Annotated in this window: 60 protein-coding genes and 1 tRNA gene (2 of these 61 only partly in view); 33 read left to right on the plus strand and 28 right to left on the minus strand. The window is 65.3% G+C overall.

The genetic code is table 11. The annotated features are described in order from the left end of the window. Positions 1-121, minus strand: partial view of a DUF1153 domain-containing protein gene (locus tag M2331_RS00765; protein WP_181561284.1) — the start only. The gene continues 179 nt to the left of window position 1, outside the view; the window shows 121 of its 300 coding nt (coding positions 1-121); the start codon lies at positions 119-121; its stop codon lies off the left edge, out of view. An 80-nt stretch (positions 122-201) separates the two neighbouring features. Further along, positions 202-522, minus strand: coding sequence for a hypothetical protein (locus M2331_RS00770; RefSeq protein WP_181558526.1), 321 nt, complete (start codon positions 520-522; stop codon positions 202-204). 162 nt (positions 523-684) lie between these two features. On the opposite strand from M2331_RS00770, the gene mnmA reads away from it, so the two are divergent. The 3 genes from mnmA (at position 685) to M2331_RS00785 (ending at position 3542) form a co-directional block, all read left to right on the plus strand. Continuing rightward, complete coding sequence (gene mnmA, locus M2331_RS00775; RefSeq protein WP_181558527.1) at positions 685-1791, plus strand: tRNA 2-thiouridine(34) synthase MnmA; 1107 nt, start codon at positions 685-687, stop codon at positions 1789-1791. Between the two features lie 140 nt (positions 1792-1931). Continuing rightward, positions 1932-2666: a hypothetical protein gene (locus M2331_RS00780; protein ID WP_184117286.1), complete on the plus strand. Its 735-nt coding sequence runs from the start codon at positions 1932-1934 to the stop codon at positions 2664-2666. Positions 2667-2810: 144 nt separating this feature from the next. Beyond that, positions 2811-3542 (plus strand): hypothetical protein, encoded by a 732-nt coding sequence (locus M2331_RS00785; RefSeq protein ID WP_181558529.1) that lies wholly within the window; start codon positions 2811-2813, stop codon positions 3540-3542. A 27-nt stretch (positions 3543-3569) separates the two neighbouring features. Here M2331_RS00785 and M2331_RS00790 read toward each other — a convergent pair whose 3' ends face one another. The 3 genes from M2331_RS00790 to M2331_RS00800 all read right to left on the minus strand — a co-directional run bounded on the left by M2331_RS00790 (position 3570) and on the right by M2331_RS00800 (position 6269). Then, positions 3570-4871 (minus strand): MFS transporter, encoded by a 1302-nt coding sequence (locus tag M2331_RS00790; RefSeq protein WP_181558530.1) that lies wholly within the window; start codon positions 4869-4871, stop codon positions 3570-3572. A gap of 112 nt (positions 4872-4983) precedes the next feature. After that, the gene (locus M2331_RS00795; protein WP_181558531.1) at positions 4984-5349 is read right to left on the minus strand and encodes a hypothetical protein; all 366 of its coding nucleotides are present in this window, start codon (positions 5347-5349) and stop codon (positions 4984-4986) included. Between the two features lie 89 nt (positions 5350-5438). Continuing rightward, complete coding sequence (locus M2331_RS00800; protein ID WP_220128599.1) at positions 5439-6269, minus strand: alpha/beta hydrolase; 831 nt, start codon at positions 6267-6269, stop codon at positions 5439-5441. Positions 6270-6637: 368 nt separating this feature from the next. Here M2331_RS00800 and M2331_RS00805 point away from each other — a divergent pair, with 368 nt between their 5' ends. From M2331_RS00805 to M2331_RS00870, 14 genes are all read left to right on the plus strand, one after another. After that, complete coding sequence (locus M2331_RS00805) at positions 6638-7927, plus strand: adenylosuccinate synthase (RefSeq protein ID WP_181558533.1); 1290 nt, start codon at positions 6638-6640, stop codon at positions 7925-7927. A gap of 304 nt (positions 7928-8231) precedes the next feature. Next, positions 8232-8894, plus strand: a complete 663-nt coding sequence (gene hisG / locus M2331_RS00810; RefSeq protein ID WP_181558534.1) for an ATP phosphoribosyltransferase — start codon at positions 8232-8234, stop codon at positions 8892-8894. Continuing rightward, positions 8884-10173 (plus strand): histidinol dehydrogenase, encoded by a 1290-nt coding sequence (gene hisD, locus M2331_RS00815; RefSeq protein WP_181558535.1) that lies wholly within the window; start codon positions 8884-8886, stop codon positions 10171-10173. The genes hisG and hisD overlap by 11 nt, the downstream gene beginning before the upstream one ends. Positions 10174-10242: 69 nt before the next feature. Further along, entirely contained in the window at positions 10243-10704 is a 462-nt protein-coding gene (nusB, locus tag M2331_RS00820; RefSeq protein WP_413716060.1) for a transcription antitermination factor NusB, read from the plus strand. Position 10705: 1 nt separating this feature from the next. Continuing rightward, positions 10706-11626, plus strand: a complete 921-nt coding sequence (thiL, locus tag M2331_RS00825; protein ID WP_181558537.1) for a thiamine-phosphate kinase — start codon at positions 10706-10708, stop codon at positions 11624-11626. Between the two features lie 465 nt (positions 11627-12091). Beyond that, positions 12092-14203 carry a sodium-translocating pyrophosphatase gene (locus M2331_RS00830; protein WP_181558538.1) on the plus strand — a complete coding sequence of 704 codons (2112 nt, stop codon included), beginning with the start codon at positions 12092-12094 and terminating at the stop codon, positions 14201-14203. A gap of 140 nt (positions 14204-14343) precedes the next feature. Then, the gene (locus tag M2331_RS00835; RefSeq protein WP_181558539.1) at positions 14344-15486 is read left to right on the plus strand and encodes an 8-amino-7-oxononanoate synthase; all 1143 of its coding nucleotides are present in this window, start codon (positions 14344-14346) and stop codon (positions 15484-15486) included. Continuing rightward, positions 15483-16130 (plus strand): dethiobiotin synthase, encoded by a 648-nt coding sequence (gene bioD / locus M2331_RS00840; RefSeq protein ID WP_181558540.1) that lies wholly within the window; start codon positions 15483-15485, stop codon positions 16128-16130. The genes M2331_RS00835 and bioD overlap by 4 nt, the downstream gene beginning before the upstream one ends. Continuing rightward, the gene (locus tag M2331_RS00845; RefSeq protein ID WP_181558541.1) at positions 16127-17386 is read left to right on the plus strand and encodes an adenosylmethionine--8-amino-7-oxononanoate transaminase; all 1260 of its coding nucleotides are present in this window, start codon (positions 16127-16129) and stop codon (positions 17384-17386) included. The genes bioD and M2331_RS00845 overlap by 4 nt, the downstream gene beginning before the upstream one ends. Before the next feature lie 91 nt (positions 17387-17477). Then, the gene (infA, locus tag M2331_RS00850) at positions 17478-17729 is read left to right on the plus strand and encodes a translation initiation factor IF-1 (protein WP_181558542.1); all 252 of its coding nucleotides are present in this window, start codon (positions 17478-17480) and stop codon (positions 17727-17729) included. A 50-nt stretch (positions 17730-17779) separates the two neighbouring features. Continuing rightward, positions 17780-18352 carry a Maf family protein gene (locus tag M2331_RS00855; protein ID WP_181558543.1) on the plus strand — a complete coding sequence of 191 codons (573 nt, stop codon included), beginning with the start codon at positions 17780-17782 and terminating at the stop codon, positions 18350-18352. After that, positions 18339-19376 (plus strand): ribonuclease, encoded by a 1038-nt coding sequence (locus M2331_RS00860; protein WP_181561285.1) that lies wholly within the window; start codon positions 18339-18341, stop codon positions 19374-19376. The genes M2331_RS00855 and M2331_RS00860 overlap by 14 nt, the downstream gene beginning before the upstream one ends. Next, complete coding sequence (locus tag M2331_RS00865; protein ID WP_181558544.1) at positions 19366-19566, plus strand: DNA gyrase inhibitor YacG; 201 nt, start codon at positions 19366-19368, stop codon at positions 19564-19566. The genes M2331_RS00860 and M2331_RS00865 overlap by 11 nt, the downstream gene beginning before the upstream one ends. A gap of 158 nt (positions 19567-19724) precedes the next feature. Next, positions 19725-19800: transfer RNA gene (locus tag M2331_RS00870), tRNA-Phe, on the plus strand. A gap of 50 nt (positions 19801-19850) precedes the next feature. Here M2331_RS00870 and M2331_RS00875 read toward each other — a convergent pair. The 4 genes from M2331_RS00875 to M2331_RS00890 form a co-directional block, all read right to left on the minus strand. After that, positions 19851-20849: a hypothetical protein gene (locus M2331_RS00875; RefSeq protein ID WP_220128486.1), complete on the minus strand. Its 999-nt coding sequence runs from the start codon at positions 20847-20849 to the stop codon at positions 19851-19853. Between the two features lie 66 nt (positions 20850-20915). Then, a complete protein-coding gene (locus M2331_RS00880; RefSeq protein ID WP_181558545.1) occupies positions 20916-22106 on the minus strand; it encodes a PepSY-associated TM helix domain-containing protein in 1191 nt (396 codons plus the stop codon). Between the two features lie 8 nt (positions 22107-22114). After that, positions 22115-24247 carry a TonB-dependent siderophore receptor gene (locus tag M2331_RS00885; RefSeq protein ID WP_181558546.1) on the minus strand — a complete coding sequence of 711 codons (2133 nt, stop codon included), beginning with the start codon at positions 24245-24247 and terminating at the stop codon, positions 22115-22117. A 125-nt stretch (positions 24248-24372) separates the two neighbouring features. Then, entirely contained in the window at positions 24373-25749 is a 1377-nt protein-coding gene (locus tag M2331_RS00890) for a spinster family MFS transporter (RefSeq protein WP_181558547.1), read from the minus strand. Between the two features lie 227 nt (positions 25750-25976). Here M2331_RS00890 and M2331_RS00895 point away from each other — a divergent pair, with 227 nt between their 5' ends. Further along, positions 25977-26504, plus strand: a complete 528-nt coding sequence (locus M2331_RS00895) for a MarR family winged helix-turn-helix transcriptional regulator (RefSeq protein ID WP_264592239.1) — start codon at positions 25977-25979, stop codon at positions 26502-26504. On the opposite strand, the gene M2331_RS00900 is transcribed toward M2331_RS00895, so the two are convergent. From M2331_RS00900 to M2331_RS00910, 3 genes are all read right to left on the minus strand, one after another. Continuing rightward, positions 26497-26982 carry a DUF3237 domain-containing protein gene (locus tag M2331_RS00900; RefSeq protein WP_181558549.1) on the minus strand — a complete coding sequence of 162 codons (486 nt, stop codon included), beginning with the start codon at positions 26980-26982 and terminating at the stop codon, positions 26497-26499. The two genes, M2331_RS00895 and M2331_RS00900, sit on opposite strands and share 8 nt — an antisense overlap. A 64-nt stretch (positions 26983-27046) precedes the next feature. Then, positions 27047-28720: an FAD-dependent oxidoreductase gene (locus tag M2331_RS00905; RefSeq protein WP_181558550.1), complete on the minus strand. Its 1674-nt coding sequence runs from the start codon at positions 28718-28720 to the stop codon at positions 27047-27049. Positions 28721-29627: 907 nt separating this feature from the next. Next, positions 29628-30320, minus strand: coding sequence for a tyrosine-type recombinase/integrase (locus tag M2331_RS00910; protein ID WP_264592431.1), 693 nt, complete (start codon positions 30318-30320; stop codon positions 29628-29630). Here M2331_RS00910 and M2331_RS00915 point away from each other — a divergent pair. Both M2331_RS00915 and M2331_RS00920 read left to right on the plus strand, forming a co-directional pair. Then, positions 30207-30635 carry a hypothetical protein gene (locus M2331_RS00915; RefSeq protein WP_181558552.1) on the plus strand — a complete coding sequence of 143 codons (429 nt, stop codon included), beginning with the start codon at positions 30207-30209 and terminating at the stop codon, positions 30633-30635. The two genes, M2331_RS00910 and M2331_RS00915, sit on opposite strands and share 114 nt — an antisense overlap. A gap of 66 nt (positions 30636-30701) precedes the next feature. Next, positions 30702-31262, plus strand: a complete 561-nt coding sequence (locus M2331_RS00920) for a helix-turn-helix domain-containing protein (RefSeq protein WP_181558553.1) — start codon at positions 30702-30704, stop codon at positions 31260-31262. 93 nt (positions 31263-31355) lie between these two features. Here M2331_RS00920 and M2331_RS00925 read toward each other — a convergent pair whose 3' ends face one another. Further along, positions 31356-32030: a tyrosine-type recombinase/integrase gene (locus M2331_RS00925; protein ID WP_181558554.1), complete on the minus strand. Its 675-nt coding sequence runs from the start codon at positions 32028-32030 to the stop codon at positions 31356-31358. A gap of 315 nt (positions 32031-32345) precedes the next feature. After that, positions 32346-32948 carry an ankyrin repeat domain-containing protein gene (locus tag M2331_RS00930; protein WP_264571918.1) on the minus strand — a complete coding sequence of 201 codons (603 nt, stop codon included), beginning with the start codon at positions 32946-32948 and terminating at the stop codon, positions 32346-32348. Positions 32949-33059: 111 nt separating this feature from the next. Here M2331_RS00930 and M2331_RS00935 point away from each other — a divergent pair, with 111 nt between their 5' ends. The 3 genes from M2331_RS00935 to M2331_RS00945 are packed head-to-tail and all read left to right on the plus strand — an operon-like array spanning position 33060 to position 34823. Continuing rightward, entirely contained in the window at positions 33060-33707 is a 648-nt protein-coding gene (locus M2331_RS00935) for an SCO family protein (RefSeq protein WP_413716061.1), read from the plus strand. Continuing rightward, positions 33704-34129 (plus strand): YcgN family cysteine cluster protein, encoded by a 426-nt coding sequence (locus M2331_RS00940; protein WP_181558556.1) that lies wholly within the window; start codon positions 33704-33706, stop codon positions 34127-34129. The genes M2331_RS00935 and M2331_RS00940 overlap by 4 nt, the downstream gene beginning before the upstream one ends. Further along, a complete protein-coding gene (locus tag M2331_RS00945) occupies positions 34110-34823 on the plus strand; it encodes a M48 family metallopeptidase (RefSeq protein WP_181558557.1) in 714 nt (237 codons plus the stop codon). Before M2331_RS00940 ends, M2331_RS00945 begins: the two co-directional genes overlap by 20 nt. Positions 34824-34903: 80 nt before the next feature. Here the strand turns inward: M2331_RS00945 and M2331_RS00950 are convergent, their stop codons facing one another. Beyond that, positions 34904-37780, minus strand: coding sequence for a TonB-dependent receptor (locus M2331_RS00950; RefSeq protein ID WP_181558558.1), 2877 nt, complete (start codon positions 37778-37780; stop codon positions 34904-34906). 138 nt (positions 37781-37918) lie between these two features. After that, the gene (gene pdeM, locus M2331_RS00955) at positions 37919-38644 is read right to left on the minus strand and encodes a ligase-associated DNA damage response endonuclease PdeM (protein WP_413716062.1); all 726 of its coding nucleotides are present in this window, start codon (positions 38642-38644) and stop codon (positions 37919-37921) included. Between the two features lie 118 nt (positions 38645-38762). Here pdeM and M2331_RS00960 point away from each other — a divergent pair, with 118 nt between their 5' ends. Beyond that, a complete protein-coding gene (locus M2331_RS00960; RefSeq protein ID WP_181558559.1) occupies positions 38763-39611 on the plus strand; it encodes a rhodanese-related sulfurtransferase in 849 nt (282 codons plus the stop codon). Here the strand turns inward: M2331_RS00960 and M2331_RS00965 are convergent. The 6 genes from M2331_RS00965 to M2331_RS00990 form a co-directional block, all read right to left on the minus strand. Continuing rightward, positions 39567-40625, minus strand: a complete 1059-nt coding sequence (locus M2331_RS00965) for a retroviral-like aspartic protease family protein (RefSeq protein ID WP_181558560.1) — start codon at positions 40623-40625, stop codon at positions 39567-39569. The genes M2331_RS00960 and M2331_RS00965 overlap by 45 nt on opposite strands. A 78-nt stretch (positions 40626-40703) precedes the next feature. Next, a complete protein-coding gene (locus M2331_RS00970; protein ID WP_181558561.1) occupies positions 40704-43127 on the minus strand; it encodes a ligase-associated DNA damage response DEXH box helicase in 2424 nt (807 codons plus the stop codon). A 49-nt stretch (positions 43128-43176) separates the two neighbouring features. Further along, positions 43177-43380, minus strand: a complete 204-nt coding sequence (locus M2331_RS00975; protein WP_181558562.1) for a hypothetical protein — start codon at positions 43378-43380, stop codon at positions 43177-43179. A 277-nt stretch (positions 43381-43657) separates the two neighbouring features. Then, positions 43658-45040 (minus strand): phosphoglucomutase/phosphomannomutase PgmG, encoded by a 1383-nt coding sequence (gene pgmG / locus M2331_RS00980; RefSeq protein WP_181558563.1) that lies wholly within the window; start codon positions 45038-45040, stop codon positions 43658-43660. Positions 45041-45082: 42 nt separating this feature from the next. Next, positions 45083-45511 (minus strand): molecular chaperone DnaJ, encoded by a 429-nt coding sequence (locus M2331_RS00985; protein WP_181558564.1) that lies wholly within the window; start codon positions 45509-45511, stop codon positions 45083-45085. Between the two features lie 3 nt (positions 45512-45514). Further along, a complete protein-coding gene (locus tag M2331_RS00990) occupies positions 45515-46315 on the minus strand; it encodes a division plane positioning ATPase MipZ (protein ID WP_181558565.1) in 801 nt (266 codons plus the stop codon). Between the two features lie 110 nt (positions 46316-46425). Here M2331_RS00990 and panC point away from each other — a divergent pair, with 110 nt between their 5' ends. Further along, positions 46426-47268, plus strand: coding sequence for a pantoate--beta-alanine ligase (gene panC / locus M2331_RS00995; protein WP_181558566.1), 843 nt, complete (start codon positions 46426-46428; stop codon positions 47266-47268). 111 nt (positions 47269-47379) lie between these two features. Continuing rightward, positions 47380-47676 carry a sel1 repeat family protein gene (locus tag M2331_RS01000; protein WP_181558567.1) on the plus strand — a complete coding sequence of 99 codons (297 nt, stop codon included), beginning with the start codon at positions 47380-47382 and terminating at the stop codon, positions 47674-47676. Positions 47677-47682: 6 nt separating this feature from the next. On the opposite strand, the gene M2331_RS01005 is transcribed toward M2331_RS01000, so the two are convergent. The 4 genes from M2331_RS01005 to M2331_RS01020 all read right to left on the minus strand — a co-directional run bounded on the left by M2331_RS01005 (position 47683) and on the right by M2331_RS01020 (position 50399). After that, positions 47683-48828 carry a GNAT family N-acetyltransferase gene (locus M2331_RS01005; RefSeq protein ID WP_181558568.1) on the minus strand — a complete coding sequence of 382 codons (1146 nt, stop codon included), beginning with the start codon at positions 48826-48828 and terminating at the stop codon, positions 47683-47685. Between the two features lie 156 nt (positions 48829-48984). Then, a complete protein-coding gene (locus M2331_RS01010; RefSeq protein WP_181558569.1) occupies positions 48985-49452 on the minus strand; it encodes a RidA family protein in 468 nt (155 codons plus the stop codon). Positions 49453-49494: 42 nt separating this feature from the next. Continuing rightward, complete coding sequence (locus M2331_RS01015; RefSeq protein ID WP_181558570.1) at positions 49495-50133, minus strand: HAD family hydrolase; 639 nt, start codon at positions 50131-50133, stop codon at positions 49495-49497. Beyond that, a complete protein-coding gene (locus M2331_RS01020) occupies positions 50130-50399 on the minus strand; it encodes a DUF3572 domain-containing protein (protein WP_264592240.1) in 270 nt (89 codons plus the stop codon). Before M2331_RS01020 ends, M2331_RS01015 begins: the two co-directional genes overlap by 4 nt. Positions 50400-50482: 83 nt before the next feature. Between M2331_RS01020 and M2331_RS01025 the strand changes: the two genes are divergently transcribed. Next, positions 50483-50866 (plus strand): response regulator, encoded by a 384-nt coding sequence (locus M2331_RS01025; RefSeq protein WP_181558572.1) that lies wholly within the window; start codon positions 50483-50485, stop codon positions 50864-50866. A gap of 125 nt (positions 50867-50991) precedes the next feature. Here M2331_RS01025 and rpmG read toward each other — a convergent pair whose 3' ends face one another. After that, positions 50992-51159 (minus strand): 50S ribosomal protein L33, encoded by a 168-nt coding sequence (gene rpmG, locus M2331_RS01030; RefSeq protein WP_181558573.1) that lies wholly within the window; start codon positions 51157-51159, stop codon positions 50992-50994. Between the two features lie 278 nt (positions 51160-51437). On the opposite strand from rpmG, the gene M2331_RS01035 reads away from it, so the two are divergent. Both M2331_RS01035 and M2331_RS01040 read left to right on the plus strand, forming a co-directional pair. Then, complete coding sequence (locus M2331_RS01035) at positions 51438-51755, plus strand: hypothetical protein (RefSeq protein WP_181558574.1); 318 nt, start codon at positions 51438-51440, stop codon at positions 51753-51755. 162 nt (positions 51756-51917) lie between these two features. Next, positions 51918-52409, plus strand: a complete 492-nt coding sequence (locus M2331_RS01040) for a Dps family protein (protein WP_181558575.1) — start codon at positions 51918-51920, stop codon at positions 52407-52409. A 104-nt stretch (positions 52410-52513) separates the two neighbouring features. Here the strand turns inward: M2331_RS01040 and M2331_RS16590 are convergent, their stop codons facing one another. Further along, positions 52514-53332: a cold-shock protein gene (locus tag M2331_RS16590; protein ID WP_181558576.1), complete on the minus strand. Its 819-nt coding sequence runs from the start codon at positions 53330-53332 to the stop codon at positions 52514-52516. Positions 53333-53600: 268 nt separating this feature from the next. Here M2331_RS16590 and M2331_RS01055 point away from each other — a divergent pair, with 268 nt between their 5' ends. The 4 genes from M2331_RS01055 to lptB form a co-directional block, all read left to right on the plus strand. After that, positions 53601-54218 carry a ribonuclease D gene (locus M2331_RS01055; RefSeq protein WP_181558577.1) on the plus strand — a complete coding sequence of 206 codons (618 nt, stop codon included), beginning with the start codon at positions 53601-53603 and terminating at the stop codon, positions 54216-54218. Continuing rightward, positions 54211-54900 carry an LPS export ABC transporter periplasmic protein LptC gene (gene lptC / locus M2331_RS01060; RefSeq protein WP_181558578.1) on the plus strand — a complete coding sequence of 230 codons (690 nt, stop codon included), beginning with the start codon at positions 54211-54213 and terminating at the stop codon, positions 54898-54900. Before M2331_RS01055 ends, lptC begins: the two co-directional genes overlap by 8 nt. A gap of 11 nt (positions 54901-54911) precedes the next feature. Next, positions 54912-55454 (plus strand): LptA/OstA family protein, encoded by a 543-nt coding sequence (locus M2331_RS01065; protein ID WP_181558579.1) that lies wholly within the window; start codon positions 54912-54914, stop codon positions 55452-55454. 173 nt (positions 55455-55627) lie between these two features. Beyond that, a protein-coding gene (lptB, locus tag M2331_RS01070; protein WP_181561289.1) for an LPS export ABC transporter ATP-binding protein crosses the window boundary here: on the plus strand, positions 55628-55632 show its 5' end (the start). The gene runs 763 nt beyond the window's last position; 5 of the gene's 768 nt are visible here — the first part of the coding sequence; its start codon is at positions 55628-55630; its stop codon lies beyond the right edge, outside the window.

Below are 55632 nucleotides of genomic sequence, written 5' to 3' on the forward strand. Positions count from 1 at the left end.
CTTCCGCCTTGCGACGCACTACCCAGCGGGTGGTCGACGGGGGCGGCAGCGAGTCAAGCGTCAGCGGCTCACCGAGAGGGCCGACAACTTGAGCAGGGCGAATCTTCTGGTTCTCGATCATTCTTTCCTCATTCACCGACGGGGATCGGTCTGACACGGTCTTCTTGCTCATGATGTTGACCCCAAAGCTTTTCACTCCGGCTAACCGCCAGAGTGAACGGCGCCTTCACCATTGGTCCCCACCGCCATGAATGCCGCCACGGATGCATTGAACGATCCCGCCGCGCGTCGCAGCGTTGCGGGGCTCGGTGTGTTCGATGCAAAGATCAGGCTCAGCCGTGACGGCTCATCCGCAAGCACGACCGGAAGATCGGCTTCACGAATGGCCCGGGCCGTCGGTGTCGTATCCTGGCGCGCGGCGTGAACCGTGAGCAGCAGGCGCAGATCCGGGATCCGGGGGCTGCGTCCGCTTGCCAGGGCGACAGGCAGGGCCTGATCATCGAGGTTGGCACTTATGTCCATGGCCACCCTGCTAGCAGCCAAAAGATAAGCGCTCGTAAAGGCCGTGGTGACAGGTTGTTAGGTGAGATTACCGGTGCATAGACCGCGACGGACGGTCTTTACTCGCTGGTCATGGGGTTGCGGGTGCTGGTCGCTGCGCCCCAATGCGCTTATATGGCGCCGATGGACGGACTTTTTCAGCTTCCAATGCCTCTGCAGGGCAAGCGCATCGTGGTCGCCATGTCCGGCGGCGTGGATTCCAGCGTCGTCGCGGCGCTGGCCGCACGGTCGGGCGCGGAAACGATCGGCGTCACGCTGCAGCTTTACGATCATGGCGCCGCCGTGGGGCGGACGGGAAGCTGCTGCGCCGGGCAGGACATTCGCGACGCGCGGGCGGTCGCGGACAAGCTCGGCATCGCGCATTATGTCTTCGATTATGAAAGCCGCTTCCGCGAAAGCGTGATGGACCGCTTCGCCGATGAGTATCTGGCCGGCCGCACGCCGATTCCGTGTGTCCGCTGCAATATGGGCGTCAAGTTCACCGACCTGTTCGCGCTGGCCCGCGATCTGGGTGCCGATTGCCTGGCCACCGGCCATTATGTCCGGCGCGTGGTAGGCCCGGCCGGGGCCGAGCTGCATCGCGCTGTCGATCCCGCGCGGGACCAGAGCTATTTTCTGTTCGCCACGACGCAGGACCAGCTTGATTATCTGCGCTTTCCGCTCGGCGGCATGGAAAAGCCGGTCGTCCGGCAAATCGCGGCAGAACTGGGGCTGGGCGTCGCGCTCAAGCCGGATAGTCAGGACATCTGCTTCGTGCCGGATGGCGACTATGCCGGCGTGGTGCGAAAAATGCGGCCCGAAGCCGATGATGGGGGGGATATCGTCCATATCGATGGCCGCGTGCTGGGGCCGCACAAGGGCCTGATCCATTATACGGTCGGCCAGCGGCGTGGGCTGGAGATCGGCGGCCTCGCAGAGCCGCTCTATGTCGTGCGCCTGGATGCAGCGCAGCGCCGGGTGATCGTGGGGCCGAAGGCGGCACTGGCCGTGCGCGCCGCGCGCCTCGACGAGATCAACTGGCTCGGCGGGACGTTCCATGGAAGCTTGAGCGCCAAGGTGCGGTCCATGGCCCGTCCCGTTCCCGCCCGGCTGGATGGCGACCGGTTGCTCTTCGAGAGCGAAGAATTTGGCGTGGCGCCGGGTCAGGCGGCGGTGCTCTATGATGGAGACCGAGTGCTCGGTGGCGGCTGGATCGCGGAAACGGAAGGCGCGGAGATGGCCATCGCATAAGGGCCGCGAGCCCTACCGTGAAACAAAACGTCAACTCCCATGGCTTAGAGGTGAGTGGCGGCTTGCGGAGTGCGTCCATGGCAATTTTGAAGAGGATCAAGGGTCGGGCGAGTCGAAGCGCCAGGAACCTGTCAGGTCGGGTGGTGGATGTTTTCCATGATCGGGCCATCGATCCCAAAATCGCCCGCTTTCGGGCCTCCGAGCACTTCCAGTCCATGCCGAGCCTGCGGGTTCTCGTGGTCGGCGTTCAATCGAACCGTTCGCCGCAATCGCTGGGCGAAATCTATGGCCGGATGCAGAGCAACCGCCACCGCATCACCTTCGACAGCAAGGGTGTCGATAATCTCGGCAAGCTGGACAACACCAACGTCCTCCTCGCGCGGCATGATCTCCACGCGTTCGACTGGGTGGTGATGACCGATGACGATATCGAACTGCCCGACCAGTTCATGGATACCTTCCTCGCGCTCGCCGAATATGCCGAACTCAAGATCTGCGGCCCCGCGCAGCGCGGCTATTCTTACTGGAGCCGCGAGATCATGCGCCGTCGCAAGGGGGTACTGGTGCGCGAGACGAACTTTGCGGAGGTTGGCCCGCTGGTCGCCTTCCGCCGCGAAGTGTTCGACATCGTCTTTCCCTTCCCCTCGCTGAAATATGGTTGGGGCGTCAACACCGTCTGGCCGGTGCTTGCGGAGAAGGAAGGCTGGAAGACCGGGGTCGTCGACGGCACGGCGCTCCGACACACCAAGCCCATCGGCGCGACCTATGATTTCCGCGAGGCGGCGCGCGAGGCGGAAGAGTATATGAACCGCTTCGGCATCGTCACCGGCGTGCATGTGCTGCACACCTACCGGACATTTTACGAGGCGGGCTGACGATCCTGTGCGTTTTGCCGTGAATAAAACGTCAACTCCCATGTCGTAGGGCGAGTGACGGTTTGCGGGAGTGCGTTCATGGCAATTTTGAAAAGGATCAAGGGTCGGGCGAGTCGAACCGCGAGGAATCTCTCAGGCCGGGTTGTGGACGTTTTCCACGATCGCGCCATCGATCCCAAAATTGCCCGCTTTCGGGCTTCCCAGCACTTCCAGTCCATGCCGAGCTTGCGGGTTCTCGTGGTTGGCGTTCAATCGAACCGCTCGCCGCAATCGCTGGGCGAAATCTATGCTCGGATGCAGAGCGAGCGACACCGCATCACCTTCGACAGCAAGGGCGTCGATAATCTCGGCAAGCTGGACAATACCAATGTCCTCCTAGCGCGGCATGACCTTAGCGAATTCGACTGGGTGGTGATGACCGACGATGATGTCGAGCTGCCCGACCAGTTCATGGACACCTTCCTTGCGCTCGCCGAATATACAGAGCTGAAGATCTGTGGCCCCGCGCAACGCGCCTACTCTTATTGGGGCTGGGACATCATGCGGCGGCGCAAGGGCGTGCTGGTGCGCGAGACGAACTTTACGGAGGTCGGCCCTTTGGTCGCCTTTCGCCGGGAGGTGTTCGACATCGTCTTTCCCTTCCCCTCCCTGAAGTACGGCTGGGGGTTGGACCCGGTGTGGCCGGTGCTTGCCGAGAAGGAAGGCTGGAAGACCGGGGTCGTCGATGGCACGGCGCTCCGTCACACCAAACCCATCGGCGCGACCTATGATTTCCGCGAGGCGGCGCGCGAGGCGGAGGAGTATATGAACCGCTTCGGCATCGTTACCGGCGTGCATGTGCTGCATACTTACCGGACATTTTACGAGGCGGGCTGACGATCTGGCCGGCACGCCCGTGGGCGGTTAGTTGATCACCGGGATGAGGTCGTCCTCATTGGAGGCGGGCGTGTCAGCCACTTCACCGATGCGCAGCATGGCGAAGATGACGCAGCTCAGCACCGTCATCGCGATCAGGATGGCCATCAGCCAGGCAAGGCCGCTCGCGCCATAGATCCACGCATAAAGGCTGGCGCCCAGCGCGACCGGCAGGTTGGACAGCGAATTATAGATCGTGAACTGGGTGGCGCCGACCCGCTTGTCGGACAGTCGCATCCGCAGCGGGTTGGAGCTGATCGACGTCAGAATGTCCGTCGCCTCGCGCCCGATGGAGAGCAGCACGAAGACGGTGCCGATCATCGCGACCTCGGGCGAGAGCAGGAAGACCAGCGACATGATCGCATAGCCGGCATAGGTGATGACGGTCGCGCGGCGCGGCCCGATCTTCCCGACGAGGAGGGAGCCGACGCCCATGCAGGAGATCGACACCAACAGGCCGACCGTGGCGACCATCCCCGAATAGCTGCTGGTGCTGAAATTCGCCTGTGTGGTCGCGAAGACCGGCCAGAAGGCAGTGAATGCCCCACCCACCGCGCGGCCAAGCACGCTGGCGGCGAGCAGCACCAGACTGTCGCGCTTGATCATCGAGCGGAAGGTGATGGCGAGGATGCGCAGCCAAGGCAGGCCGTGGGCGCTCAGCGCCTCGGCCGAGGCCCGGCCTTTTGTCCATGGCAGCAGCTTCTCGCCCGGCCGCTCGCGCAGCACCAGAGCGAGCAGCAGGAAGCCGGCATTGAAGGGCAGGAAGGCGGCGAAGGCAATTGCGGCACCAAAATGCTGGAGCAGATAGCCCCCCATCGCGCCACCAATGGCCATGCCCAGCGCCTGACCGCCGAACATGAAGGCGCTGGCTGTTCCCTGTTCCTCATCCGGGAGGATATCGACCGCGAGGCCATCGACCGCCACGTCCTGAATGGCGCCGCCGGAGAAGATGAGAACGCCGAGCACGGTGATGAGGCCGAGATCCTGCGGCCCCGGCGCAGCAATCGCGGCGACGGTGAGGCCGATCAGGATGACGGCCTGGGAGCCGATCAGCCAGGCGCGCCGCCGCCCCATCGGCAGATAGGCATAACGATCCATCAGCGCCGCGCCGATGAACTTGAAGCTCCATGGCAGATAGGCGGTCGCCACCAGCGAGGCGATGGCGGCAGGCGGCATCTGGTTGGAGGCAAGCCAGGCTGCCACCGCTGTCAGGAAAAGCCCGAGCGGCAGCCCCTGCGCCACGTAGAAGGTCATCATGCTGCCGATGCGCAGCCGCTTGCTCTCGCTCAATATCAGGCTGATGACGCGTCCCCTGCGGCTTGATTGTCCGGCCGCTCAGGATGCTAGAGACTCATCGGCAAAGTGCAATGGCCTGACTGACGACCCCGCCGGCAGGGCGCGGTCAGCGCGTGGGGCGCGACATGACCTGCGCATTGCCGTCCGGCTGGACCATGATGAGATGAGCATCGCCCTGATCGCACTGGGCGCGCCAGGTGGGCACGCCGCCTTCCGGCTCAAGCCGCTCGACCTTCGTGACGTCGCGGCAGGAAATATCGGCATCGCGAATGGCGCGCAGGAAGACCGCCTGCTGCTGCGTTTCGGAGAGATTTTCGATGGCCGCGACATGGTCGATCGCGTTGGCGGCGTTGTCCATCGCATTGCTGGCCAGCGCGGCATTGTTGGCTGCGCTTGCGCTATTCTCTTGGCTGGCGCCGCCGCCACAGGCAGCGAGCGAGAGCGTGGCCAGGCCGATCAGGAAAACACGCATGGGTCTATCTCCGGGGCGTTCTTGCTGGGGCGGGCATGATAGGCCGGCGCGGCCGCGATTGCGACCTTTATCGCCGGCTTATGCCGCGCTCAGCGCGCGAAGAGCGCCTTGAGCCACTTGTCGAGCACCGGCGTGGCGGGATAATCCGGGTCGCCCAGCCGGCGATTGATTTCCATGTGGCCCTGCAGGCCTTTGCCCTCGAACCGGTCGACCTGCACCGGCGTTCCGGCCTTTCGCAGAGCCTCGGCCAGCGCGCGGGCCTGCGCGGTGCCATCCTCGCGGTCGACATGGAAGATGAGGAAGGCCGGCGCATTGGGCGCAGCGGCGTGCAGCGTCGGAGATAGAGCCCGCTGCCGGGCCGGATCGTTGCCGAAGGCCTCTGTGTAGGTCTTGCCCATGATGCGCGGCCCGGACTTCATTTGGGCCGGCACGTCATATGCGGCGCCATCCAGCGCCACGATGCCGGCGGCGGCATCTGGTGCCAGACCGGCCTCGCGCAGATAGCGCGGGTCCGTGCCCACCAATGCGACGAGATGCGCGCCCGCGCTATGCCCCATCAGCACGATCCGCCGGGGGGCGATGTTCAGCTTGTCCGCGTTGGCGATGACATAGGCGAGGGCGCTGGCCACATCCGCCGCTTGCTGCTCGACCGTCGCCTGCGGCACCAGCCGGTAGTCGATGGAGGCGAGCGCATAGCCCTGCGCCGTCAGATGCGCGACCTTGCGCTGGCCCGTGGCATTGGTTTTGTTGCCATGCTGCCATCCGCCGCCATGCACGAAGATGACGAGTGGCACCGGCGCGGACGTCTGCCCAACAGCGGGCCAGAAGGCGAGGGTCTGCGCCGGATCGCGCCCATAGGCCATCTCGCGCCCGTCCACCGTCTTGTCGGCTGCGATATCCTGCTGCATCCGCCCGGCCATGCGCTCGCGGATGCGGTCGCGCAGGCTTGCATCGGCGGGCAGGCTGGTGACGCCGACCGTGGCCACGATTGCGGCGATGAGCGTGACGCGAGGTAAATGGAAGCGAATCATGAGCCTGACTTTCGAAAACGCCAGGCCTTTTGATCGGGAACTTTGCCTTACAATGCGATGAACGGATGTTCGCTATGGGTGAATTGCCCGATCTCCTGCCATGCCTGCTCGCCGCACCTGCCTTGACGGGAGGTCCGTCGAGCGGCTAACGGGCGCCCCGGACCGGGTGCGATGGCGCGCCCGCTTTGATCCAGTCCGACCACCGAGTCCTGTCGAAGGGTGGTCGCGATCCGCCCGGCAGGCGGAGACGTGTATCCATGGCAAATGTAACCGTGATCGGCGCCCAATGGGGCGATGAAGGCAAAGGCAAGATTGTCGATTGGCTGGCCAGCCGCGCCGATTGCGTCGTGCGCTTCCAGGGCGGTCACAATGCCGGGCACACGCTCGTCGTCGGCGAGCAGGTCTACAAGATCAGCCTCGTGCCTTCGGGCATCGTCACGGGTACGCTCTCCATCATCGGCAATGGCGTGGTGCTCGATCCCTGGGCGCTCAAGGCCGAGATCGAGAAGCTGCAGGGTCAGGGCGTGCATGTGACGCGCGACAATTTCGCCGTCGCCGACAATTGCCCGCTCATCCTGCCGATCCACCGCGATCTTGACGGCCTGCGCGAGACGGCCGCCGGCAAGGGCAAGATCGGCACCACGGGCCGTGGCATTGGTCCGGCTTATGAGGACAAGGTCGGTCGCCGTGCGATCCGGGTCTGCGATCTCGCTCATCTTGATTCGCTGGAGCCGCAGCTCGATCGGCTGTGCGCCCACCATGACGCGTTGCGCGCCGGCTTTGGCGAGCCGCCCATCGACCGGGCCAAGCTGATCGCCGATCTGCGCGAGATCGCGCCGTTCGTGCTGCAGTTCGCCGAGCCGGTGTGGAAGCGGCTGCGCGATGTGCGCAAGGGCGGCAAGCGCATTCTGTTCGAGGGCGCGCAGGGCGTGCTGCTCGACGTGGACCACGGCACCTACCCGTTCGTCACCAGCTCCAACACGGTGAGCGGTACGGTCGCCTCGGGCTCCGGCATGGGGCCGAGCGCGGCGGGCTTCGTGCTCGGCATCGTGAAGGCCTACACCACCCGCGTCGGCTCCGGGCCGTTCCCCACCGAGCTGGTGGACGAGACCGGCGAGCGCCTCGGCCAGCGCGGCCATGAATTTGGCACCGTCACGGCCCGCAAGCGCCGCTGCGGCTGGTTCGACGCGGTGCTGGTCCGCCAGACCTGCGCGCTTTCGGGCGTCACGGGCATTGCCCTCACCAAGATCGACGTGCTCGACGGGTTCGAGACGATCAAGATCTGCACCGGCTACCGGCTGAATGGCGAAATCATCGATTATCTGCCCGCGCACGCGGCCGATCAGGCCGCCGTCGAGCCGGTGTATGAAGAGATGGACGGCTGGGAAGGCACCACCGTCGGCGCCCGCTCCTGGGCGGACCTGCCGGCGCAGGCCATCAAATATATCCGCCGCATCGAAGAGCTGATCGAATGCCCGGTCGCCAGCGTCTCAACCTCGCCACAGCGTGAGGACACGATCCTGGTGCGCGATCCGTTCGAGGATTGAGGACAGGCGGGGCGCGCGTTGGCGCGCCAGCATGCTTTCGCAAGGAAAAAGGCGGATCGACGCCGGACGGAGCTTCCTGTCCGGCATCGGTCCGCCTTCGCGGTCTTCGGGTCAGAAGAGCAAATAGAGCAGGATGATGATGGGAATCGGGATCCCGATCAGCCACAGCAAGATGCCTTTACCCATGTCATCAGTCTCCTTCTTGTCTCCTTGACCAATGCCTCGCGCGCCAATCCGTTGCCTTGATGGGCGAATGCGGCCCGCAATTGCAGTTTCGCGCGTGAGGGCCTAAAGCGCGCCGGCTATGAGCCGCTCCATCACATTCGCCATTCCCAAGGGACGCATTCTCGAAGAGGCCCTGCCGCTGCTGGCGCACGCGGGCATCGAGCCCGAGGCGGAGTTCCATAAGAAGGAAAGCCGGGCGCTGCGGTTCGCGACCAATGTCGAGGGCCTGTCCATCATCCGCGTGCGCGCGTTCGATGTGGCGACCTTCGTCGCGCATGGCGCGGCGCAGGTCGGCATCGTGGGGTCGGACGTGATCGCCGAGTTCGGCTATTCCGAGCTTTATGCGCCGGTCGATCTCGATATTGGCCATTGCCGCCTGTCTATCGCCGAGCCGGCCGATGCGGTGCCCGAGGTGCTCGGGGCGGCCAGCCATGTCCGCGTCGCGACCAAATATCCGCATCTCACCCGCGCGCATTATGAGGCGCTGGGGGTGCAGGCCGAGTGCGTGAAGCTGAATGGCGCGATGGAACTGGCGCCCTCGCTCGGGCTGGCGCGGCGGATCGTCGATCTCGTCTCGTCCGGCGCGACGCTCAAGGCCAATGGCCTCGTTGAGACCGCGAAGATCATGGACATTTCCGCGCGGCTGATCGTCAACCGGGCGGCGATGAAGATGCGCGCTGCCGAGCTGGTGCCAATGGTCGAGCGCTTCCGCGCTGCCGTGGAGGCCAGCCGTGCCGCTTGAGTTGGATTCCCGTGATGCGGGGTTTGCTGCGCAGTTCGAGGCGCTGGTCAACGCCCGGCGCGAGGCGGATGAGGATGTCGCACAGGCTGTGCGCGATATCGTCCGGCGCGTGCGAGGCGAGGGCGACGCAGCGCTGGCCGACCTGACCGCGCGGTTCGACCGCTTCGATCTTGATGCGCAGGGCTGGTCGATCAGCTCCGAACAATGCGCGCAGGCCTATGCGCAGATCGATGCGCCGCTGCGCGATGCGCTCAATCTCGCCGCTGAGCGGATCGCCACCTATCACGCAAAGCAGAAGCCGGAAGATGCCGGCTGGACCGACGAGGCCGGCGTGCGGCTCGGCGCGCGGTGGAACGCCGTGGAAGCGGCGGGCATCTATGTGCCGGGTGGGTTGGCGGCTTATCCCAGCTCGCTGCTGATGAACGCGATTCCGGCCAAGGTGGCAGGGGTTGAGCGCATCGTGATGATGTCGCCGACGCCGGGCGGGCAGCTCAACCCCGCCGTGCTGGCAGCGGCGCATATCGCTGGCGTGAGCGAGATCTGGCGCGTCGGCGGCGCGCAGGCGGTGGCGGCGCTGGCTTATGGCACGGATCGGATCAAGCCGGTGGACGTGATCGTCGGGCCGGGCAATGCCTGGGTCGCGGAAGCCAAGAGGCAGGTTTACGGCGTGGTCGGCATCGACATGGTGGCCGGGCCGAGCGAGATCGTGGTCGTCGCGGACGGCAAGAACGATCCCGAATGGATCGCTGCCGATCTGCTCAGCCAGTCCGAGCATGACGAGACCAGCCAGTCGATCCTGTTCACCGACGATGCGGACTTCGCGAAAGCCGTCGCCGCCTCAGTCGAAGGGTGGCTCAATCGGCTGGAGACCGGCGCACGCGCGCGGATCAGCTGGACGAACAATGGCGCGATCATCCTGGTGCCGTACCTTGAGGCGGCGCTGCCGCTGGTCGACCGGCTGGCGCCCGAGCATCTCGAACTGGCCGTGGACGATCCGCAGCCACTGTTCGACAAGGTGCGCCATGCCGGCTCGGTGTTCATGGGCCGGATGACGCCCGAGGCGATCGGCGATTATGTCGCCGGGCCGAACCATGTGCTGCCGACCGGGCGGCGCGCGCGCTTCTCCTCCGGCCTCTCCGTGCTGGATTTCATGAAGCGCACCAGCTTCCTGCAGCTCGATGCCCGCGCCATCGGCGCCATCGGCCCGGCAGCGCTGGCGCTGGCGCAGGCGGAGGGGCTGCCGGCCCACGCGGCCAGCGTGGCGGTGCGGCTGAAATAGACAGACCCGATGCAGAGGCGCGCGGAACGGGATGGTGAAATCCCGTATCCATCGCGCGCCCGAACCGATATGAAGGACGCAATGAAGCCAACGAAATCAAAGTCCCGCTCTGCGGCGCGGCTGGCGGCCGTGCAGGCGCTCTACCAGCAGGAGATGGAAAGCACGCCGCTGCCGATGCTGCTCCATGAGTTCCATCAGCACCGCCTCGGCGCGACCATCGAGGACGTGACCTATCACCCCGCCGAACAGGCCTTCTTCGATGATGTGGTGAAGGGCGTGGATGCGCGCCGCGACGAGATCGACCAGCATATCATCGATCGGCTGGCCAAGGGCTGGTCGATGGAGCGCCTCGACAAGCCCATGCGGCAGATCCTGCGCGCCGGCACTTACGAGCTGATCGCCCGCGCTGACGTGCCGACGGCGAGCGTCATCAGCGAATATGTCGATGTCGCCCACGCCTTCTACGACAAGCGCGAGGCCGGCTTCGTCAACGGCCTGCTCGACGGCATCGCCAAGAGCGTGCGCAGCTGAGATGAGCGCGGAGGCGGACCTTCTCCGCCGTCTGCGCGCCATGGCGAGCGACCCCGCCGCGCGCGGCCTGATGGACGACGTTGCGGTGATGCCCACCATGGGGCAGCAACTCGTCATCACCAGCGACACGATGGTCGAAGGCGTGCATTTCCGCGCCGACGATCCACCCGAGACGGTCGGCTGGAAGCTGGCGGCGGTCAACCTCTCCGATCTCGCCTCCAAGGGCGCGGTGCCTGTTGCCTGCCTGCTGAACTATGGACTGACGGGTCAGCCCGGCTGGGACGAGGCGTTTCTGGACGGGCTGGGGCGGGCGCTGCGCAGCTTTGGGATGCACCTCATCGGCGGCGATACCGTAAAGCTGCCGGCGGGCGCGCCGCGCGTGCTCAGCCTGACTGCCATGGGCGAGGTGCCCGCGCATGAACAGGTGCCGGCGCGCACCGGCGCACGACCGGGAGACCGCTTGTTCGTTTCCGGCCCGATCGGCGATGCTGGCGCCGGGTTGGGGCTGCTCGATGAGGGGCTGAAGGAGCCGGCGGAGCTGATCCGTGCCTATCGCGTGCCCACGCCGCACATCACGCTCGGGCAGACGCTCTCGTCCCAGGCCCATGCGATGATGGACGTCTCCGACGGGTTGCTGATCGACGCGCAGCGCATGGCGCTGGCCAGCGATTGCGCGGTGGAGATCAATCAGGTGCCGCTGTCGGACGCCTATGTGTCGCTGCGCGGGAACGGCATCGAGGCGCGGCTGGCTGCTGCGACGGCCGGCGATGATTATGTGCTACTCGTTGCCTTGCCCGGCACGCTGGCGCCGCCGCGCGGCCTCCTGGAGGTCGGGCGATTCAAGCATGGCGAGGGGCTGACGCTGCGCCTCGATGGCAAGGCAGTCCCACTGCCGGCGCGGCTGGGTTACGAGCACGGCTAGGGATCGACGGTCGCTCTTGCCTCCGTTCGTGCTGAGTAGGCTCTGAGTAGCGCCGTGGCGCGTATCGAGGCGCCGTATCGAAGCATCGCGCCCTGAGCAGTCCTTCGATACGCCATTTCGACTGGCTCAATGGCTACTCAGGACGAACGGATTAGGAGGTGGACGCGGCCGTGGGCCGATTGCAAGGCTGATGCCCCGTTCGTGTCGAGCCCTTCGACTGCCCGCAGGGCGGGCGCTCAGGATAACCTTCAGCTGTAAGCTGAAGTCGAGACACCCCGCCCAGCAAGCGGCGCTTGCGGCATCTCGACTTCGCTCGATGCGAACGGGGGTAAGGTGAGTGAGGGTCGCCTCCCAATCGCCCCCTCCGTTTAACCGCTTGACGGCACGGGAGAGCGCTTTACCTTCCGCTCCAAAGCCGAACATGGGCGGCCAACGCCCGGGCACCGTCACAGGGGAGAACGCGATATGACCTCGGTCTTGATCGCCATTGGTTGCGGCCTGCTTGCCGTGATCTATGGTCTGGTGACCAGTCGCCAGGTGCTGAGCGCGCCGGCCGGTAGTGCCAGGATGCAGGAAATTGCGGGTGCCATTCAGGAAGGCGCCAAAGCCTATCTCGGGCGACAATATACCACCATCGCTGTCGTCGGCGTCATCGTCGCCATCATTCTCTTCTTCACGCTCGGTCTGCTCTCCACGGTCTCTTTCCTGATCGGTGCGGTGCTCTCGGGCGTCGCCGGCTATGTCGGCATGAATATTTCCGTGCGGGCCAATGTCCGCACCGCGCAGGCCGCGAGCGAATCCCTGCAGGGCGGGCTGACGCTGGCCTTCCGGTCCGGCGCGGTGACCGGCATGCTCGTGGCGGGCCTCGGCCTGCTCTCCATCGCCGGGACGTTCTGGTATCTGACCGGGCCGGGCGGCCTCGCGCCCAATGATCGCTCGATCATCGCCGCGCTGACGGCGCTGGCCTTCGGTGCCTCGCTCATCTCCATCTTCGCGCGGCTGGGCGGCGGCATCTTCACCAAGGCGGCCGATGTGGGCGCCGATCTCGTCGGCAAGGTCGAGGCCGGTATTCCCGAGGACGATCCGCGCAATCCGGCGGTCATTGCGGACAATGTCGGCGACAATGTTGGCGACTGCGCCGGCATGGCGGCCGACCTGTTCGAGACCTATGTGGTGACGCTTGGCCTCACCATGGTTTCCATCGCGCTGCTGGTCGATGCGCCGTCTGCGCAACTCATGGCGCTTATGTCGCTGCCGCTGGTCGTCGGCGGCATCTGCATCATCACTTCGATCATCGGCACCTACTTCGTGCGGTTGGGCAAATCGCAGAATATCATGGGCGCGCTCTACAAGGGCTTCTGGGTGACGGCGGGCCTTTCGGTACTCGGCATCTATTATGTCACCAACCGCGTGCTGGGCGACATGGATTTGGCAATCGGCGCCGGGCTGGATGGCACCGGCGGCTATACCGGCATGGCGCTGTTCTGGTGCATGTTGATCGGCCTGATCGTCACCGGCCTGCTGGTGTGGATCACCGAATATTACACCGGCACCAACTATCGGCCGGTCAAGTCCATCGCCAAGGCGAGCGTCACGGGCCATGGCACCAATGTGATCCAGGGTCTGGCGATCAGCCTGGAATCGACGGCGCTTCCGACGTTGGTCATCACCATCGCGGTGATTGCAACCTTCCAGATCGCCGGGATCATCGGCGTGGCCTTCGCGGCCACATCGTTGCTCGCGCTGGCGGGCATGGTCGTCGCGCTCGATGCTTATGGTCCGGTGACCGACAATGCCGGCGGCATCGCGGAAATGGCGGGCTTGCCCGATGATGTGCGCCACCGCACCGATGCGCTCGATGCCGTGGGCAACACCACCAAGGCGGTGACCAAGGGCTATGCCATCGGTTCGGCGGCGTTGGCGGCGCTGGTGCTGTTCGGGGCGTACACGGCGGATCTGGAAATCTACTTTCCGGACATCGCGGTCGATTTCTCCCTGAGCAATCCCTACGTCATCGTGGGGCTGCTGCTGGGGGCGTTGCTGCCCTATCTGTTCGGCGCATTCGGCATGACTGCCGTGGGCCGGGCGGCGGGCGCGGTGGTCGAGGATGTGCGTGAGCAGTTCCGCAGCGATGCCGGCATCATGGCCGGTACGTCCCGGCCCAATTATGCCCGCACCGTGGACATCGTGACCAAGGCGGCGATCAAGGAAATGATCATTCCCTCGCTGCTCCCGGTGCTGACGCCCATCGCGGTCTATTTCATCATCACCGCCGTGGCGGGGCAGGCGCAGGGCTTCGCGGCGCTGGGCGCGCTGCTGCTCGGTGTCATCGTTTCTGGGCTGTTCGTCGCTATCTCGATGACCAGTGGCGGCGGCGCCTGGGACAATGCCAAGAAATATATCGAGGATGGCCATCATGGCGGCAAGGGCTCCGAGGCCCACAAGGCTGCCGTGACGGGCGACACGGTCGGCGATCCCTACAAGGATACGGCCGGTCCGGCGGTCAACCCGATGATCAAGATCACCAATATCGTGGCGCTGCTTCTGCTCGCCGCACTGGCGCACGGGGCGATGTAAAGATCCCGGCGCACAATCCCGGAAACGGGAGAGGAGGAAAGCCCGTTCGGATCCTGTCCGGGCGGGCTTTTCACGTCTTGGCCGATGGGCCCTCTCCGCGATGCTGGCGAGCCGGAGGCGCCGACGCTATAGCGCCGGCCATGTCTTCTGCGCTTGCCTCCTTCCAGTCCCAGCTTGACGCGCTGGAGCGTCGCGCACGCCGGCGACGGCTCATGTCGCGCGCGGGCCATGATTTCGCGTCCAACGACTATCTCGGCCTCGCCCGCGATCCGGCGATTGCGGCTGCGGTGGCCGATGCGCTGGCGCGGGGTATGCCGGTCGGCTCGGGCGGGTCGCGGCTGCTGCGCGGCAATGCGCCTGAGCATGAGGCACTGGAGGCGCGGGCCGCACAGATATTCGGCAGCGAGGCGGCCTTGTTTCTGGCCAATGGCTTTGCCGCGAACATCGCCATTCTTGCCGGCCTGCCGGGTCCGGGCGATCTTGTCGTCGCGGATGCACTCATTCATGCCAGTGCCCATGACGGGATGAAGCTCGGCAAGGCGCGCTCCGTGCTGGCGCAGCATAACGATGCCGACGCCTTTGCCGACTCCATTGCCGGCTGGCGGCGCGAGGGTGGCACTGGGCGGGTGTGGATTGTCGCCGAAACGCTCTATTCCATGGACGGTGACAGGGCGCCGGTGGATGACCTTGCCGCTGTCGCCGCGCGACATGATGCGATGCTGGTGCTGGACGAGGCACACGCCACCGCCGTCTACGGGCCGGGCGGGCGGGGCCTGGGCGCGCATCTTGAGTCGGCGGAAAATGTCATTGCGCTCCACACCTGCGGCAAGGGGCTGGGCGCGGAGGGGGCGCTGGTGACGGCCGCGCGGCCGATTATCGATCTGCTGGTCAATCGCGGGCGCAGCTTCGTCTTCTCGACGGCGCCATCGCCGCTGATGGCGGTTGCGGTGCAGGCCGCGCTGGCGCGCAGTCTGGAGGGCGACGATCTGCGCGCGCGCCTGAGCGATCTGATCGACCATGCTGCGCAGCATTTATGCGCGCCGCTGGGGCTTCCCGCGCCTGCCAGCCAGGTCCTGCCGATCGTGCTGGGGGACGATGCGCGGACGATGCAGGTTGCGGCCTTGCTGCAGCAGGCCGGGTTCGATGTGCGCGGTATTCGCCCGCCCACGGTGCCGCGCGGCACCGCGCGCCTGCGCGTGTCGCTCACGCTGAATGTCGATGAGCAGATCATCGCAGAACTGGGGGAAGCGTTGCAGCAAGCGCTCGGACAGGTGCCGGCATGAGCGGCGCCCTCATCGTCTCGGGCACAGATACCGGCATCGGCAAAACGGTGGTTGCGGCCGGTCTCGCTGCGGCTCTGGGCGCTTCCTACTGGAAGCCGATCCAGGCCGGCACGGCCGATGGCACGGACAGTTCGGATGCGGTGACGCTCGGCGTTGCGCCGGGCCAGTGCCTCCCGGAGGCGTATCGGCTCGCGCTCCCGGCCTCGCCGCATCTGGCCGCCGAGCGGGAGGGGCTTGTGCTGGACCCGTCCCGTCTAACCCTCCCACCTGCGCGTCCCCTGATCGTCGAGGGCGCCGGGGGCCTGATGGTGCCCGTCCGCCGCGATCCGTCGATGCTGATGATCGACCTGTTCGCGGGCTGGGGCGCGCCGGTGTTGCTCGTCGCGAGGACGGGGCTCGGCACGATCAACCACAGCCTGCTGAGCATCGAGGCGCTGAAAGCGCGGTCCATCGCCATTGCCGGGCTGATCTTCGTCGGGGAGGTACATCCTGATAATGAGGCGATCGTGCCGGCGCTGACGGGCGTGCGCAGCTTCGGCCGTCTGCCGATGCTGGACCCGCTCGATGCGGCGCATCTGCGGCAGGCCATGCACGCGCATATCGATCTGGCTGCCGTGCGGATGGCCCTGGGTGGGCCGTCATGACCTCCCCGGTCTGGCATCCCTTTACCCAGCATGGGCTTGGCGAGCCGATCCCGCAGATCGTCTCGGCCTGCGGCGCGTGGCTGACCTGCGATGACGGCCATCGGCTGCTCGACGGCATCTCAAGCTGGTGGGTCATCACCCACGGCCATTGCGAACCGCGCATCGCGGCGGCCATCGCGGCGCAGGCGGGCACGCTCGATCAGATGATCTTCGCGGGCTACACCCATCCGCAGGCGGAGGCGCTGGCCCGGTCGTTGGTGGCGCTGACCCCGCCCGGCCTGGATCATGTATTCTTCTCGGACAGTGGGTCGACGGCTGTCGAGGTGGCGCTCAAAATGGCGCTCGGCCATTGGCACAATCGCGGCGAGGCGCGGCACCGCCTGTTGGTGCTCGAGCATAGCTATCATGGCGATACCATTGGCACGATGTCGGTGGGCGAGCGCGGCGTGTTCAATCGCGCTTATGCACCGCTGCTGTTCGACGTGGAGACGGTGCCCTTTCCCGCGCAAGGGCAGGTACAGGCCAGCCTCGATGCATTGGAGCGGCTGTGCCGGACGGGCGGGAAGCCTGCGGCGTTCATTGTCGAGCCGCTGGTGCTCGGGGCCGGCGGGATGCTGTTCTACCCGCCCGAAACACTCCGCGCCTTTGCCGAAATTTGTGCGCAGCATGACGTGCTCTTCATCGTCGACGAAGTGATGACCGGCTGGGGCCGCACCGGCACGCTCTTTGCCTGTGAACAGGCCGGCGTGTCGCCGGATATCCTCTGCCTGGCGAAGGGGCTCACCGGGGGCGCAGTCCCCTTGGCGGCGACGCTGGCCAGCGCAGCAATTTTCGAGTCGCACCGCAGCACGGACCGCGCGGCGATGTTCTTTCACTCATCGAGCTTCACGGCCAACCCGGTTTGCTGCGCGGCGGCCAATGCCAATCTGGCGATCTGGCGGGATGAAGATGTGCCGGGGCGCATCGTGGCGCTGGGTTCGGCGCTCGATGAAGGGCTGGCCACGCTTGCCGGCCATAGCTGCTTGCACAACCCCCGGCGGATCGGTGCCATCGCGGCCATCGACATGGTGGTCCCCGATGGCGGCTATCTGTCCGACGTCGCCCCCCGGTTGCGGGCGCATGCGCTGGCGCAGGGGCTCTTGCTACGGCCGCTTGGCAACACCATCTATCTCATGCCGCCTTATTGCACGACGCCCACCGAGATTGCGCAGGCTTTCTCCGTCATTGCGGACGCGGTGGACGCCAACACGCGCTGACACAGGCGCTGAAATTCACCGGACGGCTCAATCGCTTCCCAATCCGCGCTTTTGCGGCTATGGGGCGCCATTCGCGAAAAACTGGAAGATTATGGCCAAAGAAGAACTCCTCGAGATGCGCGGGCAGGTGGTTGAGCTGCTGCCCAACGCCATGTTCCGCGTCCGTCTGGAAAATGATCACGAAATCCTTGGGCACACCGCAGGCAAGATGCGCAAGAACCGCATCCGCGTGCTCGTCGGTGACGAAGTGCTGGTCGAGCTGACGCCCTATGACCTGACCAAGGGCCGGATCACCTATCGCTACATGCCCGGCCGCGGCGGCCCTGGCCCCGGCCAGCCCTGATCGGCAGCGCGGTGGCGTCTCCGCCCCGCGATAGCCGGACAGGCGACTCCATGCGCCTCATTCTCGCATCCGCCTCGCCGCGCCGACTGGACCTTCTCGCCCAGATCGGCGTGACGCCCGATGGCGTGGACCCTGCCGACATCGACGAAACGCCGGGCAAGACCGAACTGCCGGCGCCCTATGCCGCGCGCATGGCCGCGCAGAAGGGTGCGGCGGTGGCGGCACGTCATCCCGGCGCGCTGGTGCTGAGCGGCGATACGGTGGTAGCCTGCGGGCGGCGCATTCTGCCCAAGGCGGAGGATGAAGCCACGGCCCGCGCCTGCCTGACGCTCCTTTCCGGCCGGCGGCATCGCGTGCTGAGTGCGGTCACGCTGATCGATGCTGAGGGCAAGGCGCGCCACAAGCTCTCGACCAGCACCGTCACCTTCAAGCGCCTGCATCCGCAGGAGATCGACGCCTATCTCGCCAGCGGCGAGTGGGATGGCAAGGCGGGTGGCTACGCCATTCAGGGACGCGCGGCGGGACTGATTCGCGCCCTCTCCGGCAGTCCGTCCGGCGTGATCGGCCTGCCACTTTACGAAACGCGCACGCTCCTCCTTTCAGCAGGCTATTCTTGTGACTGATACACCCACGACGCTCCACTGGCTCTATGAAGAGGGCATTGGCGAGGCCCGCGCCGCGCTGGTGAGGGGCGGGCGGATCGTCGAGGCGCAGATCGAGCGGGAAGACAAGCGCGCCCGCGCCGGCGGCATTCATTCCGGGCGGCTGGTTCGCACGCTCATTGCCCGCAAGCGCGGCATCGCGCGGCTGGATAGCGGCGAGATGGTCCTGATCGAGCCGATCCCGCCCAAGGTGGCGGAAGGCGCGCCCGTGCGCGTCGAGATCCTGCGCGAGGCTATCGCCGAGCCGGGGCTGGACGAGGCGCGCGAAAAGCTGGCCAAGGGGCGCATCGCGCAGCTCGGCGTGCAGGCCGGTCCCGGGCCGAGCCTGCTCCAGCGGCTGCAGGCGAGCGGCGTGCCTATCGTGCCATGCCCGGCGCATGAGGCCGACCGGATGGAAGCGGCCGGCTGGAGCGAATTGCTGGCCGAGGCGATGAGCGGTGAGGTGGGCGCCGAGGATGCCGCATTACGCATCTTCCCGACGCCGGCGATGACACTCATCGATGTCGACGGTGCCGCGCCGCCCGCCCAGCTCGGCCCCAAGGGCGCCAAGCTTGCCGCGCAGGCGATTGCGCGCATGGGCATAGCCGGGTCGATCGGCATCGATCTGCCAACGATGAACAACAAGGACGAGCGCCTGATCGCGGCGGCGCAGATCGACAAATATCTGCCCCAGCCCTTCGAGCGCACGGCGGTCAACGGTTTTGGCTTCGTGCAGATCATCCGCAAGCGCGAGCGGCCCTCGCTCATGGAACTGCTGCGCGCGGATTCGGTGCGTGCGGGAAGCATGGCGGCACTGCGCGCGGCCGAGCGGCAGGAGACTGCCGGCGGTGGCGGCGGGCCGGTCGTGCTGACGGTGCCTGCGGCTGTCGCGAAGGATATCCGCACTCATCCGGACTGGATCAAGCTGCTGGAGCGCCGGCGCGGCGGGTCGCTGGACCTGCGCATCGACGACGCCCTGGCGCTGGGGGCGCATCATGCCCATTAAGAATGTCTGCCCCTTGTGCCGCCAGCCGAGCGTGCAGGAATTTCGCCCCTTCTGCTCGCGCGGCTGCCGCGACCGCGATCTGATCGGCTGGATGGATGAGGGCTATCGCGTCCCGGTCCGTGCCGATGATGACGAGGATGGCGAAGGCGGCAGCGTCGGACCCGCCAGTGAGGACGCTTCGCGGGGCTGACCGGCGCGCAAGGCCCGCCAAATGCGGGCGGAATGCGCATCTTCGGCTCCCGTCACTTTCTTGAACGGAAAAGGTCGAAACGGGGCTGGACATGCCCCCGCGACCATGCTTATAGCGCACGCTCTTTCGCCGGGTCTTGCACCAGAGGCGATCCCCGTGCCCGGGTAGCTCAGTTGGTAGAGCATGCGACTGAAAATCGCAGTGTCGGCGGTTCGACTCCGTCCCCGGGCACCACTTTCCTCAGCATTTGAAAGTCTGGTGACCGTCGCAAGCGGGCGCCGGCGCTATTGCAGGTTCTTCTGCCGCACGACCCAGCGCGGGTTGCGGCACAGACCGCAATCGGCGCCGACGAACATCGCGCGCGCTTGTGGATCCCCCTTGAGGCGCCAGTCCAGCCAGGCGACGGCGACCTTGCCGAATTCGCCGCCATTTTTCTCCCAATAGGTGCCCTCATGCGGGGTCTGCTTGCGATAGGCGCGCAGGGCAGGAATGTTCGGCAGATGGGCGAAGTCGTCATTGGCGTTGGGGAAGGCGACATCCATCTCATCGCCGCTGATATAGGCGACCGCACCGTGCAGCTTCGCCAGGTCGGCCTTGACCAGCGCCTTGCCGCCGGCGGTGGCATTGAGGCCGGACTCGTCAGGGAACAGGCCCATATTCCACACGACGGTGGTGGTCACGCGCCTGTCGGCGCCCGCCTCGATCGCCTGCACGCCGCCGCAGGACATGCCCATCACTGCGATGTTCGCCGTGTCGATGCGGCCCTGATAGGGGCTGCCGGCGCGGCTGTTCTCGGCGATGGCCCAGTCGATGGCGGCAATCAGCTGCCGGGCCGATGTCGGGGCGGGCGGTGCCGTCGCCGGATCGGGCGGCCCCTGGTTGGGGGCAGGCTCGGGCCGCCAGCTTTGATCCTCCAGCGCGCCGATCTTGCCGTTCGAGACCACAAGATAGCCGTGAGAGGCGATCTCGCTGAGGAACCAACGGAACCACGTGCCCTTGTCCAGACAGCCGCCAACGCCCCACACCACAATAGGGAGCTTCTGGTTCGGCAGCGTGCGTCCACGCAGGGGATCATAGATCGTGTGATCGGGCAGGCGCGCATCGGTGGACGGGATCACCGGAAATGGGCCGGAGCCCAGCGGCGTCTCGTTCGACACTGCCTTTGGCAGGCCACTGGTCGCGCAGGCGCTGAGGCCAGCGACGCCCGCCAAAGCCATCATGCCCGAGAGGATGATTTTCCGAACAGCCTTCACCCGCAACGCCCTTGTTCTCACGATCGTCATAGGGCGCACAGTGCCGCGCGGGGCGGGCATTGGCTACATAAAATTGTTAGGCAATGCAGGTCGTCTTCAGCTTGCGCCGCCGATTGCTCCGGGCGTCAGCACTAGCGCCAGCAGGATGAGCGCGGTGGCTATATAGGCCCAGACGCCCATGCCGGCCCAGGCCGCGCGCAGGGCCCCGCCCTCCATGCCGTCGGCCTTCTGCAGCCGGCGGGCGTAGATCATTGTCCCGGTGACCGAGAGGCCGGTCATCAGCACGCCGAACAGGAACCAGACGATCTTGGTCGGCAGGCCGCCGAGGTCGCCGAAGTGGAGCGGGTCAGCCATTTCCGAGATACGCTGATGGGCGTTGAGGTCGCGCCCATCCAGCAGGGCGGTCACGCGGCCGGTGGAGGGATCGACGGCGACGCCATTGGCGCGGTTCCGCACCAGCCAGGCCTGATCCTGCCCGAGCAAGATGACGCCATTGTCCGGGGTGAAGCGGATTTCCCTGATCGAGAGAGTCGGCTTTGCCGCATGGGCGACCGCGACCAGCCGATCCAGCGCGGCGCCGGTCGGCGGCGGCGCAGTGGCGGCGGCGATCTCGGGCAGCTCCGGCACCGGCGCCCGACCGCCGAGCGTTTCGACCAGATACCAGAGCCCGGTCAACGTGATGAGCGCGACGAACCACAGGCACCACAGGCCGGCAAGGCGGTGCAGGTCGCCATGGAAGCGTCGTGAGTCCCCGCGTCTTGGCGCGCGGAAGAAGCCGCGCCACCATTTCTTGTACGTCACGATACCCGTGACGAGCGATGCCAGTAGCAGCAGCGAGAGCGCGCTGACGATGGGAATGCCGATCTTGGTCGGCAGCATGAGGTGGCGATGCACCTGCCGTAGGAAGCGGTGGACATTGGCCCAGCCATGGGTGCCGGTCACCTGCGCTTCCCAGGGATCGACATAGACGCGGCGGGGCGAACCCTTGCCCATGTCCACCCACGCCTCCGCGGCGAACCAGGGATCGAGTGGGGCGTGGACCATCTGCAGCCGCCCCTGCGGGTCCGCGCGGGCGGCCGCCTGCGCAATCGCGCCCCAGCTTGCTATGGGCCCATCCTGCTGGGTGACGCGCATGGCTGGAGTCACCAGCCAGTCGATCTCATGCGCGACCACCGCCAGCGTGCCGGTCGCGAGAATGAAGGTCAGGAAAATCGATAGCTTCAACCCCGCCCAGCTATGGACACGCCACCAGATCGAGCGGGGTTTGGGTTGCCGGGCGGGTTTCATCGAGGGACTTAGAACTTGAACCGCAACTCGGCGAGGAAGGTGCGCGGCTCACCGGGGAAGTGCCCGCTCTGCGCGCTGAAGCCCGAGGCGGCGTAGACCGTGTCGAAGATGTTATCCACCCGGAGCAGCACCTCGGCAAAGCCCAGCCCCTTGGTGATCGAGGCGTCGAAGATCGTGTAGGGCTTCACCGTCTGCCCGGATAGGCTGATGCGGCGCGAGACATGCTCGCCGCCGAAGGCGAAAGCGGTGTCGATGACGGGCAGCTGATAGCGCGTCCAGAAACCGACCTTGTGGCGCGGGGCATTGGCGAACCGGTCACCGACGGCATTGGTAATGGCTTGGCCGGGGGCCGTGTCGGTGATGCGGGCGTCGTTATAGCCATAGTTGACGAGCAACACCCAGTTGGGCGTGATGTCTGTGGCGAGGTCGATCTCGAACCCCTTGCTGGTCACTTCGCCGATGGGCGCCAACTGATCGACACCGTTGACTGGCGCGCGGGTGGTATCGACCTGCAGGATGTTCCGCCGCACGATCCGATACACAGCGGCATTCGCCTGAATGCGCCCGTCGAGCAGCTCGGTCTTGATACCGCCTTCGATTTGATTGCCAGTCACCGGCGCGAAGGGGCCGCCCGCATTGGCGTCCTGACTGGCGGCGCTCTGCGGCTCGAAGCTCTGCGACCAGCTTACATAGGTCGAAACGTCCGGTCGGGGTTTGAAAATCAGACCGGTGCGGAAGCTGACATCATTATCGGTGTAGGATGATCGACTGCTGACGGTGCCGCCGGTGCTGGTCGTCACCTTGTCCTGGAACCAGTCGTAGCGCATCCCGCCGACCAGCAGCAGCGCATCGGTGAGGCTGATCTGGTCCTGCAGATAGGCGCCGCGCCGTTTCGAGCGCGTGTCGCTTGTGTCGAAATCAAGCAGTGCGGCGCGGGCGGCGTCCCCCTTGCCTGCACCGTAGACCGGGTTGGAGAGGCTGAGCGAGCTGACCCCGGTACGCAGGATGCGCGAATCGAGAATATTCGTCTCGTCATACCAGTCCGCTCCAGCCTGGAACTTGTGCTCCACACCGAACAGCTCCACGCGCGCGGTGGCGTTGGTCATGAAGGACAGGCCGTCGACCGGGCGGATCTGGTCGCGGAACTCACGGCGGACAAGATCGGAATTGTTGGGATCCAGCCCACGCGGCTCATGATATTGCTGGACCTCGCGCGCGGTGAAGTAACGCACGGCGGCATCGAAGGTCACGCGCTCGCCGATCGCGGTTTGATAGCGCGCCTGATAGGCTTCGCTCGTCAGGTGCAGGAAGTCGGTCGGCTCATTGGCGTTCCAGCGAATGTCGGTGAGGAAATTGCCGGCATCATCGACGAGCACGCCGCGTAGGCGATTGGCGCGCAGCTCATTGTCATAGATGGTCGCCTGCAGCGTTAGCTTGCCGCCTTCATTGGTCTTGATGGCGATGCCGGCATCGGCGATGCGCGCCTTGTTCTGAGTGTTGAGCCGGTAAGGGTCCATGGACTCATAGAAGCCACCCACGCGATAGGTGACGATGCCCTCGGCATCGATCGGCCCGGTTGCCTCGGCGGAGATGCCGACGCGGTCGTAATTGCCGCCGGTCACGACCATACGCAGCCCGCGCTTGTCGGACGGTGTCTTGGAGACATAGTTGATGATGCCGCCCGGGGAGCCCGGGCCGAAGAACAGGCCGGATGGCCCCTTGAGCACTTCCACCCGCTCGATGTTGAACAATTGCGGCACGGAAAAGCCGATGAACGGGTTGCCGCGCTGCCCATCGTAGAAGGACTGGTCCTGACGGAAGCCGCGGAAGGTGACGCCGGCATAGCTGAAGGCGCTCACGCCGGAGATGTTGCGATAGATGTCGGTCGCATCGCGCGCGCCCTGATCGGCAAACAGCTCGGACTTGATGACCTGCACGGCCTGCGGGATATTCATGGGGTCTTCGGCGGCCTTGCCGACTGTCGTCTCATCCGCCCGGTACAGGCGCTGGACGCGGCCCGTCACGATGATCGTGTCTTCCCCATCCGCGCCAGCCTCCGCCGGGGCGCCTTCCATCTGGGCCATGGCAGGGGCAGCGGACAGCGCCACGGACGCGAGCAGAACGGATCGGAGAAAAGACAAGAAAGCCCCCTGAATGAATCGATAATGCGAGTAAGTCGCAACTATGTCGATTGTTCGGGCGATGCAATCCCTTGCCGGAAGAAAAGGAGAATTGCGCTCGGTTCAGGATTTAGGGCTACGTCCGATTAGGCCGATAGGCTGGCGTCCCGCTTGAGCGCGCAGGCCGCGCGCCAATAATGGAAGGCAGCCAGCGCATAGAGCGCGATGCTGGCCAGCAGGGCGTGGCGCACACCCCAGGCCGAGGCTGTCGCGCAGGCGCCGGTGAGGCGGGCATCCGTGCAGACGCTCTTGAAGCCGGGCATTGCGAGACCGGCGAAGATGTCGCTCGCCAGGCCGATGATCGGCGGGCCGAGGCCAACGCCGACCAGCGTGGCGATGAAGAAGTAGATGAAGGCCGCCGTCGTCCGCGCGTTGGGCGCGACGAGGTTCTGCAGGGCGACCAAGGTCGGCACCGAATAGAAGAACAGGAAGACGCCGGCCACGGTCAGGCAGACGAGCGCCGGCAGCGGGCTGCCCAGCGAATAGCCGATCAGATAGAGCGGCACGCTGGTAGCGATGCCGCAAAAGGGCAGCAGCGCATACCAATGCTGTCCGCGCCGGGCGATGAAGTCGATCCCGACGCCGCCCAGCACCATGCCGGCCGTGGCCGCCGTGGACGAGATGATCGCCACATAGACGCCGGCCTGCGTGATCGAGAGATCATGGACGCGCATGAAGAACGGCGCCGTGAAAGCGCCGCCAGCGTAGAGCGCCATGCTGGAGAGGGCGAGGCCGATGAGCAGATTGCGGAACACCGCCTTGCGCGCCATCATGCTCATGACCTCCCGCATGGGCGGGGGTGGCGTCGCGGCCTTGCTGGTCGGCGGGGCGCCGTTGCTCAGGCCATCGCTGAGGCCTCTGGGCGGATCGCGCAGCAACAGGCGGAACAGCAGCGCGACGACGAGGCCGGGACCACATACCGCGATCATCGCGGTCCGCCAGCCATGGTCCTTGGCGATCCACACCGCCGCCAGCGCACCGATGAACGAGCCGAGCGGGGAGCCCAGCCGCATCATGGTGATTGCAAAGCCGCGCTGATGCGGTGGGAAATGATCGCCGATGAGCGACGTGCTGGGTGCCTGCACGCCTGCCTCGCCGATGCCGACGCCGATCCGGCACAGGAAGAGCTGCCAGAAATTCGCGGATAGCCCGCACAGCGCGCTCATCAGCGAGAACAGCCCCACCGAGACGGAAATGATCGTGATCCGGTCGCGTCGTTCCGCAAGGCGCGCGATCGGCAAGCCCAGCGTGGAATAGAGGATGGCAAAACCGAGCCCGCCCAGCAGCCCGAGCTGGAAATCGGTGAGGCCAAGATCCTCCTTGATCGGCTGGCCCAGCGTCTGCACGATCACCCGGTCGATATAGGCGAAGGCGGCGACCAGCATGATCAGCGCCAGCAGCATGGCGCGATAGCCAGGGCCATAATGTCGCTGCTGTGGAGGTGTCGAGGCGTCGTCGGTCATGGGGCCTGCGCAATAGGGGGTGGAACGAAGGGCGCTTGCCGGCGCGCAGACGGTATAGACCGGCCAGTCGGCGACGCAAGACTGTTGATGACTCAATGAATTGCTTTTGGCGCGCAATTGTTGCAGTGGTAGAGTTTCGCGACGTGGCTTGGGGGGCGCCCGCAGCTTGACCGCTGGGGCGTGGGCCGGGCAAGGGGGCAGCGATTTGAATGATGAGCGATGAGAAAGTGCAGTCCAAGGTGAGCGGTCGTAAAGCAGGCGCGGCGGACGAGGTCCAGCTCCCCGGGTGGAACCTTGATGAGCTGAACTATCCGACGTTCCGGATGACGCTGATCGCCAAGATCATGGATCGGCTGACCATTCGCAATCTCGCGGAGATGGAGGACATCACCTATGCGGAATGGCGGGTGATGGCGCGGCTCGCCACGATGCACAAGGGTGGAACGGTGCGGCAGGTGGCCGAGATGGCCTGGGTCGACCGGGCTGAAGTCAGCCGCGCCGTCAGCACCCTCGAAGAGAAGGGCTATACGCTGCGCATGGAGAACCCCCATGATCGGCGGGCGCCCATTCTCAAGATGACTCCCGTGGGGCTGGAGCGATACCGCGCGGCGCTGGCCGAACGGAAAGCCTTCCACGAACTGCTGACCGCGAAACTCTCCGACAAGGAGTGCGAGACGCTCAACCAGCTGCTCGCCAAGATCGGCGAGCAGCTGGTCGTGCTTTCGCAACCGGTGGCGACCGACGCGGTTAAATGATCGCGTAATAGCGGAACAGCGAATGGTCCGGCGCGTCGTCGGGCGTCAGTTTCGGGCGACGCTGCCCGACGCCGACGATCACGGTGCGGTTGAGCCAGCCATGCGGCCCGTCCGGCGCGCGGAAATAGGGCGTGCAGCGGAAATAGGACGATGTCTTGGTGCCGTCCGGCAAGTCCAGCGGACCGTGCACATAGCCAAGGTTGCGGATATAGATCAGCGCGCCGTCATCCGCCTCGATCATATAATGGGCATTGAGCTCCACCACCTTGTCGGTGCGGACCACCGGCCAGTCTGCGCCGCTATAATCGACCAGCTTGCCATTGAGGCGCGGCCCCTCGACGGTGCTGCCTTCGCCTACGGACGTGTAGCCGTGATTGGGGCCGCCCGCATGGATGGCGCCAGTCGCCCAGCGCTTGTCGAAATTGATGCGGATGTCGAAGACATGATCGTAGCGAAGGGCGAGGGGATCGTCAGTCATGGATGTCCTTGCGGCTTGTGTTGATAGATCAACTTATAGAGCAGGCGGACGACAGTGCGACCCCTTAAGGTCGCACTTCAGCTGCCATTCGTGCGCCGCGCAGCAGATCCACGAGCGCCGCTGCATCATCGATGGCATCGCCGCGCCAAGCGACATGGCCGTCCGGCCGGGCCAGCAGCAGGCGGTGCTGGTAAACCTCCGGCACATTATCGAGCGCGCGATCCACGGTGAGGACCGTGAGCGGCATCCCGCAAGCCCGCGCCGCTGCAACCAGCGGCTCGACGTCCGGCGGGGCCTCACCCTCGTCTTCCATGCAGATCAGCGTATAGCCCGGCCCGCAGAGGTCGTAGAGCGAGCGCCCGTCCGCGAGGAAGAAATGCGGCACGCGGCACCCCGGTGCGGTCGACGGCGTATAATCGTGCATGGTGTAGGCTGGCGCGTCCTCGCCATCATAAGCGATGATCGGCGAAGCATCGTAGAAATAGCCGTAGTTCAGCCCGGCGCAGGCATATTGCTGGACATTGAGCGCATAGGCAGCCGCGCCCACGGCCCGGCGCGCTGCGTCGCCTTCGGGCGTGTCGTCCTCGATCTCCGGCGGCAAGGTGTTGCGCTCCTTGATGGCGCCGCTGGCATGACCCATCGCAAAGCGCGAAACCTGTTCGGTGATGGGCTTGCGCTCGGCGACATAGGCGTCGAGGATTCCCTCGGGCGCCCAGCCCTGCAAGGTGGCGGCGAGCATCCAGGAGAGGTCCATGGCATCGGCAATGCCAGCGTTCATGCCATAGCCGGCATAAGGCACCCACAAATGCGCGGCATCGCCGGCGATGAAGACACGGCCTTGGCGGAAGCGGTTGGCGACCAGTCGCCGGCCGATCCAGTCCTCGTTGGAGAGTTGCGTGAAAGGGAAGTCCGGCCCGACGCCCAGGATGCGCCGAATGCACCGATCCCGGTCGACCTCCTCGAACGTCTCCTCATCGGGCCGCAGATAATTGTGGACGAGCCACCGCCGCTCGCCATCAATGGCGAGCACGGTCCCGGCGCGATCGGGATTGTAATTATAGTTCATCCACGCCGGACCACTGCCGAGGGCATCGAGAAGATCGGGCGCGTCGATCAGGGTGGATTGCACGCGCTGGACGACGGCATCGCCCTCTAGCTTTCCGCCGATCTGCTTGCGCACGGCGGAACTGCCGCCGTCGCAGCCGACCATGTAGCGGCAGCGGATTTCTCGGGACGCACCGCTCGGGAGGTCGGTCAGCAGCGCGCGCACGCTTCCCCCCTCGTCCTGCACGCTGTCGAACCGGGTCTCGTTGAGCAGCGTGATGTTCGGGTGCTGCGCAGCATGGGCAAAGAAGATCGGTTCGAAGAAGATCTGATTGACCCGATGCGGCGGTTCGGGGGTGGGCCACCAGCCATCCGGGCCGCTGCTGTCCTGATAGCGGTTGCGCCGCGACGGGATGGGGATGCGCGCGAGTTCGGTGCCGGTCATCCGCGTGCGGAACACGATGTCATTGGGGTAACCGTGCGGCAGGCCGACCGCGCGCACCTCCCGCGACAGGCCGAGGCGGCGCAGCGTCTCCATCGTGCGCGAGGACACATGGTTGCACTTCACGCTGGGTGGTTGACCGGCGGGGCGCATCTCCGCAACGACAACTCGGATTCCCCGTGACGCCAGGTCCAGCGCGAGCAGCAGCCCCACGGGCCCAGCGCCGATAATTAGAACTTCGGTGTCAGTCATCCGCTCCTCGTTGAGTAATCAACGAAACCGATAGCAGATGCGGAAGCGGGATCAATTTCTTTTTGTCCGTCTCTGCAGAGCGTTGAAGCGGGTTAGCCCCAAAGGGCTAGCGGAGACGGGACCCGACGCCCGCAGGGCCGTTCAGGGCCATCGAGCTTGGGGAAGATCAGTCCGGCGCCAGCGGTTCAAGGCATTCGCCCCTTCCGCGTCGTCATCTTCGTAACAGCGCCCAGGGGCCTCTGTCCACTTTCGGGAGCGGTCACGTCTCGCTGGGAGAATGACCAGCGAGAAGAGCTTGGAGTTAGTTGCACTCTCACATAAGCAGGATATGCGACAAACCGGCCGTTGTCGTAAGGGAAAATTGGAAGGAAAGGAAATTGATGGTTGAGAAGGCAAACGTTTAAAACGGGCAACAATAGTAGTTAATACGCAATATTTAACCTATAATTAATTCTATTTAATTTTACTCAAAAATTTACGATTTGCTAGGAGTCTCGTGTATACGACATGCTTGCTAAATACGGCGATCGACATGCGGGACAGGCAGGGTTCATTTGAGCCGTGTCAGGCCCCAAATCTGTCGGTCGTTAAGGGTTTCTTGCAGCGCAGCATTGCTGGGTCGCACCGTGCCGGTCTCAAGTCGGGTGATGACAACATAAAGCGGGTAAGGCATTGAAAATGAATGGATTCATACGTTACAAAATACTGAATACTGTATCTTCTGGCAACAGCTTCAACGATATCCATTAAATTATTTAATTGTCGATCTGCTTTTAGCCTCGATCAGACCCGAGCCAACAGCCATCCGCGCTGTCTTACAATGTGAAAAATATAGAATATTTCTCGTTCTTGCCTTGAGCAGCAAGGAGAAGGCCAAGAGCGCAAACGCCCTTAACCTTCTTCGCATTTACGACTGCAATGCATTTCCGAGCGTGCCCGTCACCCCCTTCAGGCCGATCTGGCGCCGACTCTGCTGGCCTGGCCTGCTTCCCCACATGCGGCTCGCAATCTCCAGTTCCTCCCGCCCAACGGCGCCTGTGTAGATGGCGGTGGTGCTGATGTCTGTGTGCCCCATCCACTTCTGCACCATGTTCAATGGCACGCCTGAGTGGATCGCCGATACGCCAAATCCGTGTCGAAAACCCTTGGCCGTCGCCTGCATTCCCTTGATGCCGACCGCCTGCATGACCGCGTTGACCTTTCGCCATGCTGTCATTCTCGACCACGTCCATAGCAGACTGTCGTCCGCGTCATTGCCTCGGCCATGCACCTTGTGGATCAGCTTCACCAGATCCAGCGGGGCCGGAACGGCGCGGTAAATGCCCCTTTTCCGTTTCTTGAGGCTTTCGATGATGATGCATTGCGAGCGCAGATCGATGCTCCTGAGTCTAAGCGCCAGGGCCTCGGAGATCCGGCATCCCGTCACGGCGAGCACCATACAGAAGGTGTAGGTCTCGGGCGCTTCGCGTGCGGCGTAGGCGAGTTCGTGGACGCGGGCGTTGCCGCTGACCGGCTGGAGTTTCGCGGTCCATCGAGCCTCGATGAGATGATGGCCGAATATGCCGACATCGACATCGCGCTGGACTGCTTCCCGTATAATGGCGGCACGACGAGCTGTCAGGCGCTGTGGATGGGCACGCCCGTCATCACGCTGGCGGGCGAGAGCTTCGTGCAGCGCATGGGCGCGGGGCTGATGAGCGCCATCGGCCGGCCCGAATGGGTGGCGCAGGACGAGGATGCGTTCGTGGAGATCGCCGTCGCCCTGGCCTCGGATCGCGCCGCGCTGCTGGAGGAAAAGCGCAGCCTGCGCACGCGCTTTGCCGCATCGCCGGCCGGCGACATCGATCGATACACGCGCGAGTTGGAAGACGCTTATCGCCGCATGTGGACCGACTTCGCGGCCGGGGGGGCATGACCCGCGAAGAGTTGAAACCGGGGAGACGAATGGAGCGGCCTCGCGCTTCATGCTGGGGGCAGGGTTATGACCATATTCGATAGTGACTTCGAGAGCGTAGGGGCCGCCGTACCGCGATCGGCCGCCGGAATCGCGCTGATGGTGCGGCGGCTGGGGACGATGGAATCGGCCTATGCGCGGCTGATCTGGTCGCGCGCGCTGGCGGAAGCCATCGAGAAGATGGAGCATGCCTCTGCGGCCGACCTGATCGACAGCCGGACGGGAGAAGGCGATGCCCGCCGTTCCGCGCGTCAGGGCGACACGCAAATCCTGCGTATGCTGCAGGCCCATATGAACCTGCGCAGCCCCAGCGCCGTGCGCCTGCTCCTGTGGCTGATGGCTAATCCGGACGTGTTCCACGCGCCGCACGAACTGCGGGCGAGCCTGGGATTTGCGGAAAGCTCGATCAAGGTGTTCGTGTCCGAGCTGCGCAAGGCGTTTCGCAACAAGAATATGCCGGACCCGATCGTCTCCTTCTATCGGCGCGGCTATTGCGTGCCGGCCGATTGTGCGGCGCTGATCAAGGATGTCATCTCCCGCCTCGCCCTTGAGGAGACGAGCCTGGGGCGGATCAAGAGTCCGTCCTGAGGGGAGATGCATCGCGCGGAAGGTGCATGACGGGGTGGTTGCCGCACCACCTCCAACCCCTCCTCTGACGAGGAGGGGCTAAGATTGTGGTGATCAGAAGAAATAATGCTCGGTTGCGGCAGGGCTGGCATTGCGCCGGGCTGCTACCGATCCGGCACTGCGGTGGTTGGCGGATGGGACGCGGCGCTGCGCGAGGTCGCCGGCGCGGATGCGGCTCCAGATTCGCTCGACGATCTCACGCTCCTCGGGGCCGACCGCTACCGCATAGATGCTCGTGGTTTCGATATTGGCGTGGCCGAGCCATGACTGCACGAGATTGAGCGGCGCGCCAGCTCCGAGCGCGGCGACGGCAAAGCCATGTCGCAGGCCGCGCGGGCAGGCTTGCGGGCCTCTGATATGCGTCCGGTCCATATGCTCGTGGACGTGGCGCCAGGCGGTGGTGCGGGACCAGCGCCAGAGGGGGGCGGCGCGATCATTGCCGGCAATATCGGTGAGCAGGCGCACCAGCCCCGACGAGATCGGCACGCGGCGGAAAATGCCTCTCTTCCGCTTCTTGAGGCTTTCGAAGATGACGACACAGGCGGCGGGGTCGATCCGCCCAAGGGTCAGGCAGAGCGCCTCCGAAATGCGGCATCCGGTTTCGGCGAGCAAGCGGCAGAAGGCATGGACGGAAGGCGGGGCAGTCTTTGCACTATCGAGGAAGCAGCTCATTTCGGATCGGTTCAAATATTTTCTGCAGCCATATTCGTCGAATACAGACCAGTTCATCGATTTTGTCCCCGTTGATGATCATTCTAATCTTGAACAGTCCCGTCATGATTTGGAGTGTGACGGATGCTGCTCAAATTATCGTTTCATTAACCATCAATTATCAAATCTGGACTTGGGCGGAAGGTCCCGCCGATCCGAAATGGATGCAATAGCACTTGATCTGCGGACGGGATGCGCGCGGCCGCGTCGCGCGGCCAAAGCCGTGCGGTGAAGCATCCGATATGGCGTAATATCCCCACCGCCTGTCGATCCGGTCCCGCTTGCGATGCGGGCCGGGCCAGGCAGCTTGTCCTGTGAGCGTCAGGCGGTGGCCTAGAGGCGCGGGCCTTGCACGGCGCCGCTGACCTTGGGCTTTTCCGCGCTGTTGAGCAGATCGATCAGGCCGCTCATCGGCGCGCCGGCCTTTGCGTAATCGAGCGCCGACATGCCGGCTAGGCGATCGCGGCGCAGCGGGTCCGCACCGTTGGTGACGAGCAGCCGCACCATCTCCATGTCGCGCATCTGCACCGCGCGGATCAGCGGGGTTTCGCCGCTGCTGTTGGTTTGGTTGGGATCGGCCTTGTGGGCGAGCAGCAGCTGCGCGCCTTCCACGAAGCGGCGTTCCACGGCGAGCATCAGGGGCGTGCGGCCGTTATTGTCGGTCAGGTCCGCGCGCGCGCCCTTGGAGAGCAGATAATTGGTCATCATTACGCTGCGCTGGCCGACCACGATCAGCAATGCGGTCTCGCCGCTGGTGCGATCCTTGGTGTTGATCGGGGTGACGCCGGGGGTTTCGAGCACTTCGGCAATCTTGGCGGTATCGCCTTTGCGCACCGCCTCGAGGAAGCGGTAGCTGTCGGAGAATTGCGCCATGGCGGGCTGTGCCGTCACCGCGCCGATCAGCGGCGCCAGCGCGAGCGCCAGTGGGCTGCCCATGCGGACCAACATTCCCCTGCGCCGTTCGATCTTCACCCTGTGCCCCCTTCGCCTTGCGTTCGTTTCAAGCAGTTGCCTTGGCTCCAATAGCAGGGCATGGCTGGCCCTGTCATGAATAAAGCCTGCAAAAAAATCCTCGCGCTTTCCATCGGCTTGGCGCTGGCCGCCTGCCAGGGCCAGAGCGGCGGCAACCAGGCCGGCGGCAATGAGTCGCTTCCTGCCGAGGGCAACCTCGTCGGCGCCCGGATCGGTGGCGATTTCACGCTGACCGACCAGAATGGCAAGAGCGTGCGCTGGGCGGATTTCCAGGGTAAATATCGCCTCGTCTATTTCGGCTACACCTTCTGCCCGGACGTGTGCCCGCTCGACCTCAACCGAATCATGCTCGGCTACCGGATGCTGGAGAAGGACCATCCCGAGGTTGCGGCCAAGATCCAGCCGATCTTCATCACCGTCGATCCCGAGCGTGACACCGTCGATGTGGTGAAAGGCTATGTCGCGCATTTCCATCCCCGGCTCATCGGCCTCACGGGCACGCCCGAGCAGATCGAGAAGGTGAAGACGGACTTCGTGGTAGTCGCCAGCAAGGAGGGCGATCAGGCCGCCAAGCAGGATTATCTTGTCAACCACACCCGCACGCCGTTCCTGTTCGGGCCGGATGGCAAGCCCATCGCGCTTGTGCCGGTCGAGGAACTGGCTTCCGCGGATGAGACGGTGGCCAAGGGCGTGCACGATTTCCTCGTCCACTATGTCCGATGAGCTTCTGGGAACAGCCTCTCGAAACGCTTGATCGCGCGCAGTGGGAGGCGCTGTGCGATGGTTGCGGCAAATGCTGCCTGCACAAAGTGGAGGATGCCGACACCGGGCGGATCTACCCGACCAACGTCGCCTGCCGGCTGCTGGATCGGAACACCGCCCAGTGCAGCAATTACCGCCAGCGCCGCGCGTTCGTGCCCGATTGCCTGCGGCTGAGCCGGGCAAATCTGCAGGAGATCGAATGGCTCCCACAGACCTGCGCCTATCGCCTGCGCGCCCATGACGAGCCCTTGCCCGAATGGCATTATCTGATCTGCGGGGATCGCGAGGCGGTGCATCGCGCCGGCCAGAGCATTCGCGGCTGGACGATCTCCGAGACGATCGCGGGCGATCTGGAAAATCACATTGTCGACCGCGCGCTCTGAGCACAGGCTCACGCTGGCGGACGGGGCGGCGCTCTCCGTCGTCGTAATGCGCCACGGGCGAGCGCGGCGGATGAAGCTGCGGTTCGATGAGCTGGGCGATCGTGCCCTGCTGACCATTCCCCCGCGTGCCTCCCTGCCGCGCGCCTTGGACTGGGTCCGGGCACAAGGGGAGTGGATCGAGGGGCAGCGGGGCCGCAATGGCGGGCTTGTCACGCTGGCCGATGGCGCGCTCGTGCCCTTTGAAGGCACGCCGCTGCGCATCGTTGCGACCGGCGCGCGTACCCGGCAGGTGCGGGCAGAGCAAGGCGAGCTACTGGTGGGCGGACCGGTCGATCTGGCGGGTGCACGGGCGCTGCGCTGGCTCAAAACGCAGGCGCGCACGGCACTGACGACCGAAACGCAGGCCCTCGCGACCCGGCACGGCCTGCCGCTGCGTCAGGTGGCGATTGGCGATCCCCGCGCGCGCTGGGGCAGTTGCTCGGTGGATGGCAACATCCGCTACAGCTGGCGGCTCATTCTGGCGCCCGCGCATGTGCGGCTGGCCACCGTGGCGCACGAGGTCGCGCATCTGGAGCATATGCACCACGGCCCCGAATTCCATGCGCTGGTGCGCGCGATTTCGCCGGTCTGTCCGGATGCGGCTCGCGCCTGGCTGCGCGCCGAGGGACGGGGCTTGCATCGCTATACCGCCTGAGCGGCCGCGTTCTTGATCTGTGAAAAACGTCGAAGGGCGCGGCTCGCACCGCGCCCTTCCGTCGTCCTGGCTATGCCCGCTCAGAAGCGGCTGCGCACCGTGATGCCATAAGTGCGCGGCTCGGCGAGATAGGCCGAGAAGAGCTGGTTCGACATGGCGCCGAACCGACCCAGTTGCGCGCGCGACTGGTGATTGGGGCTGGAGCTTTGCAGCGGGCTGTTGAAGGCGACCTGGCTGTAATCGCTGTCGAACAGATTCTGCGCCCACAGCTCGATGGCCCAGGCCTGTCCCGGACCGCGCAGGCCGATGCGGGCATTGGTGACGATGTAGCCGTCCTGCGCCTTCTCGGGATAGAGGTCCGAGCCGGTGTTATAGTCGCCGGTGATCCGGTTATCGACATAGACGAGGCCGCTGAAGCCGCCGCCCAACTCCGGTGTCCAGGCAATGCTGCTGGTCGCCACCCAACGCGGCGCGTTGCTGTTATCCTGCCCTTCCAGCAGGAACAGCGCGGGATCTAGCGGCACCGAGCCATCCGCATTGCCGACGAGCTGGTCGGCAAACTTGGCGCGGGTATAGGTCACGCCCGCCGTGGCCCGCAGCGAGCGAACCGGCTGGACATAGGCCTCGATCTCGACGCCCTGGCTGATGAGGCCGGGCTTGGTCTCGGCGCAGGTGCCGTTCGCGGCCTTGGCGCCATCGCAGCCATTGATGTTCTGGACGACAAAGCTGGTGCCATTGAAGGTGTTGAGCTGGAAGTTGCTGAACTCCTGCCGGAAGGCGGCGAGGTTGAAGCCCCATTCGCGGCGCGCATATTTGAGGCCGATCTCGTAAGCGTCCACCGTCTCCGCGCCGAAGGCGAGGCTCGCCGCATCGGCATTGCTGCGCGGCGAGAAATAGGTGATCGGCGCGATGCCGGTGCCGACCCCGGTATTGCCCAACTCGAACCGGTCCAGATTGTAACCGCCCGCCTTATAGCCGCGCGAATAGCCGCCATAGACCATCAGGCCGCCGCCGACCTTGTAAGAGAGCACGGCAGTTCCGGAGAATTTGCCCTCGGTCTGCCGGTCCTGCAGGTCGAGCGCGTTGAGGCCGGTGCTGGCATTGCCCAGGCAGCCGAGCGTCAGGATGCCGCCGGCCAGTTGCGCGGCCGAGCCGAGCGCCGGATTGGTCGCGATGCCCGGCAGGGCGGAGGCCTGTAACGCGGCACAGGTCGCATTGTTATTGTTGAGATCGCCCGAGAAGCGCTTGGTCTCGCGCGTGTAGCGCACGCCCAGGGTCAGATCGAGCGCATCGGTGAGGTGAATGATGTTGTGGGTGAACAGCGCCCAGTTCTCGCTGCGCTGATAATAGCGGCTGTCGGTATCGCCAGCGCCGTTGGGGACGGTCGCCAGCGCGGTGAGGCCGGTGCCGAGGCCGCCCGAGATCGCGCCCGCCTGCGCTGTTGCCGTCGCATTGGCCACCGTCGGCGAGGCGCCCTGGCCGATCGCCCGGGCGTAGATGGAGGCATAGAGGCCAGCATTCAGACTGGCTTGCGTCGCGCTGATCAGGTTGCCGACGTCCGGCGTGAGCGCGTTGCCGTCGATCGGCGCGGCGCACAGGCTCAGCTGGGCGGGTGAGAGGTTGCTGGCGGCGCCGGTGCCGGCCATCAGGCGGCAGGCTGCGAAGCGGCCATAATCAGCACCGAAGCGGATATTGTCGCGCAGTGTCAGCTTCTCATTGGCGTAATAGCCGCCCACCAGCCAGTCGAGCATGCCGCCCAGCGCCGAGCCCTGCAGACGCAATTCCTGCGTGAAGGTGCGGAACTGGCGGAAGGTGCCGGGGTCGCGATAGAGCAGGTCGGCGGTGGAATAATCATAATCGCCATAGTCGGATGACTTGTAGTCGCGATAGGCAGTGATGCTGGTCAGCTTGGCATTGCCGAAATCATAATTGATCTCGCCCGAGAGACCCCAGTCCTCCAGCTTGCTCACATAGTCCCGGCCCGGCGTGATGCTGATGTTCCGCTGATAGGGGTTCTGGGCATAGGGCGTGGGGCCATTGGGGAAGCGCGTGCCGAGCGCGCTCAGGATCGTGACGATGCGGTTGGTGGCGTTCTGCGTGTAATTGGTGGGCGAGCTGCCCACTTCCTCGCCGGTGTCGATATAGACGGCGCCGCAGCAGCTTTCATCGCGGTTGGTATAGTCGCCGATCAGGCGGACTGAGAGGGCATCGGAGGGCTCTAAGAGCAGCTGCCCGCGCAGGAAATAGCGGTTGCGATCATTGGTATCGCCGATCTTAGCGCCCGAGCTGTCCACGATATTGAGGAACCCGTCGCGCCGCGAATAGACGCCGTCGATGCTGGCGGCGATCGTCTCGCTCAGCGGACCAGTGATCCGCCCGGCGAGCCGCCACGCTTCATAATTGCCGAAGCTGGCTTCCGCGCTGCCGCCCCATTGGAATTCCGGCGCCTTGCTGACGATGTTGAGCAGGCCGGCTGAGGCATTGCGCCCGAACAGCGTGCCTTGCGGGCCGCGCAGCACTTCGACGCGCTCGATCTCGCCGAGATCGGTCAAGCCCGCGCCTGTGCGGGAGCGATACACGCCGTCGATGAACACCGCGACGGAGCTTTCCAGACCCGGATTGTCGCCCACCGTGCCGACACCACGGATGCGCGCGGCGCCATTGGCTTCCGATCCGGTGGAGGAGACGAGCAGCGAGGGCGCAAGCTGGTTGAGCTGGCGAATGTCGTTCGCGCCGCTGTTCTGCAGCGATTGGGCGGTCACGGCTGAGACGGCGATCGGCACATCCGACAGCGGGCTGGCGCGCCGCGTGGCGGTGACGATGATTTCGCCCATATTGCTCTCATCGCCGCTCTGCGCGGTCGCATCGCTGGCGTCCTGAGCAAAGGCGGGGGTCGCAAGGGCGCATAGCAGTGCGGCAACACTGGCAGACGCAATGAGGGATGGCTTGGGCATCATTCGCTCTCCTGCACGTTTGTCCGGTCCGGCATTTGTGCCGGTTATTCGAGAGCATATGCCAATAGCCATGGGGCGCAACTCCCTCATTTCCGGGATTTAGCGGTTTGTTGCATAAGGGTTACAGTCGGCGGAGGCCGCTTATCGCCAAAGAGCGAAACGCAGCAGCCGATCCTCCAACGCGATAAGCGCTTCGCTGTTCCGGCCGACAAGAGAGGCGATTGCCGGTGACGCTGCGTCAAGGCCGCCGGTGAACGCCCCGAAGGCGGGTACGATAATCTTGCTGCCGCCCTTCACGAAGCATCGCCGCGAGATATGTCGCCCGCGCAGGCTCATCCGCAACTTGGGATGAAAATGTCCGGAAATTTCCGGTCGCACCTCTCCGGGCATGGCTTCATGGCGCAATATGACGCCATCGACGAGCGCTTCTGCCCGATTTTCACCCCCCAGGGGCGAATCAACGCCCGAGGCGCCGAGGGGATCGTGATTGCCGGTGATCCAGGTCCAGCGATAGGTGGCCGTCAGCTGCGCGATCCGCGCGCGCGTCTCGCCGCTCATCCGCTCATGCGCGCCGCCATCGTGGAAGCTGTCCCCCAGGCACCAGATCTCGCGCGGCTGGGTGAGGGCGATCACGCCCGCCAGCGCGTCCAGCGTGGCGCGGCTGTCATAAGGCGGCAGCATCTGGCCGCGCCGGGCGAAGGCGCTGGCCTTCTCGAAATGAAGATCGGCAACGATCAGCGCGGCCCGCTCCTGCCAGAACAAGGCACCTTGGGGCAAAGCCTGCCAGCTCTGGCCGGCAAAGCTGAAGGCCGGGCCACAGCCTGCCGCGCGGGGCATGGGATGATCGATGAGTGGGGACGACCTCATGGCCCTGCTATGCCGTCGCAGCGGGCATGGCGCAATCGGGCAGTTGAACAAAAGTGGAACTTTTGCGATGGCCCGCAGGCTCTGGCTCTCCCAGCTCGGCTGGTGTAGGCGCGCGCCCATGTCGCACGAACCCGCATCCCTGCTGACCGTCGCCGCCTTCTACCGCTTCGCGCCCTTGCCCGACCCGGAGGCGCTCGCGACCGACCTGCGCGCGTTGGGCGGGACGCTGGGCCTCTCCGGCTCCATCATCCTGGCGCAGGAGGGCATGAACGGGACCATCGCGGGGTCGGCCGATGCGGTGGAGCGGCTGTTCGAGCGCCTGCGCGCCGAGCCGGGCTTCGCGCCGCTGGCGCCGCGCCTGCATTGCACGGAGCGGCATCCGTTCGCGCGCTGGAAAGTGAAGGTGAAGCCCGAGATCGTGACCATGGGCCGGCCCGGCGTCGATGCGGCGCAGGGCGCGGGCACGCATGTGCCGCCGGCGCAGTGGAACGCGCTGATCAGCGATCCAGACACGATCCTCATCGACACCCGCAATGATTATGAGGTGGCGCTGGGGCGGTTCGCCGGCGCTGTCGATCCCATGACGGCGAGCTTCGGCGACTTCCCGGACTGGTTCGATGCGCAGGCGGCGCAATGGCGCGCGGAAGGGCGCAAGCCCCGGATCGCCATGTATTGCACCGGCGGCATACGCTGCGAGAAGTCGACGGCTTATGCCCGCGCGCAGGGTTTCGAGGAGGTCTATCACCTCAAGGGCGGCATCCTCGCCTATCTCGCTGAGGTCGAGGAGGCCGCCAGCCTGTGGGACGGCGCCTGCTTCCTGTTCGATGAGCGCGTCGGGATTACCCATGGCGAGCGGGTCGTCCCCGCCGCGCTGTGCCCGGCCTGCGGGCAACCGCTTGCCGCAGGCGCGGATGAGCGCGACTCAGCGACCGCTTGCGTCCGTTGCGCCGGTGTCGGCGAAATCTAGCCTACCCCGTTGCCGGGCATCGCCGCCGGCGAGGTGGAAATCGACATGCCGCTGGCCGAAATCGATCGCGATCCGGTCGAACAGGCGCAGCATCCCCATGCCGAGCAGCATGGCTGGCCGCTCGCCCAGGCCAAGCTCGGTAAAGGGCGCGGCATCCAGGAACAGCATCGGCACATTGTCGAGCGTCGCGTCGCCGATGGTGAGTTGGCGGACGACGGCGAACTGGGCCGGCACGTCGACGCCGGTGACGCTGGTCAGCACAGTGGGCGTTGGCGGCACCACCAGCCGCTTGGCCTTGAGGCTGCGGAACAGCGCCATATTGCCGACGCTCTGCTCGGCGCCGGTGTCAAGAATCACGTCTACCTTACGCCCATCCACCCGCGAGTTCATCAGGATCAGCTGGCCATAGCGGCTGCGCGCTCGCACCACGATGGCGTCCTTCTCGTCACGCACGGCGGATGAGCGGCGGCTGCGGCTGACTTCCATGCGGCGCTGGTTGAAGTCGAGGATGAGGCGCTTGTCCGCGAGGCTATCCAGTCCGATGATCCCCAGGCTGCCCATGTCCGCGCGAGCGATAGTGAGCGCGGCAAGCGAACTGACCGCATGGTCGCCAAAGCGCAGATCGCTCAATTGAACGGATGAGACCGTGACGCGCCCAGCCATGCTGATGATCTCGACCGGCTGGAGCTGGGGCAGCATCAGCCGCGTTGCCAGCTCCGTGGCGATGATGGTGCGCTGGGAGCCGGTGTCGATCATGAACGGATAAGGGCCGCGCTCGCCGATCCGCACCGGCATGGTCATCCGCATCCCCGGATCGCCACCGATGGGCATGACCGGCTCGTTGAGGTCGAAGGTGCTGGGATCGACCGGTATCTCAGGACCACGCGGCGCGATGACGAAATGCTCGTTTGCGCTCGGGATCTGGCTGGCGATGCCGAACGGCCCGGTCAACGCCGCAGCGGCCGTGATTACAGCCTTTGCCAGGGTCAGCCGAAACGTCGAGCCGAAAACCATCCCCAAGGTCTCCCAAGACGCGCAGCTTATCACGGTTTTGCGGTCCCGCCAAAAGGATCGAGGCGGGGGCGGGCGATGCTAGCCGGGCGGCGCGTCGGGCGTCATGGCAATGCGGGCGAGCGATTCGGCCTCCGCGAGCAGGCTGTCGTCCGTCTGCGGACCGGCCACATGCTCGCGCCCGATCATGATCAGCACCGGCACGGCCAGCGGGCTCACCCGGTCGAGCGGCTTGTGCAGCATGGTGGCGCTGGCCCGGTCGATCAGCTCACCAAGGCGCCCCACGTCAGTCATGCGCGCGCGGGCATCGGCCCAGGCGGCCTTGAGCAGCAGATGTTCCGGCTCGTAGCGGCGCAGCACATCATAGATGAGGTCGGTCGAGAAGCTGACCTGCCGCCCGGTCTTGCGCGCGCCCGGCTGCTGGCGTTCGATAAGGCCGGAGATCACCGCGACGTCCCGAAAGGCCCGCTTGAGCAGGCTGCTTTCCTCGACCCAGGCGATGAACTCACGGTCCAGAATGTCGGCGGAAAAGAGCGGGCGGGGGTCGGTAACGGGCTCCAGGCCGTAGACGGCCAGCGCATAATCGTTGGACACGAAGCCGATGGGCTTGAGGCCGCGCTCTTCCATGCGGCGGGTGAGCAGCATGCCGAGCGACTGATGCGCATTCCACCCCTCGAAACTGTAGACCACCATGTGGTGCAGCCCCTCATGCGGGAAGGTCTCGACCAGCAACTGCTCGGGCTGCGGCAGAACGGAGCGGACCGCCTGCATCGCCAACCATTCATGAACATCGGGCGGAAAGCGGTTCCATTGCGTCGGATCGGCCAGGAAAGCGCGCACGCGGCCGGCCAGATGCGTCGACATCGCCATGCGCGTGCCACCCCAGCTGGGAATGCGGGCCTGCTGCGATGTCGCCTTGACGAACAACTCGGCCTCGGTCTGGCGGACCAGCTCCAGCGAGAGGCCGGAGAAGAAGAAGCGATCGCCCGGGCTGAGCGTCGCGGCAAAGCTCTCCTCCACCGTGCCGAGCTTGCGGCCGTTGCTGAAGCGCACGTCGAGCGCCGGCTGGTCGACGATGATGCCGGCGTTGAGCCGATGCTGCTGGGCAAGGCGAGGATGGGCAATGCGCCAGAGGCCTTCGGGCGTGCGGACGAGGCGTTGGAACCGGTCATAGGCGCGCAGCGCATAGCCACCGGTGGAGACGAACTGGAGAATGTCCTCAAGCTGGGCCGCGTCCAGCCAATCATAAGGCGTGGCGGTGCGGATTTCGGCAAGTAACGCGGCAGGATCGAGCGGGCCGGCGCAGGCGAGCCCCATGATGTGCTGGGCCAGCACATCGCGCGCGCCGGGGCGAAAATCGTCGGCATCGCGCTCCCCGCTCATCACGGCGTCCCAAGCGGCCTGCGCTTCGAGATATTCGAAGCGGTTGCCGGGGATGACGATCGCCTTGCTCGGCTCATCCATCCGGTGATTGGCGCGGCCGATCCGCTGGAGCAGGCGCGAGCTGCCCTTCGGCGCGCCCATCTGGATCACGCAGTCGATGTCGCCCCAATCGATGCCCAGATCGAGGCTGGCGGTGGCAACAAGGCCGCGCAGCTTGCCGGCCGCCATCGCGGCCTCCACCTTGCGGCGCGCCTCGCGGGAGAGGCTGCCATGGTGGATGCCGATGGGCAGGGTATCCTCATTCTCCGCCCACAATTCCTGAAAGATGAGTTCAGCCAGACCGCGCGTGTTGCAGAACACCAGCGTCATGCGGTGCTGGCGGATGATGTCGATCACCTGCCCCGCCGCATATTTGCCGCTGTGGCCGGACCAGGGCACGCGGTCCTGCGGCATGAGAATAGTGAGGTCCGGCGCGGCGCCCGGCTCGCCTTCGACCAGCGCCACTTCCGCCTGCGCGCCGGCGGGCGCCAGCCACCGTCGATACGCATCGGGGTCGCCTACGGTTGCCGACAGGCCGACGCGGCGCAGGCCGGGGGCGATGCTCTGCAGGCGAGCGAGGGACAGGGCGAGCAGATCGCCGCGCTTGCCGCTCGCAAAGGCATGGATCTCATCGATGATGACGGTTTTAAGGGACGCGAAGATCAGGTCCGCGTCCGGGTAGCTCAGCAGCAGGGAGAGCGATTCGGGCGTCGTGAGCAGGATGTGAGGCGGCTTGGCCCGCTGCCTGGCTTTGCGATCCGAAGGCGTATCGCCACTGCGCGTCTCGATGCGGATGGGCAGGCCCATCTCGCTGACCGGCGTGAGCAGGTTGCGCTGCACATCCACGGCCAGTGCCTTCAGCGGGGAGATATAGAGGCTGTGCAGACCCTCAGTCGGCGCCTCCGCGAGGTCGGCTAGCGTGGGCAGGAAGCCGGCGAGCGTTTTGCCGGCTCCTGTGGGCGCGACGAGTAGAGCATGGCGCCCCGCCTGCGCTGCCTCCAGCATCGCCTGTTGATGGCGACGGACGGACCAGCCCCGCCGGTCGAACCATCCGGTGATGAGGGGCGGCAGAGATGGGGTCATGTGCGAGCGCGGGGCCATGCCTTCAATGTGGATGCCCCGCCATGCTTACTCAAGCCCGGGTGGAATAGGGCTCCTTACGATCTCGGCGCTTGTCTTCACGGTCGAGACTGTCGCGCAGGTCCTTCGCGGCGCGGTCGCTCCGCGCTTCGTCGCCCGGTTTGGTGTCCCGCTTGTTTCTCCAGAATGCGTAGACCAGCACCGCGGCAAACAGGACTGGCCCGACAACGGTCATGAGGCTCCAGAGGCTGCCCATGTTTCTCTCCTATTTTCCAAACCCATCAAACGCATGGGCGCCGCCTGAGTTTCGCGGCTGGCCGCGCAGCCGGTTCGGCGCGCCTCGCTGCGTGACGGATGTCGGGCGGTAAGCCAAAAAAAAGGCCGCCCCGAAGGACGGCCTGGAAGTTTTAGGAGAGGATGCCTGAAAGGCAGGAACTGTATGCGTTACATACGAATTCCCTGCAATTGCGAAATGAAGAGTGTTGATTGCACAATTTGCAATCGATGTCTTCAGTCTACGCATCTGGTTGATGTTAATGCCAGGCGGCGGGACCACGCTCCAGACCAGAAAGTGCAAGCTGTTCATCGACTTGCGCCAACAGGCGGTCCAGCGCGTCGGCGTCGCGCGCCTCGGCGCGGGCGACCAGAACGTCCTGTGTGTTGGACGCACGCAGCAGCCACCAGCCGTCCGGCGTGGTGACGCGAGCGCCGTCCGTTGCGTCGATCGTCGCGCCGGATTCGGCGAGTCGGCGCAGCACTTCCTCGATCACGGCGAACTTGCGGCTCTCATCGACCTGAAAACGCAGCTCCGGCGTGTTGACCATGGCCGGCATGGCGCCGCGCAGCTGCGTGACACTGCGCCCCAGCGTGCTGGCAGCGCGAATCAGGCGGACGGCCGCGTACAGGGCGTCGTCGAAGCCATAATATTCGTGCTTGAAGAAGATGTGCCCGCTCATCTCGCCGGCAAGCGGGCTGCCCGTTTCCTTCATCTTGGATTTGACGAGGCTGTGGCCGGTCTTCCACATCAGCGGCTTGCCGCCCAGTTCCGCCACCCGGTCGAATAGCGCCTGGCTGGCCTTCACATCGGCGATGATCGTGGCGCCCGGTTCAGCGGCGAGCACCGGTTCGGCGAGAATGGCAAGAAGCTGGTCGCCCCAGATGATGCGCCCCTCGCCATCGATGGCGCCGATCCGGTCGCCATCGCCGTCGAAGGCGAGGCCGAAATCGAGGCCCTTCTCCGCGACCAGCGCGCGCAGGTCGACGAGGTTCTTCTCCTCGGTGGGGTCCGGGTGGTGATTCGGGAAATGTCCGTCGACATCGGTGAACAGCGTGTGGTGCTCGCCGGGCAGCAGCTTCACCAGCCGGTCGATCACCGGGCCGGCGGCGCCGTTGCCGGCATCCCAGCCGATCTTGTAGGCCTGCCCGTCAAAGCCTTCCATCAACCGGGCGACATAGCGGTCGAGAATGTCGACCTGCTCGCTGCCGGCGCTGCCCTCGACCCAATCACCGGCCGCTGCCATCGTGCCCAGACTCTGGATGTCCTTGCCGAAGAAGGGGCCTTTCTGGAGCACCATCTTGAAGCCATTGTAATTGGCCGGGTTGTGGCTGCCGGTGATCTGGATGCCACCGTCCACATCCAGCACGGCCTCGGCATAATAGAGCATCGGCGTCGGGCCGAGACCGATGCGGACCGCGTGAATGCCGCTGTCATTGAGGCCGCGCACCAGCGCTTCTTCCAGCATCGGCGAGGAGAGGCGCCCGTCATAGCCGACCGCGACGGCCCGTCCGCCCAGCCGCGCGACACGCGTGCCGAAGCCCCGGCCGATGGCATAGGCATCCGCCTCGCCCAGCGTTTCGTCGATGATGCCGCGAATGTCATATTCGCGCAGCGTGGTCGGATGGAATTGATGCGTCATGGAAAGTCCCGGAGAAGGTCGAAGGAAAGCGAACCGACTAGCTTATGTTTCTTGCGATTTTAGCAACGTATCACGCGCAGCATTGATCCGCGCGGCGAGGCCGGGCGATCCGCCGGCGTCCGGATGATTTCTGGCGATGAGCTTGCGATGCGCGGCGATGATCTCGTCGCGGCTGGCATTGATCGACACGCCAAGCAGGTCGGCCGCTTCCGCCCGGCTGAGATCGCGCGCGCTTAGCGGAGCGGGAGAGGGCGCGCGCCCGCCTGCCAGACTGTCCCCAAAGCGCAGCCACAGGCCGGAGACGGTCGCAACCAGCGCGCCTGTCACCGCCATGCCCTTGGTCATCATGATCGTGCCGATCAGCGTGCCGGCGATGCCCAGCCAGGCCGCCGGCACCTTGCGCCCGCTCTTGCGGAGGCGGTACCAGAACCAGAAGCCCAGCCCGCCCAGTGCGACAGCGAGCAGCAGCATGCCTCAGGCGGCGCTCTTTTTCTGGGGAGCCCCGCCGAGCATCGGCAGCGCAAGGCCGGCGATCATCTCGCGCAGTTCCTGCCGGGCCGCCAGATGGCTGACGCCCAGCTCACCGAGATGGCCGCGATCGAGCAAAGTCAGGCCCGAGGGGAAAAGTTCGCGGAAGATCACGCGTTCGGACAGGCCGGGAATGACGCGGAAGCCCACGCGGCGGGCGAGTTCCGAGAGCGCATCGCCGACGCGCTTCTGGTTGCGCGCTTCCATGTGATGCAGGCGGTTACGCAGCACCACCCAGTCGATCGAGGCGCCATCGGCCTTCGCGCGGGTCTTGCGGGTTTCCCACATCAGCTCCGAGTAGAAGCTCAGCCGCTTGACCTTGAAATTCTCAGGATCGACCTGGCCGATGAGGTCGAAATCGACAAAGCTGTCGTTCATCGGCGTGACGAGCGTGTTCGCCGCTGCCGCCGCATAACGCGCCATCGGGTCGTCGCGGCCGGGCGTGTCGATGATGACGACCTGCGCCTGGCTGGCGGCCTTGGCGATGGCCTCGTTCAGGCCGGCCGTGCTGTCGCCATCATAGACGGCGTAGCTGGGGGAGGGCAGGTCCACCTCACGACGGCGCGCGGTCGCCTCGCGATTCTCGAGGTAGCGAGCAGAGGTGCGCTGCCGGTGATCGAGGTCGATCAGCGCCACCGACACATCCTGCGCGGCCAGCGCGACGGCGGTGTGGACGCAGGTGGTGGATTTGCCTGTGCCACCCTTTTCATTGGCAAAGACGATAAGATGCGGCGCGGCGCTGGACATGGCTTGGGTCGAAACTCTTCCTGGGTGGTTACGGCCTCTTGACCGTCCGGTCAGGACAAGCGAAGCCAGCCCCGACCTTCTCCGCCGGCCTTATCGGAGCCTCGTGCCGCGTGCAAATCTTCCGTGATCTTCCCTCGCTTAGAACCGGTCTCGCCTCGCTGCGGGCGGATGCGGGCCGCATCGCCTTCGTCCCCACCATGGGCGCGCTGCACGCCGGGCACATGGCGCTGATCGCGCAAGCACGGCGCCGGGCGAGCCATGTCGTCGCGTCGATTTTCGTCAATCCAACCCAGTTCGGCCCGCACGAAGACCTTTCGGCCTATCCCCGCCGCGAGGAGAGCGATGCCGCGATGCTGGCGCAGGCGGGCGTCGCGGCTTTGTGGCTGCCGGATGTCGCGACCATGTACCCTGCCGGCTTCACCAGCCATGTGAATGTCGATGGCCTGTCCGCCCGGCTGGATGGCGAATGGCGACCCGGCCATTTCGAGGGCGTGGCGACGGTCGTCACCAAGCTCTTCAATCAGGTCCGGCCGGACATCGCCTGTTTTGGCGAGAAGGATTATCAGCAGCTTGCCATCATCCGGCGGATGACGCGCGACCTCGATCTGGGGGTCGAGATCGTCGGCGTCGAGACGCAGCGCGACCATGACGGCCTCGCCCTCTCGTCCCGCAACGCCTATCTCACTGCCGACCAGCGCGCACGCGCGGCCGCCTTGCCGGAGACGCTGGTGGGGGCCGGGGAAGGCATCAGCGCCGGCGAGGATGTTGCCGCCGTGCAGGCCTGGGCGATCCGCTATCTGCTCGATTCGGGCTTCGATTCGGTCGATTATTTCCTGCTCAGCGATGCCGACACGCTGGAGCCGATGACCCGGCTGGATCGGCCCGCCCGCCTGCTGGTGGCGGCGCGGATCGGCAGCACGCGCCTGATCGACAATATCCCCATCCACCCCTGAAGACATGCCCCGGAAAAATCGGGCGCAAACATCCCTTCTGTCCCGTTAACCATTTCGCAAGAGCTGGCGTGCTTGGTTGCGGTATCGCGAACCTGTGTTTGGGGGGAATTCGTGGGTACAAGCATGAACAATGCCAGGGTCCTGATCGAAAGCCGCACGCGCGCCGCGCTCGGCAATGCACAGGCCTGTTTCGATCTTGGCGTGGCCTATAGTTGCGGCACCGGCGGCCTGGCCGTCGATCTTGTCGAAGCGCATCGCTGGTTCAATCTGGCTGCGCAGGCAGGCAGCCGCGAGGCACAGACTTGCCGCGCGGAAATCGCCGAGGAAATGACCGCGCGGGAAATCGCCGAGGCCCAGCGCCTCGCGCGCGCCTGGACGATCGAGACCAGTCAGCGCGTCGCGGCCTGATCGGCTTTAGCCCGCGTCTCCGCCCTTGCGGAACGGCGCGCGTTCATCCAGCCATTCGCGTTCATCCGCGACGGCGGCGGCCTCACGCTGGACGAAGTCGGCCACGGCGCGCCTGAAATCGGGATGCGGGATGTAATGCGCTGAATAGGTCGGCACCGGCCGATAGCCGCGCGAGAGCTTGTGCTCGCCCTGTGCGCCGGCTTCGACGCGGGCAAGGCCCCGCGCGATGGCGGCGTCGATCGCCTGATAATAGCACAGCTCGAAGTGGAGGAACGGCACCTCCTCGTTGCAACCCCAGTAACGCCCGTACAGCGCATCGCCGCCGATGAGGTTGAGCGCCCCGGCAATCGGCCGTCCGTTGCGATAGGCGAAAATCAGCAGGACCCGGTCTGCCATGCGCGCGCCGAGCAGGGAAAAGAAGGCGCGGGTGAGATAGGGGCGGCCCCATTTGCGGCTGCCGGTATCCTGGTAGAAATCCCAGAACGCATCCCAATGATGCTCCTCGATGGCGTCGCCGGTCAGGTGCCGGATGTCCAGCCCGGCCTGCGCCTTGGCCCGCTCCTTGCGCAGATCCTTGCGGTGGCGGCTGGAGAGGCGGGCGAGAAAATCATCGAAGCTGGCATAGCCTTCATTGGCCCAGTGGAACTGGCTGCCCTGGCGGATGAGCCATCCCGCCGCGCGGTACAGCGCGCATTCTTCCGGCGTGATGAAGGTGGCGTGGGCGGAGGACAGCTCATTCTGGTCGACCACCGCCTCGATACCGGCGATCAGCGAGGGGCCTTTGCTGGCGTCGCGCAGGAGCAGGCGCGGGCCCGGCACGGGGGAGAAGGGCGCGGCGATCTGCAGCTTGGGATAATATTGCCCGCCCGCGCGCTCCCAGGCGTCCGCCCAGCCATGGTCGAACACATATTCGCCCTGGCTATGGCCCTTGAGATAGGCCGGCGCTGCGGCGATTAGGGTGCCACTGCCGTCCTGAATGGTGATCGGCGCTGGCGACCATCCCGTGCCGGGGCCGACGCTGCCCGATTCTTCCAGGATGGAGAGGAAGTCGTGGCTGACGAAGGGATTATCCCGGCCGGCGCAAGCGTCCCACTGCGCCTTGTCCAGCGCCGCGACGGATTGGGTGAGGTGGACGGTCTGCGCGTCGCTCATGAGGACGGCGCCTCTCGGTGCGCCAATGACGGCGGAGAGCGAAACGGAGCGACGTCGTGCAGCACGTGCCGAACATGGGGCGTCTGGCGCGAAATTGCCAGTGCCCGCAGGTCCATCGCGCCCAAGGCCGCCAACATGCCGGCCGGGCGCGGTAGCTCAGTCGCGAATCTGCACGATGGCGTCGATTTCCACCGATGCATCCAGCGGCAGCACTGGTACGCTCAAGGCGCTGCGGGCGTGGCGGCCGGCATCACCGAAAATGCGGACCATCATCTCCGAGGCACCATTGGCGACCTTGGGCTGATCGGTGAACTCAGCGGTGCTGGCGACAAAGGCGCCGAGCTTCACGATGCGCTCGACCCGGTCGAGATCGCCGCCCAGCGCCGCTTTCATCTGCGCTACCAGCATCAGCGCGCAGCGTTCTGCAGCCGCGACGCCCCAATCGAGATCGCGCTCGCCGCCGATCTTGCCTTTCATCAGGGCGCCATCGGCCGCGAAGGGCAGCTGGCCACTGATGTGCAGCAGGTTGCCGGTCTGCACCGCAGCCACATAAGCGGCGACGGGAGCGGCGGCTTGCGGAAGGGAGATGTTCTCCGCGGCGAGGTGTTGGTCGATCTTGCTCATGGGCGGAGCCAGAGCATGAGGCCGCAGGTGCGTCAAGACCGGCTAGGACAACGCCCCGGTGGCAATCGCGTCATACTCGTCGATGCGGGCCATGATCCACGCCTCGGCCCGGTCCCAGTCGTCGATCCGCTCATGCGCCTCGCGCACCGGCTCGACATGGGGGGCGAACTCGGGCTCGCCGACCATGTGCAGCCGCCAGCATTCCGGCACGTCCCGCGCGACGGAAACGTGATTGGCGCCCAGATCGTCGATGAAGATGCTCAGGCCCGGCTTGCGCTCGTCCAGCAGCTTGCGCACCGCCGGCCCCTTGCCGCCGCGATTGCCGATGACCGGATAGGGGAGGCCGTGCGCATGGATCTGGTCGGCGCGGGCCTGCGCGCGTTCCTCGCCGATATTGGTAACGATCACGATGTCCGCCCGCTGTGCGATTCGGGCCATCGCCTCCACCGCGCCGCGAATGGGCGTCTGGCGATGCATCTCCGTCTCGAAGAACGCGCCCAACAACGTCCAGACCAGTTCGCGCTCGATCAGGTCGCCGCTTGTCTTGTGGCGCAGCGCGCGCTCGAAGCCGCCGGAGAAGCTGAAGTCGATGCCGTGCTGCTCTTCCAGCCAGGACCGGAAGGGGACGACCATGTGCATCAGCACTTCGTCGCAATCGCTGATGATAAGCGGGCGGCTCATCGGCCGAGCCGCTCGCGGGCGGCGACGAGATCGGCCGGCGCGACCGCCAGTGCCTCCGCGCAGGCCAGGAGGTCCGGCTCGTGATTGATGACGAAATCCATCAGCGCACCCAGCGTGGCGGAATCGGTAAGGGCTTGCCGCAGCGCATCCGGCTCCAGCCCGGTGAGACTGAGCATCCGTTCGGCACGGACCGAATCGGCCACAATCCATCCCACGAGGCGCAGCGCCATGGTTTCATCATCTTGAGGGATCGGATAGGTCCGCATTGTTCACCTGTATGCCGGGCAGCGGGAGGTTCTCCCCTGCGCGGCTGCAAAAATGGCTTCGTCCATCGGCATAAGGACTGTTCGTGTCAAAACGCATATTGGTTGTCGAGGACAATGAGCTCAACATGAAGCTCTTTTGCGACCTGCTCCGCGCGCATGGGCATGAGACAGAGCCGGTGCGAGACGGGCGGGAGGCCTTCGCCCGCGCATCCGCCTTCCAGCCCGATCTCATCATCACGGACATCCAGCTGCCGCATGTGAACGGTCTGGACCTCATCGCCTCCTTCCGCGCGGACGCGGCTCTGGCAGAGACGCCGATCATGGCTGTGACGGCCTATGCCGCCCCGGGCGATGAAGCGCGGATTCGGGAGGCAGGGGCGAATGCCTATGTCTCCAAGCCGATTTCGGTGCTCATGTTCATGAATGTCGTCAACGGACTCATCGCGCCGACTGCGCTGGCGAGCTGAGCCTACCCGGCCCGCCATCGCCCCACTTCATCGTCACGCTGCCGCACGCAAAAAGGCCCGGATCGCGCGATCCGAGCCTGAAGCGTCATGCACAAGCGAGCGGACCGACAGGCCCGCCGCGGCACTTACTTAATCTTGGCTTCCTTGAACTCGACGTGCTTGCGCACGACGGGATCATATTTGCGGAAGGTGAACTTCTCGGTCTGCGTGCGGGGGTTCTTCTTGGTCACGTAGAAGAAGCCCGTGTCAGCGGTGCTGACCAGCTTGATCTTCACTGTGGCGGGCTTCGCCATGGCCAATTCCTCAAATAATTGAGCGACCTCCCTGCAGGCAGGTGCGGTGCGCTGACATACATGCAAAAGACGGGCTCCGCCTCTGGCGAGACCCGTTCGGCGGCGGCCAATGCGGGAAAAGCCGGCCCTTGTCAAGGGAAGGAGTCGCCGCAGTCGCCGCTCTTCGCTGCAAAACCGAAGCTTAACGATGGGCGCTTATGGTGCCGTTGTCACAAGCCTGACTCGCGAGGCTGGCAAGAACCGATTCGCGATGGACAAGGCGGGATGGGAGAATCGGGATGTATCAAGGCTCGGACCGTCTGGTTCGCGATCAGATGCTTGGCCGCATTGAGGCACTGGAGGGGGCTTGCACGGGCCTGTCCCTCTTCTCCCTGTGCGAGCGGCTGGAAGATTTGCGGCTGTTCGCGCGCCGGCATGACTTTGCCGCGGTGGAAGGACTGGCCAGCCTGCTGGAGTCGGTGGTGGCCTATAACGGCCACCGCCAGGTCGCGCAGACCTATCTCACGCTCATGCGGGACGCTGCCCAGGGTGATTCGGCTGCGCCCCAGACTGCGCGCGTCTACCTTGCCGCGGCCGCCCTGCGGGGGTGTCGCTGATCGCTTCATTGCGCCGGCGCATAAGTGTTGATTGATTTCGTCGATCAATCTGTGCGGGCCTATCTGTTCGTCATTCCGAGTTCCATCTGGCATAAGCGGGGCGTGGGGAACGTTCGACGTTCCGAAATTTACGTCAGACACATCAACCATTGGAGGCCTTTCATGACAGACAAAGCGCTCAAAACGCCCACGGACCTGAAGGGAAATGCCATCAAGGCCGTCGCCGACGCGCTGAACGGCCTGCTGGCGGATAGCTATGCGCTTTACCTCAAGACCAAGAATTTCCACTGGCATGTCTCCGGCCCGCATTTCCGCGATTATCACCTGATGTTCGACGAACAGGCGGCCGAGATTCTTGCGACGACGGATCTGATCGCCGAGCGGATTCGCAAGACCGGCAACACTGCGCTGCGCTCCATTGGCGACATCGCCCGCAAGCAGAGCATTCAGGATAACAATGACGACTTCGTCTCCGCTGCGGACATGCTGGCGGAGCTGCGGGCCGACAATATGGCGCTGGTGGAATCGCTGCGTGCCGCCAAGGAACTGGCCGAGGCCGCCGGCGACAATGCAACCGACGGGCTGATCGACGACTGGACCGATCAGGCCGAGCAGCGGGCGTGGTTCCTGTTCGAAACGAGCCGCAACGGCTGATCCATTTGGACTGAGCCATCGCCGCGCTGCAGTTGTGGCGATGGACACACAAAAAGGGCCGGGATTTTCATCCCGGCCCTTTTTCTTGCGAAGTGAGTCGCCTGTTACTCGGACTTGGGCTCGAGATTCACGGCGGCGTATTTGCCACGACGGTCGACTTCCAGTTCGAAGTCCAGACGGTCGCCTTCCTGCAGCGAAACCATGCCGGCACGCTCGACAGCACTGATGTGCACGAACGCATCGGGCTGGCCGTCATCGCGCTGGATGAAACCGAAGCCCTTCATGGCGTTGAAGAACTTCACCGTGCCGCTGGCCCGCTCACCCGTGAGCTGACGCGACGGTCCGCCACGCTGCTCGGCCGGCGCGCGGTCTGCAGCGCGCTCGGGAACCGGGAGCGGCTCGCCGTCGATCACCAGATCGGTTGCGGAAATCTTGCCGCCACGGTCCACCAGCGTGAACTTGAGCTGCTGCCCTTCGGCGAGGCCGGTCAGGCCAGCCTGCTCGACAGCGCTGATGTGCACGAACACGTCTTCCGCGCCATCGTCACGGACGATGAAGCCGAAGCCCTTCTGGGCATTGAAGAACTTGACCGTGCCGGAGCCTTCGCCAACGACCTGCGCGGGCATGCCGCCACGACCGCCGCCGCCGCCACCACCGCCACGGAAGCCGCCGCCACCGCCGCCGCCGCTGCGGAAACCGCCGCCGCTACCGCCGCGGTCACCGAAACCGCCGCCACCGCCGCCGCCGCCGAAGCCGCCGCGATCGCCAAAACCGCCGCCGCCGCCGAAGCCGCCGCGATCACCGCCGCCGCGAGGTCCACCGTAACTGCTGCCACCATATTCCGGAAAGGCGTCGAACTGGGGTTCTCCGAAGCTGTCCCGCTTGTCCCTGCCGCGACCGCGGCGCCCTCTATCAAAACTCATGCCCTGTTAATCACTTTCGCTCGTCCACTCTCGATCCGCACCCATGCCGGACGACATGCACAGGGACTCGACCAAGGCCACACTCGGCCAAGCATCGCTATAGCGGCCTTTTTCGCAAAGCGCGAATGATTTTGGCGCAATTGCCGCGCTGAACGTCGATCCCGCTCACGGGCGACATCGGCCCGATCTGCAGCGCTGGGGAGGCGCTCTGCCGTCTTGCCTTTTTCGGAGGTTTCCCTGGCCCGGTCATGCAGCTAAGAGGAGCGGCATGACCGTTTATTTTCATGAAGAAGACCTGCCTGCCGATGTGCTCGCGCCGGGCGCCGTTGCCATCGATACCGAGACGATGGGTCTGATCACCCCGCGCGACCGCCTGTGCGTCGTGCAGATCAGCGATGGGCAGGGCGATGAGCATCTCGTCCGCTTCTCGCCGGGGAGCAGCTATGCCGCGCCGAATCTGCGGGCGGTGATCGCCGATCCCACGCGACTCAAGCTCTTCCACTTCGGCCGCTTCGACATCGCGGCGCTTCAGCATTATCTCGGCGTGCTGGCAGCGCCGGTCTACTGCACCAAGATCGCCTCGCGCATGGTGCGTACCTATACCGATCGCCACGGCCTCAAGGAGCTGGTCCGCGAGCTTCTGGGCATGGACATCAGCAAGCAGCAGCAGAGTTCCGACTGGGGCGGCCCGGTGCTGAGCGAGGCGCAGCGCGATTATGCCGCGTCCGACGTGCGGTTTCTCCACCAGCTGAAGGCGGAGCTGGACATAAGGCTGGAGCGGGAAGGGCGCACTGCGCTCGCCCAGGCCTGTTTCGACTTCCTGCCACACCGGGCGCTGCTGGATCTCGCCGGCTGGCCGGAGACAGATATTTTCGCCCATGCGTAAAGGGCGTGCCCTGCGCGGGACGTCCGGGTCCGAGGACGAGCTGGCGCCATCGGCGCTGGCACGGGCCGAGCACAGCCGGCTGCAGCGCTGGGCCGCGCCCGGTGGTAGTCACGACCGGCTGGTGACCCTGCTCAAGCGGGTATTGCCAATCTCTGCCGGCGTGCTGGGCGCCTTCCTGCTGGCGGCGCCATTCACCCACCAGACCGAGGTCAGCTTCGTGCTCGACAAGAACAAGGTGGACGTCGCGAGCGAGCGGTTGAAGGTGACCGAGGCGCTGTATCGCGGCGAAGATGGCGAGGGCCGGCCCTTCTCGCTGCGTGCCGGCTCTGCGCTGCAAAAGACCTCGCGCGATCCGATCGTGCAGCTCAACGAGCTGGAAGCGCGGCTGCAGATGGAAGGCGGCGGCGCCGTCGTCACCGCGCGGCAAGGCAATTACAACATCGAGAATGAGACGGTCGCGGTCAACGGGCCGATCCAGTTCCAGAGCGCCAATGGCTATCGGCTGACCACGCGCGATGTGGACATTCGCCTGCAGGAGCGGGACTTGCGCAGCCGGGGCGACGTCGAGGGGCGGATGCCGACCGGCACGTTCCGCGCGGATCATCTCAAGGCCGATCTGGAGGGGCGCACCGTCACGCTGGAGGGCAACGCCCGCTTGCGCATGGAGCAGGTCGGGCGCTAAGGGCAATGTCGATGCGCAGACCCTTCCTTCTTGTCGCTGCCGGCGCCCTGGCCGGGTCCACTCTGGTCGCGATTGCCGGCGTTGCCGATGCGCAGGTTCTGCGGGGGCACAATACGCGCGCGCCGGTCGATTTCTCGGCGGACCGCATCGAGGTGCAGGATCGCGCCGACCGCGTCGTCGTCTCCGGCAATGTGCAGGTGACGCAGGCCGGCATGACCATGACGGCGCAGCGCCTCACCGTGGCCTATCACAACACCGGCGGCATCGAGATCGACCGACTCGACGCCTCGGGCGGTGTCGTGGTGACGCGCGGCAGTGAGCGGGCCAGCGGCTCGGTCGCCATTTATGATCTCAATCGCCGGCTGATCACCATGATCGGCAATGTGCAGCTCAATCAGGGCGGCAACCGCCTCACCGGCTCGCGCCTCGTCATCGATCTGGCCAGTGGCCGCTCGACGGTGGATGGCTCTGCCGCAGGCGGCGCGCCGGGCACCACCCAGTCGGGTGGTCGCGTCTCCGGCACGTTCCAGGTTCGTCAGAGCGGCGATCAGTAGGAAAAGGCCGGACGCGGCGCCAAAAAGCTTGCCTTTTTCGCTGCCTTGAACGATTCGGTTTCCATGCAATTTTCCTGCCAGATCGTGGAAGCTGCGGAGGAACGTCGGTTCGACAGGGCCGGCGATCAGGATGATCTGGAAATGAGGACAAGGCGATGAGTGAGGCAGACACGATGCG

This window comes from Sphingobium sp. B10D7B, from assembly GCF_025961955.1.
Taxonomy (GTDB): Bacteria; Pseudomonadota; Alphaproteobacteria; order Sphingomonadales; family Sphingomonadaceae; genus Sphingobium.

Coding starts and splice junctions, on each gene's coding strand:
- M2331_RS00770 (WP_181558526.1), bottom strand. CDS start 522: ATGGACATAAGTGCCAACCTCGATGATCAGGCCCTGCCTGTCGCCCTG.
- mnmA (WP_181558527.1), top strand. CDS start 685: ATGGACGGACTTTTTCAGCTTCCAATGCCTCTGCAGGGCAAGCGCATC.
- M2331_RS00795 (WP_181558531.1), bottom strand. CDS start 5,349: ATGCGTGTTTTCCTGATCGGCCTGGCCACGCTCTCGCTCGCTGCCTGT.
- M2331_RS00800 (WP_220128599.1), bottom strand. CDS start 6,269: ATGGCCGGGCGGATGCAGCAGGATATCGCAGCCGACAAGACGGTGGAC.
- M2331_RS00805 (WP_181558533.1), top strand. CDS start 6,638: ATGGCAAATGTAACCGTGATCGGCGCCCAATGGGGCGATGAAGGCAAA.
- hisG (WP_181558534.1), top strand. CDS start 8,232: ATGAGCCGCTCCATCACATTCGCCATTCCCAAGGGACGCATTCTCGAA.
- nusB (WP_413716060.1), top strand. CDS start 10,243: ATGAAGGACGCAATGAAGCCAACGAAATCAAAGTCCCGCTCTGCGGCG.
- thiL (WP_181558537.1), top strand. CDS start 10,706: ATGAGCGCGGAGGCGGACCTTCTCCGCCGTCTGCGCGCCATGGCGAGC.
- M2331_RS00830 (WP_181558538.1), top strand. CDS start 12,092: ATGACCTCGGTCTTGATCGCCATTGGTTGCGGCCTGCTTGCCGTGATC.
- M2331_RS00835 (WP_181558539.1), top strand. CDS start 14,344: ATGTCTTCTGCGCTTGCCTCCTTCCAGTCCCAGCTTGACGCGCTGGAG.
- bioD (WP_181558540.1), top strand. CDS start 15,483: ATGAGCGGCGCCCTCATCGTCTCGGGCACAGATACCGGCATCGGCAAA.
- M2331_RS00845 (WP_181558541.1), top strand. CDS start 16,127: ATGACCTCCCCGGTCTGGCATCCCTTTACCCAGCATGGGCTTGGCGAG.
- infA (WP_181558542.1), top strand. CDS start 17,478: ATGGCCAAAGAAGAACTCCTCGAGATGCGCGGGCAGGTGGTTGAGCTG.
- M2331_RS00855 (WP_181558543.1), top strand. CDS start 17,780: ATGCGCCTCATTCTCGCATCCGCCTCGCCGCGCCGACTGGACCTTCTC.
- M2331_RS00865 (WP_181558544.1), top strand. CDS start 19,366: ATGCCCATTAAGAATGTCTGCCCCTTGTGCCGCCAGCCGAGCGTGCAG.
- M2331_RS00875 (WP_220128486.1), bottom strand. CDS start 20,849: ATGACGATCGTGAGAACAAGGGCGTTGCGGGTGAAGGCTGTTCGGAAA.
- M2331_RS00880 (WP_181558545.1), bottom strand. CDS start 22,106: ATGAAACCCGCCCGGCAACCCAAACCCCGCTCGATCTGGTGGCGTGTC.
- M2331_RS00890 (WP_181558547.1), bottom strand. CDS start 25,749: ATGACCGACGACGCCTCGACACCTCCACAGCAGCGACATTATGGCCCT.
- M2331_RS00900 (WP_181558549.1), bottom strand. CDS start 26,982: ATGACTGACGATCCCCTCGCCCTTCGCTACGATCATGTCTTCGACATC.
- M2331_RS00905 (WP_181558550.1), bottom strand. CDS start 28,720: ATGACTGACACCGAAGTTCTAATTATCGGCGCTGGGCCCGTGGGGCTG.
- M2331_RS00920 (WP_181558553.1), top strand. CDS start 30,702: ATGACCATATTCGATAGTGACTTCGAGAGCGTAGGGGCCGCCGTACCG.
- M2331_RS00925 (WP_181558554.1), bottom strand. CDS start 32,030: ATGAACTGGTCTGTATTCGACGAATATGGCTGCAGAAAATATTTGAAC.
- M2331_RS00930 (WP_264571918.1), bottom strand. CDS start 32,948: ATGGGCAGCCCACTGGCGCTCGCGCTGGCGCCGCTGATCGGCGCGGTG.
- M2331_RS00935 (WP_413716061.1), top strand. CDS start 33,060: ATGAATAAAGCCTGCAAAAAAATCCTCGCGCTTTCCATCGGCTTGGCG.
- M2331_RS00940 (WP_181558556.1), top strand. CDS start 33,704: ATGAGCTTCTGGGAACAGCCTCTCGAAACGCTTGATCGCGCGCAGTGG.
- M2331_RS00950 (WP_181558558.1), bottom strand. CDS start 37,780: ATGATGCCCAAGCCATCCCTCATTGCGTCTGCCAGTGTTGCCGCACTG.
- pdeM (WP_413716062.1), bottom strand. CDS start 38,644: ATGAGGTCGTCCCCACTCATCGATCATCCCATGCCCCGCGCGGCAGGC.
- M2331_RS00960 (WP_181558559.1), top strand. CDS start 38,763: ATGTCGCACGAACCCGCATCCCTGCTGACCGTCGCCGCCTTCTACCGC.
- M2331_RS00965 (WP_181558560.1), bottom strand. CDS start 40,625: ATGGTTTTCGGCTCGACGTTTCGGCTGACCCTGGCAAAGGCTGTAATC.
- M2331_RS00970 (WP_181558561.1), bottom strand. CDS start 43,127: ATGACCCCATCTCTGCCGCCCCTCATCACCGGATGGTTCGACCGGCGG.
- M2331_RS00975 (WP_181558562.1), bottom strand. CDS start 43,380: ATGGGCAGCCTCTGGAGCCTCATGACCGTTGTCGGGCCAGTCCTGTTT.
- pgmG (WP_181558563.1), bottom strand. CDS start 45,040: ATGACGCATCAATTCCATCCGACCACGCTGCGCGAATATGACATTCGC.
- M2331_RS00985 (WP_181558564.1), bottom strand. CDS start 45,511: ATGCTGCTGCTCGCTGTCGCACTGGGCGGGCTGGGCTTCTGGTTCTGG.
- M2331_RS00990 (WP_181558565.1), bottom strand. CDS start 46,315: ATGTCCAGCGCCGCGCCGCATCTTATCGTCTTTGCCAATGAAAAGGGT.
- M2331_RS01005 (WP_181558568.1), bottom strand. CDS start 48,828: ATGAGCGACGCGCAGACCGTCCACCTCACCCAATCCGTCGCGGCGCTG.
- M2331_RS01010 (WP_181558569.1), bottom strand. CDS start 49,452: ATGAGCAAGATCGACCAACACCTCGCCGCGGAGAACATCTCCCTTCCG.
- M2331_RS01015 (WP_181558570.1), bottom strand. CDS start 50,133: ATGAGCCGCCCGCTTATCATCAGCGATTGCGACGAAGTGCTGATGCAC.
- M2331_RS01020 (WP_264592240.1), bottom strand. CDS start 50,399: ATGCGGACCTATCCGATCCCTCAAGATGATGAAACCATGGCGCTGCGC.
- rpmG (WP_181558573.1), bottom strand. CDS start 51,159: ATGGCGAAGCCCGCCACAGTGAAGATCAAGCTGGTCAGCACCGCTGAC.
- M2331_RS01035 (WP_181558574.1), top strand. CDS start 51,438: ATGTATCAAGGCTCGGACCGTCTGGTTCGCGATCAGATGCTTGGCCGC.
- M2331_RS01040 (WP_181558575.1), top strand. CDS start 51,918: ATGACAGACAAAGCGCTCAAAACGCCCACGGACCTGAAGGGAAATGCC.
- M2331_RS16590 (WP_181558576.1), bottom strand. CDS start 53,332: ATGAGTTTTGATAGAGGGCGCCGCGGTCGCGGCAGGGACAAGCGGGAC.
- M2331_RS01055 (WP_181558577.1), top strand. CDS start 53,601: ATGACCGTTTATTTTCATGAAGAAGACCTGCCTGCCGATGTGCTCGCG.
- lptC (WP_181558578.1), top strand. CDS start 54,211: ATGCGTAAAGGGCGTGCCCTGCGCGGGACGTCCGGGTCCGAGGACGAG.
- M2331_RS01065 (WP_181558579.1), top strand. CDS start 54,912: ATGCGCAGACCCTTCCTTCTTGTCGCTGCCGGCGCCCTGGCCGGGTCC.